47 protein-coding genes, 1 tRNA gene and 1 pseudogene (1 of these 49 only partly in view) are annotated in these 51,957 nt (G+C 62.4%); 27 read left to right on the forward strand and 22 right to left on the reverse strand.

The features are described 5' to 3' along the window. Nucleotides 1–329, reverse strand: partial view of an HAD family hydrolase gene (locus FJ957_RS24485; protein ID WP_140835376.1) — the start only. It extends 1,384 nt beyond the left edge of the window; 329 of the gene's 1,713 nt are visible here — the first part of the coding sequence; the start codon lies at nt 327–329; its stop codon lies off the left edge, out of view. Between the two features lie 226 nt (nt 330–555). Between FJ957_RS24485 and FJ957_RS24490 the strand changes: the two genes are divergently transcribed. Beyond that, nucleotides 556–1,479, forward strand: coding sequence for an acetamidase/formamidase family protein (locus FJ957_RS24490; RefSeq protein WP_140835377.1), 924 nt, complete (start codon nt 556–558; stop codon nt 1,477–1,479). Nucleotides 1,480–1,642: 163 nt separating this feature from the next. Here the strand turns inward: FJ957_RS24490 and FJ957_RS24495 are convergent. The 5 genes from FJ957_RS24495 to FJ957_RS24515 all read right to left on the reverse strand — a co-directional run bounded on the left by FJ957_RS24495 (nt 1,643) and on the right by FJ957_RS24515 (nt 5,953). Then, nucleotides 1,643–1,717, reverse strand: a tRNA-Gln gene (locus tag FJ957_RS24495). A 230-nt stretch (nt 1,718–1,947) separates the two neighbouring features. Continuing rightward, on the reverse strand, nt 1,948–2,904 hold the full coding sequence (locus FJ957_RS24500) for an NAD-dependent epimerase/dehydratase family protein (RefSeq protein ID WP_246674117.1): 957 nt from the start codon (nt 2,902–2,904) through the stop codon (nt 1,948–1,950). 95 nt (nt 2,905–2,999) lie between these two features. Beyond that, nucleotides 3,000–3,983 (reverse strand): GDP-mannose 4,6-dehydratase, encoded by a 984-nt coding sequence (gene gmd / locus FJ957_RS24505; RefSeq protein WP_140835378.1) that lies wholly within the window; start codon nt 3,981–3,983, stop codon nt 3,000–3,002. 99 nt (nt 3,984–4,082) lie between these two features. Then, complete coding sequence (locus tag FJ957_RS24510; RefSeq protein ID WP_140835379.1) at nt 4,083–5,507, reverse strand: phosphomannomutase; 1,425 nt, start codon at nt 5,505–5,507, stop codon at nt 4,083–4,085. 101 nt (nt 5,508–5,608) lie between these two features. Continuing rightward, nucleotides 5,609–5,953, reverse strand: a complete 345-nt coding sequence (locus FJ957_RS24515) for a VOC family protein (protein ID WP_140835380.1) — start codon at nt 5,951–5,953, stop codon at nt 5,609–5,611. 215 nt (nt 5,954–6,168) lie between these two features. Here FJ957_RS24515 and ppdK point away from each other — a divergent pair, with 215 nt between their 5' ends. The 4 genes from ppdK to FJ957_RS24535 all read left to right on the forward strand — a co-directional run bounded on the left by ppdK (nt 6,169) and on the right by FJ957_RS24535 (nt 12,408). Continuing rightward, nucleotides 6,169–8,856, forward strand: a complete 2,688-nt coding sequence (ppdK, locus tag FJ957_RS24520; protein ID WP_140835381.1) for a pyruvate, phosphate dikinase — start codon at nt 6,169–6,171, stop codon at nt 8,854–8,856. A 225-nt stretch (nt 8,857–9,081) separates the two neighbouring features. After that, nucleotides 9,082–10,185, forward strand: coding sequence for a glycosyltransferase family 9 protein (locus tag FJ957_RS24525; protein WP_140835382.1), 1,104 nt, complete (start codon nt 9,082–9,084; stop codon nt 10,183–10,185). A gap of 179 nt (nt 10,186–10,364) precedes the next feature. Beyond that, nucleotides 10,365–11,525: a glycosyltransferase family 9 protein gene (locus FJ957_RS24530; protein ID WP_140835383.1), complete on the forward strand. Its 1,161-nt coding sequence runs from the start codon at nt 10,365–10,367 to the stop codon at nt 11,523–11,525. A gap of 136 nt (nt 11,526–11,661) precedes the next feature. After that, entirely contained in the window at nt 11,662–12,408 is a 747-nt protein-coding gene (locus FJ957_RS24535; RefSeq protein ID WP_140835384.1) for a polysaccharide deacetylase family protein, read from the forward strand. 190 nt (nt 12,409–12,598) lie between these two features. Here the strand turns inward: FJ957_RS24535 and FJ957_RS24540 are convergent, their stop codons facing one another. Then, nucleotides 12,599–12,988: a DUF427 domain-containing protein gene (locus tag FJ957_RS24540; protein WP_140835385.1), complete on the reverse strand. Its 390-nt coding sequence runs from the start codon at nt 12,986–12,988 to the stop codon at nt 12,599–12,601. Nucleotides 12,989–13,094: 106 nt separating this feature from the next. Continuing rightward, nucleotides 13,095–13,451, reverse strand: coding sequence for a hypothetical protein (locus FJ957_RS24545; protein WP_140676672.1), 357 nt, complete (start codon nt 13,449–13,451; stop codon nt 13,095–13,097). 190 nt (nt 13,452–13,641) lie between these two features. On the opposite strand from FJ957_RS24545, the gene FJ957_RS24550 reads away from it, so the two are divergent. Continuing rightward, complete coding sequence (locus FJ957_RS24550) at nt 13,642–15,270, forward strand: fatty-acid--CoA ligase (protein WP_140835386.1); 1,629 nt, start codon at nt 13,642–13,644, stop codon at nt 15,268–15,270. Between the two features lie 82 nt (nt 15,271–15,352). After that, entirely contained in the window at nt 15,353–16,138 is a 786-nt protein-coding gene (locus FJ957_RS24555) for a DUF1499 domain-containing protein (protein WP_140835387.1), read from the forward strand. Between the two features lie 104 nt (nt 16,139–16,242). Here FJ957_RS24555 and FJ957_RS24560 read toward each other — a convergent pair whose 3' ends face one another. Next, nucleotides 16,243–17,151: an MBL fold metallo-hydrolase gene (locus FJ957_RS24560; protein WP_140835388.1), complete on the reverse strand. Its 909-nt coding sequence runs from the start codon at nt 17,149–17,151 to the stop codon at nt 16,243–16,245. 220 nt (nt 17,152–17,371) lie between these two features. Between FJ957_RS24560 and FJ957_RS24565 the strand changes: the two genes are divergently transcribed. The 9 genes from FJ957_RS24565 (at nt 17,372) to FJ957_RS24605 (ending at nt 26,161) form a co-directional block, all read left to right on the forward strand. After that, on the forward strand, nt 17,372–17,962 hold the full coding sequence (locus FJ957_RS24565) for a biotin transporter BioY (protein ID WP_140835389.1): 591 nt from the start codon (nt 17,372–17,374) through the stop codon (nt 17,960–17,962). Between the two features lie 220 nt (nt 17,963–18,182). Then, complete coding sequence (gene rfbA / locus FJ957_RS24570; RefSeq protein ID WP_140835390.1) at nt 18,183–19,073, forward strand: glucose-1-phosphate thymidylyltransferase RfbA; 891 nt, start codon at nt 18,183–18,185, stop codon at nt 19,071–19,073. Then, nucleotides 19,066–19,620 carry a dTDP-4-dehydrorhamnose 3,5-epimerase gene (rfbC, locus tag FJ957_RS24575; protein WP_140835391.1) on the forward strand — a complete coding sequence of 185 codons (555 nt, stop codon included), beginning with the start codon at nt 19,066–19,068 and terminating at the stop codon, nt 19,618–19,620. The genes rfbA and rfbC overlap by 8 nt, the downstream gene beginning before the upstream one ends. A 14-nt stretch (nt 19,621–19,634) precedes the next feature. After that, nucleotides 19,635–20,804, forward strand: coding sequence for a dTDP-glucose 4,6-dehydratase (gene rfbB / locus FJ957_RS24580; protein ID WP_246685951.1), 1,170 nt, complete (start codon nt 19,635–19,637; stop codon nt 20,802–20,804). Further along, the gene (rfbD, locus tag FJ957_RS24585; RefSeq protein WP_140835392.1) at nt 20,801–21,742 is read left to right on the forward strand and encodes a dTDP-4-dehydrorhamnose reductase; all 942 of its coding nucleotides are present in this window, start codon (nt 20,801–20,803) and stop codon (nt 21,740–21,742) included. Before rfbB ends, rfbD begins: the two co-directional genes overlap by 4 nt. A 4-nt stretch (nt 21,743–21,746) precedes the next feature. Continuing rightward, the gene (locus FJ957_RS24590; protein ID WP_181180698.1) at nt 21,747–23,285 is read left to right on the forward strand and encodes a glucosyltransferase domain-containing protein; all 1,539 of its coding nucleotides are present in this window, start codon (nt 21,747–21,749) and stop codon (nt 23,283–23,285) included. A gap of 161 nt (nt 23,286–23,446) precedes the next feature. Further along, on the forward strand, nt 23,447–24,250 hold the full coding sequence (locus FJ957_RS24595) for a class I SAM-dependent methyltransferase (protein ID WP_246685952.1): 804 nt from the start codon (nt 23,447–23,449) through the stop codon (nt 24,248–24,250). A gap of 92 nt (nt 24,251–24,342) precedes the next feature. Continuing rightward, nucleotides 24,343–25,443, forward strand: a complete 1,101-nt coding sequence (locus FJ957_RS24600; RefSeq protein WP_140835394.1) for a rhamnan synthesis F family protein — start codon at nt 24,343–24,345, stop codon at nt 25,441–25,443. Next, nucleotides 25,430–26,161, forward strand: a complete 732-nt coding sequence (locus FJ957_RS24605) for a hypothetical protein (RefSeq protein WP_140835395.1) — start codon at nt 25,430–25,432, stop codon at nt 26,159–26,161. Before FJ957_RS24600 ends, FJ957_RS24605 begins: the two co-directional genes overlap by 14 nt. Before the next feature lie 24 nt (nt 26,162–26,185). Here FJ957_RS24605 and FJ957_RS24610 read toward each other — a convergent pair whose 3' ends face one another. From FJ957_RS24610 to FJ957_RS24635, 6 genes are all read right to left on the reverse strand, one after another. Beyond that, nucleotides 26,186–26,566, reverse strand: coding sequence for a hypothetical protein (locus FJ957_RS24610; protein ID WP_140835396.1), 381 nt, complete (start codon nt 26,564–26,566; stop codon nt 26,186–26,188). After that, complete coding sequence (locus tag FJ957_RS24615; RefSeq protein ID WP_140835397.1) at nt 26,556–27,506, reverse strand: WxcM-like domain-containing protein; 951 nt, start codon at nt 27,504–27,506, stop codon at nt 26,556–26,558. The genes FJ957_RS24610 and FJ957_RS24615 overlap by 11 nt, the downstream gene beginning before the upstream one ends. After that, nucleotides 27,503–28,453: a glycosyltransferase family 2 protein gene (locus tag FJ957_RS24620; RefSeq protein ID WP_140835398.1), complete on the reverse strand. Its 951-nt coding sequence runs from the start codon at nt 28,451–28,453 to the stop codon at nt 27,503–27,505. Before FJ957_RS24620 ends, FJ957_RS24615 begins: the two co-directional genes overlap by 4 nt. Further along, nucleotides 28,438–29,568 (reverse strand): DegT/DnrJ/EryC1/StrS family aminotransferase, encoded by a 1,131-nt coding sequence (locus FJ957_RS24625; protein WP_140835399.1) that lies wholly within the window; start codon nt 29,566–29,568, stop codon nt 28,438–28,440. The genes FJ957_RS24620 and FJ957_RS24625 overlap by 16 nt, the downstream gene beginning before the upstream one ends. Nucleotides 29,569–29,760: 192 nt before the next feature. After that, complete coding sequence (locus FJ957_RS24630; protein ID WP_140835400.1) at nt 29,761–30,504, reverse strand: ABC transporter ATP-binding protein; 744 nt, start codon at nt 30,502–30,504, stop codon at nt 29,761–29,763. Nucleotides 30,505–30,511: 7 nt separating this feature from the next. After that, nucleotides 30,512–31,303 (reverse strand): ABC transporter permease, encoded by a 792-nt coding sequence (locus FJ957_RS24635; protein ID WP_140835401.1) that lies wholly within the window; start codon nt 31,301–31,303, stop codon nt 30,512–30,514. Between the two features lie 427 nt (nt 31,304–31,730). On the opposite strand from FJ957_RS24635, the gene FJ957_RS24640 reads away from it, so the two are divergent. The 3 genes from FJ957_RS24640 (at nt 31,731) to FJ957_RS24650 (ending at nt 35,342) form a co-directional block, all read left to right on the forward strand. Beyond that, nucleotides 31,731–33,722 (forward strand): nucleoside-diphosphate sugar epimerase/dehydratase, encoded by a 1,992-nt coding sequence (locus FJ957_RS24640; protein WP_140835402.1) that lies wholly within the window; start codon nt 31,731–31,733, stop codon nt 33,720–33,722. Nucleotides 33,723–33,896: 174 nt separating this feature from the next. Continuing rightward, on the forward strand, nt 33,897–34,808 hold the full coding sequence (locus FJ957_RS24645) for a glycosyltransferase family 2 protein (protein WP_246685953.1): 912 nt from the start codon (nt 33,897–33,899) through the stop codon (nt 34,806–34,808). 3 nt (nt 34,809–34,811) lie between these two features. Beyond that, nucleotides 34,812–35,342 (forward strand): sugar transferase, encoded by a 531-nt coding sequence (locus FJ957_RS24650; RefSeq protein WP_140835404.1) that lies wholly within the window; start codon nt 34,812–34,814, stop codon nt 35,340–35,342. Between the two features lie 19 nt (nt 35,343–35,361). On the opposite strand, the gene FJ957_RS24655 is transcribed toward FJ957_RS24650, so the two are convergent. The 3 genes from FJ957_RS24655 to FJ957_RS24665 are packed head-to-tail and all read right to left on the reverse strand — an operon-like array spanning nt 35,362 to nt 37,927. Continuing rightward, the gene (locus FJ957_RS24655; RefSeq protein WP_140835405.1) at nt 35,362–36,333 is read right to left on the reverse strand and encodes an NAD-dependent epimerase/dehydratase family protein; all 972 of its coding nucleotides are present in this window, start codon (nt 36,331–36,333) and stop codon (nt 35,362–35,364) included. Continuing rightward, nucleotides 36,330–37,622, reverse strand: coding sequence for an O-antigen ligase family protein (locus FJ957_RS24660; RefSeq protein WP_140835406.1), 1,293 nt, complete (start codon nt 37,620–37,622; stop codon nt 36,330–36,332). Before FJ957_RS24660 ends, FJ957_RS24655 begins: the two co-directional genes overlap by 4 nt. Further along, the gene (locus FJ957_RS24665) at nt 37,619–37,927 is read right to left on the reverse strand and encodes a hypothetical protein (protein WP_140835407.1); all 309 of its coding nucleotides are present in this window, start codon (nt 37,925–37,927) and stop codon (nt 37,619–37,621) included. The genes FJ957_RS24660 and FJ957_RS24665 overlap by 4 nt, the downstream gene beginning before the upstream one ends. 140 nt (nt 37,928–38,067) lie before the next feature. On the opposite strand from FJ957_RS24665, the gene cysD reads away from it, so the two are divergent. Genes cysD through cysQ form a run of 3 tightly spaced genes read left to right on the forward strand, consistent with a single transcriptional unit; the run spans nt 38,068 to nt 41,706 of the window. Next, on the forward strand, nt 38,068–38,973 hold the full coding sequence (gene cysD / locus FJ957_RS24670; RefSeq protein WP_140835408.1) for a sulfate adenylyltransferase subunit CysD: 906 nt from the start codon (nt 38,068–38,070) through the stop codon (nt 38,971–38,973). Between the two features lie 2 nt (nt 38,974–38,975). Then, on the forward strand, nt 38,976–40,913 hold the full coding sequence (cysN, locus tag FJ957_RS24675) for a sulfate adenylyltransferase subunit CysN (RefSeq protein WP_140835409.1): 1,938 nt from the start codon (nt 38,976–38,978) through the stop codon (nt 40,911–40,913). Between the two features lie 10 nt (nt 40,914–40,923). Then, a complete protein-coding gene (cysQ, locus tag FJ957_RS24680; RefSeq protein WP_181180701.1) occupies nt 40,924–41,706 on the forward strand; it encodes a 3'(2'),5'-bisphosphate nucleotidase CysQ in 783 nt (260 codons plus the stop codon). A 62-nt stretch (nt 41,707–41,768) separates the two neighbouring features. Here the strand turns inward: cysQ and FJ957_RS24685 are convergent, their stop codons facing one another. The 4 genes from FJ957_RS24685 to FJ957_RS24700 form a co-directional block, all read right to left on the reverse strand. Next, a complete protein-coding gene (locus tag FJ957_RS24685) occupies nt 41,769–42,911 on the reverse strand; it encodes a DegT/DnrJ/EryC1/StrS aminotransferase family protein (protein WP_140835411.1) in 1,143 nt (380 codons plus the stop codon). A gap of 251 nt (nt 42,912–43,162) precedes the next feature. Next, the gene (locus FJ957_RS24690) at nt 43,163–44,086 is read right to left on the reverse strand and encodes a carbohydrate kinase (protein WP_140835412.1); all 924 of its coding nucleotides are present in this window, start codon (nt 44,084–44,086) and stop codon (nt 43,163–43,165) included. Then, nucleotides 44,083–44,529: an RbsD/FucU domain-containing protein gene (locus tag FJ957_RS24695; protein ID WP_140835413.1), complete on the reverse strand. Its 447-nt coding sequence runs from the start codon at nt 44,527–44,529 to the stop codon at nt 44,083–44,085. The genes FJ957_RS24690 and FJ957_RS24695 overlap by 4 nt, the downstream gene beginning before the upstream one ends. A 2-nt stretch (nt 44,530–44,531) precedes the next feature. After that, entirely contained in the window at nt 44,532–45,755 is a 1,224-nt protein-coding gene (locus FJ957_RS24700; protein ID WP_140835414.1) for an ROK family transcriptional regulator, read from the reverse strand. 210 nt (nt 45,756–45,965) lie between these two features. Between FJ957_RS24700 and FJ957_RS24705 the strand changes: the two genes are divergently transcribed. From FJ957_RS24705 to FJ957_RS24725, 5 genes and pseudogenes are all read left to right on the forward strand, one after another. Beyond that, complete coding sequence (locus FJ957_RS24705) at nt 45,966–46,994, forward strand: sugar ABC transporter substrate-binding protein (protein WP_140643399.1); 1,029 nt, start codon at nt 45,966–45,968, stop codon at nt 46,992–46,994. A 95-nt stretch (nt 46,995–47,089) separates the two neighbouring features. Further along, the gene (locus FJ957_RS24710) at nt 47,090–48,166 is read left to right on the forward strand and encodes an ABC transporter permease (RefSeq protein WP_140835415.1); all 1,077 of its coding nucleotides are present in this window, start codon (nt 47,090–47,092) and stop codon (nt 48,164–48,166) included. Next, complete coding sequence (locus tag FJ957_RS24715) at nt 48,163–48,957, forward strand: ATP-binding cassette domain-containing protein (protein WP_246685954.1); 795 nt, start codon at nt 48,163–48,165, stop codon at nt 48,955–48,957. The genes FJ957_RS24710 and FJ957_RS24715 overlap by 4 nt, the downstream gene beginning before the upstream one ends. 132 nt (nt 48,958–49,089) lie before the next feature. After that, nucleotides 49,090–51,552, forward strand: coding sequence for a glycogen/starch/alpha-glucan phosphorylase (locus FJ957_RS24720; protein WP_140835416.1), 2,463 nt, complete (start codon nt 49,090–49,092; stop codon nt 51,550–51,552). 119 nt (nt 51,553–51,671) lie between these two features. Further along, nucleotides 51,672–51,957: pseudogene (locus FJ957_RS24725) on the forward strand (1,4-alpha-glucan branching enzyme); the annotation flags it as partial.

The following is a 51,957-nucleotide window of genomic DNA, read 5'->3' on the forward strand; positions in this document are numbered from 1 at the left end:
GTGGCGACGATCGAGCGGCCGACCGACAGCGGCTTCACGCCGCGCTTCTTGAGCCCTTCGATGAGATCGACGGAAGGCGAGGGCGAGATCGTGCGCTCTTCCTCGCTGGCCGGCGTGTAGATCAGCGCGCCGTTTTCGGCGACGACCTTGTCGAACAGGAAAAGTTCGGGAAAAACCTCCTTGAGATCAGGCAGTTCGCGGCCGGTGACCAGGATGAGCTTGCGCCCTGATTTCTTCAGCTTTTCCAGCGCCGAGATCGTGCTGGCCGTGACCAGCCCATCATGCGCCAGCGTGCCGTCATAATCGGTGGCCAACGCCATGAAATACATCGGTTGAACCTCTCCGCCGGCTGTTTTTCGCGCCCGCCGGGTGAATCCGGCTCTGCGGACAACAACGCCTGGAGGCGGAAAAGGTTTAGGTCGAGCACTGGATTTCTCGGGCCGGCGCCAGGCTGTCGCGCATCGCAGCGACTCGCCCATGCGAACGAAACGATCGGCCACGAAGAGCTCAATCCGCCCACTTGCCGCGCGTCGACGTCTTCGTTACTGCGATCTGATGGCGACGCACAAACTTACCAACACCACTTGGCACAATGTCCTCGGTACGATCGCGCCGGCGCTCACAATTGCATCCGGCGATGTCGTGACGACGGAAACGCTCGACGCTCAGGGCTTCGACAAGAACGGTGTGCAGCGGGCACGAGGGCCGAACCCGATGAACGGTCCGGTCTTCGTGACCGGGGCCGAACCTGGCGACGCGCTGCGTGTGGAGATCCTGCGCATGGATCCGATCCGCTCTTCCGGCTGGACGATCTCGTCACTGGCTGCAAACGTTGTCGACCCGGAGGCTGCTCGTGGGCTGCCTGCAAGGGACGAAGTCACTTGGCAGATCGACCTGGAATCGCAAACTGTGGTGTTGCGGGAGCCGCCGCCAGGCCTCGAGCACTTCATTTTGCCGGTCGAGCCGATGATCGGCTGCTTCGGCGTGGCGCCATCGATGGGCCAGGCTTTCTCCACCGCGACCAGTGCAGAAAATGGCGGGAACATGGATTACCGCGGGTTTCGGCCCGGCGCGACCGTTTGGTTCCCCATTGCCGTAGAGGGTGCGCTCTTCTTCGCGGGCGATTGCCATGCAGCGCAGGGCGATGGGGAGATCGTTGGAACCGGGATCGAAACCTGCTTTGAAGTTGAGCTTCGCTTGACTGTGGAAAAAAACAGACAATTGACATGGCCTCGCGGCGAGAACGAGACCCACATTTTCTCTGTTGGCAATGCTCGTCCGCTTGATCAGGCCCTCCAGCACGCGACAACGGATATGTTCAACTGGTTGACAAGTGACCATGGCTTGTCCGCCGCTGCCGCATCGCATCTGATGGGACAGGTTGTCCGGTATCACGTCGGAAACGTTTTTGACCCTGCCTATACGATGGTTTGCCTGATCGAAAAGCGATGGCTTCCGAAACCGTCCTCTACCGGCTGACGAGAGCAATTCCAGGAAAAATGTGAGCGGTTTTCCGTTCGCAATTGCGTCAAGACAAAGAGGTAGGGCGCTGTTTCCGTGAAACGGTGAAACGCACGAGCCCAAGCCACCGCGCCCGTGACAACCATTTGCATCCGTCTAACTGGCCAGATCTGCTTGACGGTGGCTGGGGCGCCAGGATTCGAACCTGGGAATGTCGGTACCAAAAACCGATGCCTTACCACTTGGCGACGCCCCAGCATGCGGGCATGCCCGCTGCGCGCGGCCTTATAGGACGAGGCGAAGCAAAGCTCAATGCCGGGAGATCAACTAAAATCGGCAGCGACGCGGGCCGCCATTCCCGGCCAGTTCATCGCCCGATCGCCCGGCGGTGGATCGAGCCGCACGCGCCGCGCGGCAGCTTCTCGCTTGTGCTGGCGCGGGAGCCGTTCAGCTCAGGCTTCAGGGAAGCAGGCGATGCATCTTTGCCTACGCCTGGGCCACGCGCGCGCGGCAATCCTCGAGGACGGCCGCAAGCGTATTCTCGAAGGGATGCTCCGGCGCCCAGCCGAGCAGGGTCCGGGCGCGGGTCGCATCGCCGACGATGCATGGCAGATCGCTCGGGCGCAGCCGCAAGGGATCCTGCTCCGTGACGATCTTGACGCTGCTCCGGGCCAGTAGCCGATCGAGGATGTCTCCCATCCGCCAGGACGCGCCGGATGCGACATTGAAAATGGTGTTCGGGGCGAGATCGCCGCTCTTCAGGACCGCGTACGCATACGCGCTGGCGATGTCGCGCGCATCCAGGAAGTCGCGCCTCGCATCGAGATTGCCCACGCGGATGACCGGCGGGGCCACTCCCGCTTCGATCCGGGCGATCTGCATGGCGAAGGCCGGCACGGCAAATGCCTCGGTCTGACCCGGACCCGTATGGTTGAAGGGGCGCATCCGGACACACTTCAACCCCCTGCGCGAAAGCGCGCCGAGCGCGAGGTCGGCCGCGGCCTTGGTCACGGCGTAGTCGTCGATCGGAGCAAGCAGCGTGCTTTCGTCGAGCGGCCGCCCGGTCTTGGCGCTCTCGCCATAGACCAGGCCTGATCCGACATGAACCAGCCAGCAGTCCGGAACCTTGGCGAGGACGGCATTGGCCACGTTGAGCGCGCCGCCCACATGAATGCGCCACGTGTTGCGGGGATCGGCTTGGGCGGCACCCAGGGCCGCGACCGCCGCCAGATGAATGACATGGGTGGGCCGGTGATGGGCGATCGCGTCTTGGACGGCAGCCGCGTCTGTCACGTCCAGCGCTTCGACCTGGCCGAAAGCGGGATGCGGACCGCCATCCTTGGAGGTTGCGGCAACGACAATTTCGCGGCCGCAAACGCTGCGCAGCGCTTCGAGCACATAGGGGCCGACGAACCCGTTGGCGCCGGTCATCAAAATCCGCATGCCGGCCTCACGAACCACGATGCGTCGTCCGCATGCGGAGGCGCGGCAAAAGACGGCGCGTCAAGTCATCGACCCATAGATGCAAGAGCTTCCTTTCAACACCTGACGGTTGAGTGGCGTGCCAGATCGGCGTCCACCATTTCGCGGATCATCTCTTCCAGGGAGATCGTCGCTTCCCATCCGAGCTTCGTCTTTGCCTTGGCCGGATTGCCGCGCAGGATTTCGACTTCCGCCGGCCTGAACAGATCGGGGTCGATGACGAGATGGTCGTTCATCTTCAACCCTACATGCTCGAAGGCGATCCTGCACATGTCGCGCACCGTCGTGGTCCTGCCGGTGGCGACCACATAGTCGTCGGGCTGATCCTGCTGCAGCATCAGCCACATGGCGCGGACATAGTCCCTGGAGTGGCCCCAGTCTCGCTTGGCGTCGATGTTGCCCAGGCGCAGCTCCGTCGCCAGGCCCTTCTTGATGCGCGCGACGGTGTCCGTGACCTTGCGTGTCACGAATTCGATGCCGCGAAGCGGCGATTCGTGATTGAACAGGATGCCGCTCGAAGCATGCAGGCCGAAGCTCTCGCGGTAGTTGACGGTGATCCAATGACCATAGACCTTCGCCACCGCATAGGGCGAGCGGGGATGGAAAGGCGTGGTTTCCGACTGCTCCGGCTCCTGGATAAGACCGTACATTTCCGACGACGAAGCCTGATAGAAACGCGCCTCGGGGATTTCGAGACGCAGCGCCTCGAGAACATTCGTCACGCCGATACCGGTTACGTTGCCTGTCAGGATCGGCTGCTGCCATGAGGATTTGACGAAAGACTGCGCGGCAAGGTTGTAGACCTCGTCCGGCCTTACGTCGCGCATGGTTCGAGTGAGACCCGACAGGTCCGTCAGGTCGCCGTCGACGATCCGCACGTCGTTCTCGATCCCAAGCCATTTCAGGCGCGCGGTGTTGACGTCGGCTGTGCTCGACCGTCGCGCCAGGCCGTGGACGCTATAACCCTTCGAAAGCAGGAGCTGGGCCAGATAGGCGCCATCCTGCCCGGTAATGCCGGTTATCAATGCCGTCCTTGTCATCGATGCTCTCGGAAATCGAGCGAGATGCGGCGCGCGCACCCCCGTTGTTGTCGAACCGGCCGCGCCCCAGGCCTGCGGCAACCGCCGACGCTGCTTTCGTTATACCGCCTCTGATTCATCTGTCAGTGTGCCGTCCCGCGCCCGTTCCAGCGCCATTGCCACAATTTCGGTCGCCCTGTCACGGCTGGCGGCCTCGGCATAGCAACGAAATTCGGGGGCGTTGCCGGAAGGCCGCAGATGGATGATCTCGCCGCTGCTCATCCGCGCCCTGAGGCCGTCGGTCTCATTGACGTCCACGACGGTGCCGAAGGGGGCAAGGAATTGCTGCAACGCATCGCGGTCGGTGAGCTTGCGCATCAAGCCGCGCGATGCATCGACAGGGAAGTTCTCGAGCCGCTCGCTTGCACAGACCGGAAGGTTCCAACTCTCGCGCAGGCCCGACAGCGATTTGCCCGTCGATACCGCCGTGCCCAGGACAGCCAGGATGGGCAAGAATGAATCCCGCGTCGGCAGCGCGGACAAAACTCTGCCGTTCAGCAGGCAGTCCGACCCCAGAAGAACCCCGCCATTGGCTTCGAAGCCGACGACGATGCCGCCTGCCTGCCGCGCGGCGTCCATTCCCGCTATGACGAAGGGGGACCCGACCTTGGTTCGCCTGACGCTGAATCCGAAAGCCTCGGAGATGCCTGAATTGGAGGTGACCGGCGTCACCACGATGTCGGCCTTGAGGAACAGCGCCGTCGCCAGCCCGATCAGGTCGCCGCGGAACAACTCGCCCTTGTCGTCGATGACGAGAGGGCGATCGGCATCGGCATCGGCCGACAGCACGGCGTCGAATTTGAATTCGCGCACCCAGGCTTTCATCTTCGCCATCGTTTCCGGGCTGACGGCCTCGGTATCGACCGGCACGAACGTTTCCGTTTTGCCTACGGGAATCACATCGGCGCCGTAGGATCGCAGAACCTCGACCAGCGGGGCCGCCGCAACGGTGCTGTGCTGGTAGACGCCGAGCCTCATTCCGGAAAGGGCGCCAGGGGGGAGAATGCCGCCGACCCGGTCTCGGAAGGCCACGCTCGCCTGTTCGTGGGCGGTCTGCCACTCGGCGGGAGCCGGCGGCCACGGATACTGGTCCGACAATTCAGCGACATGATGGGTGATCGCCGCCTCGTCCGCCTTGTCGATCTCGCCCTTCGGCCCGTAGAACTTGATGCCGTTGCGCTCGGCGGGAATATGCGAGCCGGTCACCATCAGCGCCGCGGCGCCGTGCAGGCGGGCATAAAAGGCAAGCGCGGGTGTGGGGATGGGGCCGCAATCGACCGGCTGGAAGCCGGCTGCGGCCAGGGCCGCCATGCAGTCCTTTGCAATTACCGGACTGCTGTCGCGCAGATCCCGCCCGACGAAGACCTTGCCTTGCTGAAACCCGGTCGACCGCAAGCGTTGGGCGAAACCCTCGGTATAAAGCCCGCTTGGCCTCCCAACCAACTCGGAAGCCAAACCCCGAACGCCGCTTGAGCCGAATTTCATAAGTTCTGCTTTGCTGTTGGAAGATTGCCGCCGCTCGTTGGACTGAGCCCGGCGGCCCCCCGGCTGTCAACAGCAAAAACAACGCGAAATCCGCGTCTTTTCTAATGTCCCCATACAGCCAGTTCGTTGCCGGCCGGATCGGTGAAATGAAACCGCCTGCCGCCTGGAAAGGAAAAGATCGGCTTGACGATGGCGCCGCCGGCATTCTCGACCGCGTCCAGCGTTTCCTCGAGGTTTTCGCAGTAGATGACCGGAAGCGGCTTGGCCGGCGCTTCGCCGGCATCTGCCTGGAAGCCGCCGTCGAGCCCTTCGGCAAAGGCGGCATAGGTCGGGCCGTAGTCGGTGAACGACCACGAAAAAGCGGCGCTGTAGAAGGACTTGACGCTGTCCAGCGAGCCGCCTGTCGCCGGCAGTTCGAGATAGTCGAGTTTTCCGTTGAGTTTCATCACGCTACTCCACTATGTTCTCTTTATGTTCTATATCGCGCTGCCCCGTCCCGCAAGTCTTTTTGACGCAGCTTTTGCTTAATCGATTGTAGTTGCGATGCCCGCTAGACCGGTGCCTTGCCTTTCGCACTGCAGCATCCTATCGCTCGGGTCGGGACGGCGGGGAACCAGGCAATCATCCGGATGTTCTATCTTCCACGAACTGGAGGGCAAGCATGACCAAGTGGGTTTACACCTTCGGCGACGGCGCCGCCGAAGGCCGTGCCGGCGACCGCAACCTTCTCGGCGGCAAGGGTGCCAATCTGGCCGAGATGTGCACCCTCGGGCTGCCGGTGCCGCCCGGTTTCACCATCACCACCGAAGTCTGCAACGCCTATTACGCCAACGGCCGCACCTATCCCGGCGCGCTCGAGGCGGATGTCGTCTCCGCTCTCGATCATATCGGCCGCATCGCCGGCCGCCGCTTCGGCGACCCGTCGAAGCTGCTCCTGGTGTCGGTGCGTTCCGGTGCCCGCGCGTCGATGCCCGGCATGATGGACACCGTGCTCAATCTCGGCCTCAACGACGAAACGGTCGAGGCGCTGGCCGCCGACTCCGGCGACGCCCGCTTCGCCTACGACAGCTACCGCCGCTTCATCCAGATGTACTCCGACGTCGTCATGGGCCTCGACCACGAGGTGTTCGAGGAAATCCTCGAAGACCAGAAGGCGAATCTCGGCCACGAGCTCGATACCGAACTGACGGCGGAAGAGTGGCAGGGCGTCATCGATCTTTACAAGGCCAAAGTCGAGGAAGAGCTCGGCAAGCCCTTTCCGCAGGATCCGAACGAGCAGCTCTGGGGCGCCATCGGCGCCGTATTCTCGAGCTGGATGAACAACCGCGCCATCACCTACCGGCGCCTGCACGACATTCCCGAAAGCTGGGGCACGGCGGTCAACGTCCAGGCCATGGTGTTCGGCAATATGGGCAACACGTCCGCCACCGGCGTCGCCTTCACCCGCAATCCCTCGACCGGCGAAAGGCAGCTCTACGGCGAATTCCTGGTCAATGCCCAGGGCGAGGACGTGGTCGCCGGCATCCGCACGCCGCAGAACATCACCGAAGCGGCACGCATCGCCGCCGGCTCCGACAAGCCGTCGCTGCAGAAGCTGATGCCGGATGCGTTCCGGGCTTTCGTCGACATCTCCGACCGCCTGGAGAAGCACTATCGCGACATGCAGGATCTCGAATTCACCATCGAGCGCGGCAAATTGTGGATGCTGCAGACCCGCTCCGGCAAGCGTACCGCCAAGGCGGCGCTGAAGATCGCCGTCGAGATGGCCAGGGACGGGCTGATCACCAAGGATGAGGCGGTCGCCCGCATCGATGCGGCCTCGCTCGACCAGCTCCTGCATCCGACCATCGATCCGAAGGCTGCGCGTGATGTCATAGGCATGGGCCTGCCGGCGTCGCCCGGTGCCGCCACCGGTGAGATCGTTTTTTCCTCCAGCGATGCCGAGGACGCCAAGGCGCAAGGCCGCAAGGTGATCCTGGTGCGCATCGAGACCAGCCCCGAGGACATCCATGGCATGCATGCCGCCGAAGGCATCCTCACGACGCGCGGCGGCATGACCAGCCACGCCGCCGTGGTGGCGCGCGGCATGGGCAAGCCTTGCGTATCGGGCGCAGGCTCGCTGCGTGTCGACTACAAGGCCGGCACGCTGCTCTCGATGGGCCAGACCTTCCGCAAGGGCGACGTCATCACCATCGATGGCGCCAACGGTCAGGTGCTCAAAGGGCCGGTCGCCATGCTGCAGCCGGAGCTGTCGGGCGATTTCGCCGCCATCATGGAATGGGCCGACGCGGCGCGCCGCATGAAGGTGCGCACCAATGCCGAAACGCCGCTCGATGCGCGCATGGCGCGTTCTTTCGGCGCCGAGGGCATCGGGCTTTGCCGCACCGAGCACATGTTCTTCGATGGCGACCGCATCGTCGCCATGCGCGAGATGATCCTGGCCGACACCGAGAAGGACAGGCGTGCGGCACTGGACAAGCTGCTGCCCATGCAGCGCTCGGACTTCCTCGAGCTGTTCGAGATCATGGCGGGCCTGCCGGTGACGATCCGCCTGCTCGACCCGCCGCTGCACGAATTCCTGCCCAAGACCGAAGCCGAGCTCGCCGAGGTCGCCTCCGCCATGAACGTATCGGCGGACAAGCTCCGGCAGCGCACGGAGGCGCTGCACGAATTCAACCCGATGCTAGGCCATCGCGGCTGCCGGCTCGCCGTCTCCTATCCCGAGATTGCCGAGATGCAGGCGCGCGCCATCTTCGAGGCGGCGGTCGAGGCCGGCCACAAGGCCGGAGCGCTGGTGGTGCCGGAAATCATGGTGCCGCTGGTCGGCCTCGTGAAGGAGCTGGAATATGTCAAGGCGCGGATCGATGCGGTCGCGCAGAGCGTGATGCAGGAGAGCGGCACCAAGATCGATTATCTGACCGGCACGATGATCGAATTGCCGCGCGCGGCAATCCGCGCCCATGTCATCGCCGAGGCGGCCGAATTCTTCTCCTTCGGCACCAACGACCTGACGCAGACCACCTTCGGCATCTCGCGCGACGATGCGGCCTCCTTCCTCGAAACATACCGGCAGAAGGGCATCATCGAGCAGGATCCGTTCGTGTCGCTCGATGTCGACGGCGTCGGCGAGCTGGTGCGGATCGCGGCCGAAAAAGGCAAGGCGACGCGGCCGGGCATCAAGCTCGGCATCTGCGGCGAGCATGGCGGCGATCCGGCCTCGATCCGTTTCTGCGAGGAGGTCGGCCTCGATTATGTCTCGTGCTCGCCCTACCGGGTGCCGATCGCCCGGCTGGCGGCCGCGCAGGCGGCCGTGGCGGCGGCGAAGGGCGCGGCAAAACCCGCCTCCTGATGCATGTCGCCCAGAAGTGCGCAGCGGTTCTGGGGCAACGACATGCATCGAAGCAGAGACTTGAAGCGCGCCGCTTGAATTCGTTTCAGCGCGGCGCGCTCAAGGGGCATTCGGATACCTTACGGTTTTGTATGCAATGTCACGCGAACGTGCGCGTGACGGCCCTGAATCTCGACACCGTTTCAAGCGACTTTCCGACACCGAATTTATTGTGTCGGAAAACCCATGTTGCAGATTTCCCCATCCGCTTACCGCTCGATCCTGATCCTGCAGACCAAGTTCATCGGCGACATCGTGCTTGCCTCCGCGCTGGCGAAGAACCTGCAGCTTCAATATCCGGGCGTCCGGATCGTGTTTCTTTGCGAAGCGCATTTCGCCGGCTTCCTGACTGCCCATGGCATAGCTTCCGAGGTCGTCCCCTTTAGCCGTGCCAAGATGCGTGGCTCGCCGCTCGAGCGGGGTCGCGAGCTCTTCCGCATGGTGCGCACATTGCGGCAGCACCGTTTCGACATGACCATCGACATCACCGATTCCAAGACCTCGCGGATCATTTCCGAACTGGTCAACGCTCCAGTCAGGGTCGGTTATTTTCCGACGGAGCGGCCTTTGCGCTGGCACGAGCGTCAACCGGCCAACGTCAGAATGAAGCCCTTCGGATTTGGCAAGACGCATTATCTCTACCGTTATCTGTCTCCGTTGGAGGCGCTGGGCATCGATCTGCGCGTCAGGGCGCCGGCCATTCGCCCGCTGCCCTTCGAGACGACGCGCGCCCTGGCCTTGCTCGCCAGGCACCAAATCCAGCCAAACGCTTTTGTTGCGATCCATGCCGGAGCAAGCTTCGTGGGCCGCCGGTGGCAGCCGGAGCGCTTTGCCGAGGCAATCGACAGGATCGTCCGCGAAACCGGGCTGCGCGTGGTTCTGGTCGGCGGTCCGGACGAGTGCGAGGCGACCGACAGGATCATGGCCGCGGCCAAGACGCCAGTCGTCAACCTGGCGGGTACGCTGCGGTTGGAAACGCTGCTGGCGCTGCTCAAGGAGGCGCGACTGTTTCTCGGCAACGAAAGCGGGCCGATGCATATGGCGGCCGCGGCCGGCACGCCGGTCGTCGGCCTGTTCGGCCTGACCAGCCCGGTTCGCTGGGCGCCGATCGGGGTGCCCAGCATTTCGTTGCGGCCATCCATGCCTTGCGACTGCATCGGCGGCGACCTGTGCCGCCGGACCGACCCGAGCAAGGCATGCTGCGTCTGGCGCCTGGAAGTCGATCCGGTCGTCGACGCTGCGCTCGAACTGCTGGCACGCACCGAGATGCTCCTGGAGGCCGCGGTCTGACATTCGCCGGAAAGTGGCCCGTCGGCGGCGTAGCGCCTTTTGGACCAATCCCAGGACGGTATGAAACGTTGGGCGCGTGAAACGGTGGAAGGCACCTGTCGGCGCGCGAGTCGCTCTGGTCCACGATCTTGCCATCTTGTATATGAGAGCCACGTGAACCAAGCGCATGACGGCTCCACATGTCGACGTCTCAGCCCAGCTTCGTGGACTCCGGTCCGTCCGGCGCCCGGACACGGGTGTCGCAGCTTCTCTCCGGCCCTCTCCGGTCGATCCTGATCCTGCAAACGAAGCACATTGGCGATCTCGTTCTTTCCTCCGCGTTGGCGAGGAATCTGCAGCTCGAATTTCCCGGTGCCCGCATCGTCTTCCTCTGCGATGGCCGCTTCGCCGGTCTCCTCACGGCCAACGACATCGCCTCGGAGGTCGTGACATTCCGCCGTTCCCATATGCGCGGCACGCCGCTGCGGCGCACGCAGGAGCTTATTCTCACGCTTCTTAAGTTACGCCGCGGCAATTTCGATATGGTCATCGACATCACCGATACGAAGACGTCGCGATTCATCTCAGGACTGGTTGGTGCACGGGTTCGCGTCGGATATCACCCGTCAGAAAGGCCCCCGCGTTGGCTCGAGCGCCAACCTGCCAATGTCAAGGCAAAGCCGTTCGGCTATGGCGAGCAGCATTTTCTCTATCGTTACCTTTCGCCGCTGGAGGCGCTTGGCATAGAGTTGCGTGTGCGGGATCCCGACATTCGGCCGCTGCCGTTCGAGACTACGAAAGCTTTGGCCCTGCTGGACAAGTTCCACCTTCGGCCGAACGCCTTCGTCGCGGTGCATGCCGGTGCAAGCTTCCCCGGGCGCCGCTGGCAGCCCGAGCGCTTTGCCGCCGCGATCGACCGGATATCGGCTGAGACAGGTCTGGACGTCGCCCTGGTCGGCAGCCCGGACGAGAACGAGGTGGTCGAAAAGATCCTGGCGGCTGCGAAGACGCCGATCGTCAATCTGGTCGGAGCGCTCCCGCTCGACACGCTGCCGGCGCTGTTCAAGCAGGCGCGGCTGTTTCTCGGCAACGACAGCGGCCCCATGCACATGGCTGCCGCGGTCGGCACTTCCGTCGTCGGCCTGTTCGGCCTGCAGAGTCCGGTCCACTGGGGACCGGTCGGCGGGCCGAGCATCGCGGTGCGCCCGGCCATGCCTTGCGATTGCATCGGCGGTGACCTGTGCGAACGGCCTGACCCCAACAAGGCGTGCTGCGCCTGGCGCCTGGAGGTCGACACGGTCGTCGATGCCGTGCTCCAGCTGCTGGCGCGAACCGAGTTGGCGCTGGAGGCCGCGGTCTAAGCGAGAGCAAATTTTCGCGACTGCTGCTTTTTGCGCTGTTTGCCGTCCTGATTTTCGCCTAGATGCGGGTTTTGTAGAGGCAAGTTTTGTTGGCGCGGCGCGGAGAATGCCCGAACGTGCCGGTTTGGAACGAATGATGGGCGTGCTTCGAAATTCCCTTTGCGCGATGGCACTGTCGCTGTTCGCGGCGTCGGCGGGCAATGCCGCGACGCTGCTCGAGCCGACACTGCATGTGAAGCCGCAGGGCGCCGAGATCGGCGGCGGGCGCGTCGCGCTGACGCTCGATGCCTGCGGCGGCAAGACCGACACGAGGATACTTTCGGCGCTCGTCGACAACAGGATACCGGCGACGATCTTTGTTACCGGCATCTGGCTGAAGCGCAACGCCGAAGCCGTCGAGATCATGCGGGCGCACCCCGATCTGTTCGAACTGGAAAACCACGGCGGCCGCCACATTCCGGCGGTCGATACGCCGCAGAAGATCTACGGCATCCGCAGCGCCGGCAGCCCGGCCGCCGTGCAAGCCGAGGTTGAAACCGGCGCCGCCGCCTTAGCCGGCGCAGGCGGGCCCGTGCCAAAATGGTTTCGCGGCGCGACCGCCGAATACAGCCCCTCGGCGATCGCCATGATCCGCAGGCTGGGCTTCAAGATCGCCGGCTTCTCGGTCAATGGCGACGGCGGCTCGCTGCTCGGCGCGAAGGAAACGGCGCGCCGCATCGGCGCCGCCAAGGACGGCGACGTCATCATCGCCCACATCAACCAGCCGACCCATGCCGCCGGCGAGGGCGTGGTTCAGGGGCTGCTCGCCTTGAAGCAGAAGGGCATGACCTTCGTGCGCCTCGACGATGCCGAGGGCATAGGCAACGACGGCACGACGGACTGAGTTGCCATGATATTCAGGTGAGGGCGGTCCGCGAACAGCGAACTCCTGCGCTTCCGGCCTTCGCCAGCCGAAGCACTCATGAATGGCACGTCAATTAAGGCTACGGTCGGCGTAGGCCGGTTTTCGGAACTCATTTTCTCGGCTCGGTCTGACCTGAACCTCAAGGCGCCTCTGGCGGGCCAACAAAGGCTCAGCCCGGCTCAGCTTCGACCCTCACCTTGCTCGTATAGAATGCGCCGTGATTGCGGATTTCGGCCATCTCGTCGAATGGCGTCTCATAAGCCCACATTGCATTTTCGCCGACTTCGCCGGCTTCACGGACGCTCCAATAGCTGGCATCGCCTTTGTACGGGCAATGCGTCGAGTGCTCGGTGGCGGCCAGCTTGCTGAAATCGATGTCGTCGAACGGGATGTAGAAGGCATGCGCGTAGGGCGGCTCCGACAGCACCTTGGCCCGGGTCGACCGGGCGACGACGGTGTCGCCCACCCGCACGATGACGCTGCCGCGATAGGGTTCGACGGCGATCGCCTTGTCCGGGTTGCGCTGGAAGCCGGGGGCGGGGTTGGCGAGCTTGTCCATGAATGGTCTCCTTGGGGGAGATTTACATGTGTCGGACAAGCGCGTCGCGCAAGCCCGCGCGGCGCGAGGTGTCATCACCATTCATTGAATGTCTGTCACGCAGCCGTCAGGCGGCCGTCTTGAAGGCGTCCATGAGGCTGGCATAGGCGGCGGCAATGCCAGCAACCGGATTGGTGCTTCTCGCCGCGGTTTCGACCTTCAGCGCGCCGCCGCTGGTCGGCAGCGTCAGCAGCAGGAACTGACGATTGTCGGCGTTGCCGATGCAGGCCGCGGCGACATGTTCGCCCTCGGCGCCATTTTCGACGCGCATCTTGAACAGCAACGTTCCGCCGACGGCCTCCAGCGCGCCGCCGACGACTTCGGCAAATTCATCTTCGGAAACTGTTTTGGTGTCCGGCGTCAGAACGTCCAGACTTTCGGCAAGCGTGCTTTCGAGGGCCTTATCGTCGAGCTGCGCGTCCATGCGAACCACTCCATTCGCCAATCTCACCCAGCCCGTTAATGAAGCTTAACGGCGACGATGGCCGGATTATGGCGGTTTTCCCGGTTCTTCGATCCATCCACGGGCTTCGACTTATGGTGGCTGGACAAACCGGCGGTTCGTTCCACAATGCGTGAAACAAACGACGCGAATGCGCAAAGGGGAGGAACAGATGCTTGGATTGATGCAGGAATGGCCGCTGCTTTGCCACAAGCTGCTCGACCATGCCGAACGCCAGCACGGCGGCAGGGAGGTCGTGTCGCGTTCGATCGAAGGCCCGATCGTGCGCACCACCTTCGCCGAAATCCATCACCGGGCGCTCAAGGTGGCGCAGCGGCTGGAGCGTGACGGCTTCAGGCTCGGCGACCGCATCGCGACCCTTGCCTGGAACACGGCCCGCCATATCGAGGCCTGGTACGGCATCATGGGCATCGGCGCGATCTATCACACGCTCAACCCGAGGCTTTTTCCCGAGCAGATCGCCTGGATCATGAACAATGCCGAGGACAAGGCGATCTTCGTCGATTTGACCTTCGTGCCGCTCCTGGAAAAGATCGCTGGCGCAATCCGGTCGCTGAGAAAGGTGATCGTGCTGACCGACCGGGCGCATATGCCGCAAACGTCGCTGGCGAATGCCGTCGCCTATGAGGAATGGCTGGCCGAGGCCGATGGCGCCTTTGCCTGGAAGGCGTTCGACGAGAACACCGCCGCCGGCATGTGCTACACCTCGGGTACGACGGGCGATCCGAAGGGCGTGCTTTACAGCCACCGCTCCAACGTCCTGCACGCCATGATGGCCGCCATGCCCGACGCCATGGGCATATCCACCCGGGATGTGATCCTGCCTGTCGTGCCGATGTTCCACGCCAATGCCTGGGGTCTCGGCCAGAGCGGACCGATGATCGGCGCCAAGCTGGTGATGCCCGGCTGCAGAATGGACGGCGCCTCGATCTATGAGCTGCTCGACATCGAGAAGGTGACGGTCAGCGCCGCCGTGCCGACCGTCTGGATGATGCTGCTGCAATATCTTGAGGAAACCGGCAAGAAGCTGCCTTACCTGAAGAAGGTCGTCATCGGCGGCGCGTCCTGTCCGCGCGCCATCACCGCCAAGTTCCAGGACAACTACGATGTGCAGGTGGTGCATGCCTGGGGCATGACCGAGATGTCGCCGCTGGGCACGCTCTGCACCCTGAAGCCGCAATATGAGACGCTGACTGGCGAGGCGCGGCTCGATGTCCAGGGCAAGCAGGGTTTTTCGCCCTTCGGCGTCGAAATGAAAGTGACCGACGACAACGACAACGCGCTGCCCTGGGACGGCAAGACCTTCGGACATCTCAAGGTGCGCGGCCCCGCGGTGGCCCGCGCCTATTATGGCGGCGCCGGCGCCGAGCAGTTCGATGCCGATGGCTGGTTCGACACCGGCGATGTCGCCCATATCGACGCCAGCGGCTACATGCAGATCACCGACCGCGCCAAGGATGTCATCAAGTCCGGCGGCGAATGGATATCGACCATCGATCTCGAGAACCTCGCCGTCGGCCATCCGGACGTGGCGGAGGCGGCGGCCATCGGCATCCCGCACTCCAAATGGGGCGAGCGGCCCTTGCTGGTCGTCGTGAGCAAGCCCGGCAGGGAGCCGAGCAAGGGCGACATCCTCACCTTCATGAGCGGCAAGGTGGCGAAGTGGTGGATGCCCGACGACGTGGCCTTCGTCGGTGAAATTCCGCACACCGCCACCGGCAAGATCCAGAAGACTACCTTGCGCGACCAGTTCAAGGATTACCGCCTGCCGACGGATTGACCAAGAATGTTTGATCTTTCGGCTTCAAGCCGGCGTCAAAAACCGCTAACTCTCAGCCCGGGTTGGGACGACACGGCACAGAATGGCATCTATTCCTGAACGGCAGACGTCGAGGGCGGCCGGCTGGTCGCGGCGGATCGGGGCATTTTCCCTCGTCCTTTTGCTCACCGTCATTGCCACCTACAGGCTGGGTCTCGTCGACACACCGCCTTTCCTGTGGGTGCTGGCGGTCGTGGCGCTGCTGGCGGCGCTTGCCCTGTTGCTGGCTGGTCTCGGTCTGTCCAGGGTCTGGAGTTTCGGCGATCGCGGTGGCCGCGATCTCAGCATCGGCGCGCTGCTGGCGCTTCTGGTGCTGGCGCCCTACGGCGTCGCCGTCTACTGGGCGACGATCTATCCGCCGCTGCGCGACATCTCGACCGATCTCGACGATCCGCCGGTGCTGGACACCAGCGAGCGCACCGCCGACATGAACGAGCTGTCGCCGCCCACCCCGGGCGAACAGAGTCTGCAGGCCGCCGCCTATCCGTTAGTTAGCGGGCGCAGCTACAACCTGCCTTTCGAAACCGTCGTCGACGCTGTCGAAACCGTGCTCGACCGCCGCGACTGGCAGCTGACGGCACCTTATCCCGACATCAACGGTCAGAGCGAGGCGACCATCAATGCGCTGGCCAAGGGCTTCGTGCTCGGACTGCCGGCCGACGTCGCCATCCGCGTCACCGACGACGGCGAGCAGGTCATCGTCGACATGCGCTCGGCCTCGCGCTACGGCCGCTACGACCTCGGCGACAACGCCGCCCGCATCACGGATTTCCTCGGCGAGCTCGACCAGCAGGTCGCCGGGCAGGTCGGCCCGGCGCCGGCCGAATAGAGCAATTCCCGGAAAAGTGTGAAGCGGTTTTCCGTCCGGAATTGCGCCAAGAAGGAAGTGGGAGCGCTTCGCCGTTTTCCGTGAAACGGTGACGCGCTCCAGACCTACGCAGCGGGCGCGAAAACGCCATCTATGGCCGGATCACCGTCCGTGACGACCAGGCCGCGCGCGACCAGATCCTCGAGATGGGCAAGTACCGAAAGCCCCGCGGCGCCGTGCAGCCGCGGGTCTGTGTCGCGGTAGATCGCCGCGACCATTTCCACGATCGTCCGGTCTCCGGCGCGGATGCGTTCCAGGATCGCCCTTTCGCGCATCTTGCGGTGCGTCTTGAGGCCGCGCATGAACCTTCGCGGCGCGGTCACTGGCCCGCCATGGCCCGGCAAAAGCAAGCGATCGTCGCGCGCCAGCAGCCGGTCGAGGGAGCTCATATAGTCGGCCATGGCGCCGTCCGGCGGCGCGACGATCGTGGTCGACCACGCCATGACATGGTCGGCTGAAAACAGGGTTCCGGCCCCCTCGAGGGCAAACACGGCGTGGTTGGCGGTGTGGCCGGGCGTCAGCACGGTGCGGATGGCCCAGCCGTCGCCCTCAGTCAGCGCATTGTCGGCCAGCACGACATCGGGAACGAAGGTAAGGTCGGCGCTGGCGTCGAGCGGATTGACCTCGCCGATGCGCAAGGCGCGGGCCGGCCGATGCGGGCCTTCGGCAAGCGTCGGGGCGCCGGTCAGCTCTTTCAATCGCGCTGCGAGCGGCGAATGGTCGCGATGGGTGTGGCTGACGAAGATGTGGCTGACATGCCTGCCCGCAATCGTCTTGAGCAGCGTCTCGAGATGGGCGTCGTCTTCCGGCCCTGGATCGATCACCGCCAGCATCTCGCGGCCGACGAGATAGCTGTTGGTACCGTGGAAGGTGAACGGGCTTGGATTTCTGGCGGTGACGCGCAGCACACCCGGCGCAACCGCAACCGCCCGGCCATAGGCGGGATCGAAGCTAGTGTCGAATTCAAGGGCCATGCCGGCGTGCTCCGTTGCAATGCGGCAAAATGATTGCCGCCCGATACGGAAGCCAATATAGGAAAATCAATGCATGTCGCCCAAAACCGCGCAGCGGTTTTGGGAGAACGACATGCATCAGAACAATTTTTAAAGCGCGCCGCCTGGACCCGTTTCTGTGCGATGCGCTTTTAAAGCCAGCAATCAGCCACCCAACAAATCAGCCAGAATGGGGAAGACCATGGCAACTGCAACCACGATGCGCCCGCTTGTTTCTCTCACCCTGCCGGATCGGGGCGCCGCTCGGCTCGCGACCCAGCTTTTCCTGGCACTCGCCGGAACCTTGCTGCTGACGCTTTCGGCCAAGACCAAAGTGGTGCTCGGCCCGGTCGACATTTCGCTGCAAACGCTGGCCGTGCTGTTGATCGCCTCGGCGTTCGGCCTGCGCCTTGCTGTCGCCACGCTCCTTCTCTACCTCGCCGAAGGCGCTTTTGGCTTGCCGGTTTTCCAGGGTACGCCGGAAAAGGGCATCGGCATCGCCTATATGCTGGGTTCGACGGGCGGCTATCTTGCTGGCTTCGTGGTCATGGCGGCGATCGCCGGCTGGGCCGCGGATCGCGGCTGGGACCGCAATCCGTTCAAGCTGTTCGGCGCGATGCTGACGGCGGAGGTCGTCATGATGGCCATGGGCTTTGCCTGGCTGGCGATCCTCATCGGGCCGGAAAAGTCCTGGCAGTTCGGCGTCCTGCCCTTCATCGTCGGCGACCTGATCAAGGTGGCTTTGGCCGCCAGCCTGGTGCCGGCCGTTTGGGCATTGCTCAAGCGCGGCTGAGAACGATCGACGAGAAAAGGGCCGGCGGGCGACAAGCGCCCGCCGGCCCTTTTTCATGGCGCGGTCGGATTTCGCTCGAAACCACCGCACGCCGGATGATAGAAAGCGGTGAGGTGCGTCGGGAAGCAGTCGAAGCCGACATTGACAAGCCAGCGCCCGAAACCTAAGCACGGGCAACTTGGCGTCGAGGCGGGGGCCGCGGTAGTTCAAGGAGAGCTTGTTGAAAGGAATTATCCTTGCGGGTGGCAGCGGAACACGCCTTTATCCGCTTACATTAGCGGTTTCTAAGCAGATACTGCCGATCTACGACAAGCCGATGATCTATTACCCGCTGAGCGTGCTGATGCTCGCGGGTATCCGCCAGATTCTCATCATCTCAACTCCGCGCGACTTGCCGGTCTTTCAGGCTTTGCTGGGCGACGGTTCCGAATTTGGCGTGGAGCTTTCCTACGCCGAGCAGCCGCAGCCCAACGGCCTCGCGGAGGCCTTCATCATCGGTCGCGACTTCATCGGCAAGGACAACGTGTCGATGATTCTCGGCGACAACATCTATTTCGGCGAGGGTTTGTCGCATCTGTGCCGTCGCGCTGCCGGCCGTGAAAGCGGCGCCTCGGTATTCGCCTATCATGTCGACGATCCGGAGCGCTACGGCGTGGTTTCGTTCGACAAGGCAACCGGCAAGGCTTTGACAATCGAGGAAAAGCCTCAAAAGCCGAAATCCAACTGGGCCGTCACCGGTCTCTATTTTTACGACAACGGCGTCGTCGACATCGCCTCGACGATCCGCCCTTCCGCGCGCGGCGAACTCGAGATCACGGCGGTCAACAACGTCTATCTCGAGCGCGGGCAACTGCAGGTGCATCAGCTCGGCCGCGGCTACGCCTGGCTCGATACCGGCACGCATGACAGCTTGCACGAGGCGGCCTCCTTCGTGCGCACGATCGAGCATCGCCAGGGCATCAAGGTCGCTTGCCCGGAGGAGATCGCGTTCGAGCAGGGTTGGCTCGGCGCCGACAAGGTTCTGGAGCGCGCCGCGCGGCTCGGCAAGAACGAATATGCCGCCTATCTGCGCCGGCGGGTGGCCGATCTGATGGAGGAACGCGGTGCTTGAGGTCAGGCCGCTCGGCCTCGATGGCGTGCTGGAGATCGTGCCGAAGCGGCATGGCGACGCGCGCGGCTTTTTCAGCGAGACCTGGAATGCCGAACGCTTCGCCGAGGCCGGCATCGACCTCGCCTTCGTGCAGGATAATCATTCCTATTCCGCCGCGGCCGGCGTGCTGCGCGGCCTGCATTACCAGCTGCCGCCGCGCGCGCAAGCCAAGCTGCTGCGCGTCATCAGGGGCAGCGTGCTCGATGTCGCGGTCGACATCCGCCGCGCCTCGCCGACCTTCGGCAAATGGGTGGCTCTGGAGATATCGGCCGAAAAGGGCAACCAGGTCCTGGTGCCGAAAGGCTTCGCGCACGGTTTCGTTACGCTCGTGCCGGATACCGAGGTGCTCTACAAGGTGACCGACACCTATTCGCGCGAGCACGACCGGTCGATCCGCTTCGACGACCCGGAGATCGGCATAAAATGGCCGTCGATCGCGGGCGGCTTCCAGCTTTCGGACAAGGACCGCAACGCGCCCTTGCTCGGCCTGGCGCAGGTGTTCGCGTGAGGAGGGACGGCGGCATGAATTTTCTGGTCACCGGAGGCGCCGGCTTCATCGGCTCGGCCGTGTGCCGGCATCTGTGCGCCAATCCGGCCTATCGCGTCACCAATCTCGACAAGCTCACCTATGCCGGCAACCTCGCTTCGCTGAGGCCGATCGAGAACGCGCACAACTATCGCTTCGAGCAGGCCGACATCTGCGACGAGCGCGCGGTGCTGGAGATCTTGCGCCGCGACGACATCGACATCGTCATGAACCTTGCGGCCGAGAGCCATGTCGACCGCTCGATCGACGGGCCGGGCGCCTTCATCGAGACCAACATCGTCGGCACCTACCGCATCCTGAATGCCGCGCTGGAATACTGGCGCGGGCTTCCGCAGGCCCGCCAGGACAGCTTCCGCTTCCACCATGTCTCGACCGACGAGGTGTTTGGCGACCTGCCTTTCGACGGCGGCATGTTCGTGGAGGAGACGCCTTACGCGCCGTCCTCGCCCTATTCGGCCTCGAAGGCGGCGTCCGACCATCTGGTGCGGGCCTGGCACGAGACCTACGGCCTTCCGGTGGTTCTTTCCAACTGCTCGAACAATTACGGGCCCTATCATTTCCCGGAGAAGCTGATCCCGCTGGTCATCCTCAACGCGCTCGACGAGAAGCCGCTGCCGGTCTACGGCGCCGGCGCCAATGTGCGCGACTGGCTGTTCGTCGAGGATCACGCGCGGGCCCTTGAACTGGTGGCCACCAAGGGACAGCCGGGCGAGAGCTACAATGTCGGCGGCAATTCCGAACGCACCAATCTCGGAGTCGTCGAGGCGATCTGCGATCTTCTCGACCTCAGGCAGCCGCGCGCCGGCGGCAAGCGCTATCGCGAGTTGATCGCCTTCGTCACCGACCGCCCCGGCCATGACCGCCGCTATGCGATTGACGCCTCCAAGATCGCGCGCGACCTCGGCTGGACGCCGCGGGAGGACTTCGACAGCGGCCTGGCCAGGACCGTCGACTGGTATCTCGACAACAAATGGTGGTGGGGGCCGATCCGCGAGCAGCGCTACGATGGCGCGCGGCTGGGCCGCGCTAAGGTGGAAACGCGCCCGGCCGAAAACGCTCCGGTCGAGAACGCCCAGATCGAAAATGCAAGGGCCGAAAGCAGCCCGGCCGGGAACGCGGCCGAGAGCAGGAAGGTGGCCACGTGAGGCTTGCCGTCACCGGACGCGAGGGTCAGGTTGCCGCCAGTCTGGTCGAGGCGGCGCGGGGCCGCGACGACGTCGAGGTCGTCGCCGTCGGCCGGCCGGCGCTCGACCTGGCGCGGCCAGACACGGTGTTCGCCGCCCTTGAAGCGGCACGGCCCGACATCGTCGTTTCCGCCGCCGCCTACACCGCCGTCGACCAGGCCGAGGACGAGAAGGACCTGGCCTTCGCCGTGAACGCCGCCGGCGCCGGCAAGGTGGCCGAAGCCGCGGCAAGGCTCGGCGTTCCCGTCATCCATCTGTCGACCGACTATGTCTTCGACGGCACCAAGGATGGCGCCTATGTCGAGACCGACCCGACCGCCCCGCTCGGCGTCTACGGCGCCTCCAAGCTCGCCGGCGAAGAGGCGGTCGCGACGGCCAACCCGCGCCACCTCATCCTGCGCACCGCCTGGGTCTACAGCCCCTTCGGCAGGAATTTCGTCAAGACGATGCTGCGCCTCGCCGCCGACCGCGACGAGATCGCGGTCGTCGCCGACCAATGGGGCAACCCGACATCCGCGCTCGACATTGCCGACGCCATCCTGTATGCGGCGCCGAAGCTGGTCGACGACGGCAATTTCGCCGCCTTCGGCGTCTACCATCTGGCGGGCGAGGGCGACACCAACTGGAGCGGCTTTGCCCGTCACATCCTCGACACAAGCCGGGCGTTTGGTGGCCCGCACGCGAACGTGCGCGACATCGCGACAAGCGACTATCCGACCAAGGCACGGCGCCCGCAAAATTCGCGGCTGTCGAGCGCGAAGTTTGCAGCGGCGTTTGGGTGGCACGCGCCGGGGTGGCGGGAGGCGACGGAGAGGGTGGTTGCTCATCTAGTCCGAGATGGCCGGGGCCTGTGTCTTCCATCGAGGTGTGACGCAATGGACCGCCACAGACAAGCTTAACCCCATGCTTTCTGTTGCCAGTAGCAGCTTTCAAGATGCGCGTCCCGAACGTGCAGTGCACAGATTGAGAGGACTGAAGGTGAGTCAACAGACAGCGGTAGAGAACGCGAAATCCGCCGCGCGATTGTGGCTGCTTTTCGTCGCCATTTATTTCCCAATGATGACAACGTTGCCTCTTTACATCGATGCGGAAATCGCAGCGACAAGAGACTCCGGAGGCGCGTGGATAGCGCAAGGCCGATGGATGACTTACGTGCTGTTACGGTACATTCTGCCGTTTCCAGTTGTGCCTGCCTTTACGGTTGGCCTATTTGGTCTCTGCGCTGCAATCGCATATATGCTTGTCCTCCGTGGTTGCCGACAGCCATTCGGGGCTAGTTCGTTTCTTGCCTTTGCAGCCTTCGCGGCATTTCCGATTTGGAGCTGTCTGCTCGAATTCCCTGCGAATACTTCCTCGGCTGGTTTTGGTTTGTTGCTCTGCGGAGTGGTCGCTTACACTGTGGAACGACACTTAACTGAAAACCACAAGGTTTTTTGGGCGATTGTCATGGTTGTCTCCGCAACGGCGGCAATCGGCACCTACCAGGCGTTTGCCTTTGTTGCCCTCGTGGTTGGCCTGGCGGTTGTCTTCTTCAGCGACAGTGAACGAAAAATACGGGACACTATTTCCGTATTCGCTTTGATCGTTGCGTCGATTGCGATGCACCTCTTGATTCAGAAACTTTTTGTAACTTTTTCTGGGATACCGCTCGCCTATATCGAGGCATTTATGCGACCGGACATTCTACTGGCGAATCCTCTCGGAGTCGTGGGAAGGACAATTGCGAATAGCGTCCTGGTTTTAACGGGCGCACGTTCAATGTTTGGCACCGCGATTTGGGCTAGCGGTTTTCTTATTGCCTTGGCCGCCTTTATCGTCATCACACAGAGAAGGTTTATTTCTACGCTTCTTCTATTGATGATATTACTTGCGCCGTTTCCGCTCATGTTATTGGCTGGCGGGTTGGTGCCAATGAGGACTCTGCTCGCCGTCCCGGGTTCAATTTGCGTTTGTTCGATTGTGGTTATGAATTCGAAATCGAAGCAACTGAGAATAACGGGCTACATTTTGACGGGAACGCTTGCAATTCAGTCAGCAGCAGCCATTTCCCAATACCAAGCGGAACGGCTTTTGGCTGCCGATTTTGATCGGCAAATGGCAAGCAGAATATATGAAAAAATGTCGGAGGTAGCTGACCTCAGTAAACCTCAGAAATTCGATATATATGGTGGCGTAGTCCGCCCTAACCTATATTCGATCGCGGTAGGCTCTACAGCTGGTGCTTCATTCTTCTCTTGGGATGGTGGCAACATCGAGCGAATGTCCGCTTACTTGCAGATGCAGGGATATAAGAATCTCGTGCAACTGCCTGGCAATCAGCGGAGGGCGCTCAAACCTGAATTTAACGCGATGCCAGTTTTTCCTGCAAATGGTAGTGTCCGTCTACTGAACGATGTTGTGCTCGTAAAACTCGGCTTGCAATCAGGATATTATTCACCATGATTGGCAATCAATACCTCTCCAGAATTTGGGGGAGTCTCTCTAAACTAAAGAGGGTCGCGCGAGATTCATTAATCCAAGAAGCAGTTCAACCTCCGACAATAGAGGTAGGTCTTTGCCTAGACATAGAGTTCTATCGCAAAAGTTACCCCGACCTGGCTCGCATGAGCGACGAGCAGCTTCGTGATCATTTTTTCAGAATTGGTTCTCGGGAAGGAAGGTTGGGCTCTCCTCTGTCACTGCGTGAGCGCTTCTTGGACGAATTGAGATCAAGCCGGTCGATCCTTGAGATTGGCCCCTTTTGTAATCCACAGGTGATTGGCGAGCAGGTTCGGTATTTCGACATCCTCGACAGCGAGCAATTGGTCGTCAGGGCCAACCAGATCGGATATCCGATAAAAGCTGTTCCGAAGATTCACTATACATCGCCGATCGGTGATCTCTCGGTGGTGTCTGAAAAGTTCTCTGCAGTGGTTAGTTGCCATTGTATTGAGCACCAGCCCGACTTGATCGACCATTTTCGACAAGTTTCAGGCCTCCTGGAGGATGGTGGAAAATATTATATTATCGTGCCTGACAAAAGATATTGCTTTGATCACTTTATCGCTGAATCTACGATCGCTGACATTCTTGACGCATGCTTATCTCAGCGTAGGATTCACCGGCTTGCGAGTGTGATCGAACACCGAGCGCTGACCGTGCACAATGACTGTGTCCGACATTGGCGCGGAGACCATGGCGTCGAACTGCAATCATCTGAGCTCCGGAGGCGCGTGCGAGCTGCAATTGAAGAGCACCGGCAAGCCGCCGGCGGCTATGTTGATGTCCACTCATGGCAATTTACCCCGGAAGGCTTTCAACGCAACATCCAGGCACTGTTCGAACTCGGATATTCGCCATTGCGCCCCGTGAGTGTGCATGCAACGCCGTTCAATCGTAATGAATTCACAGCCATCCTCTCGAAGTGAGGATCTGGAGCTACCGTCGATATCTGTCCTAGACCGGTATGAACGGCCGATCGCCCCACATGGGGTAGAAGGACCAGGAGGGAAGTTATAACGTGACGAACAAGAACGCCGCTGATCGGCTAAAAGAGGCCGCGATTAAGGTTTTTGCGCGATCGATGTTCTATTATCCGAAGGTATTTTCTGCGGTTATTCGTCGGTTGTCAGGAAAAGACGGATTTATAACGGAAAGTATTGAGGGAAATCGCCGCTTTAAAAATGGAAAATTTGCTATCTTTTTGATATGGCAGCCGAAAGAACTGTCGTGGTATGTAAAAAATGCCCTTGACGCGCTGGCGGAGGCGGAAGTTAACGTCATCGTAGTGGCTAATCACACGCTAAACGATGCTACTGGGGCAGAGCTTGTTTCGCAAAGTCGTTGGATTCTGACCAGAGACAATACGGGATTCGATATTGGCGGATTCCAAGACGCAACTCATTTCTTGCGTAAGCATTTCGATGTTGAGCGTCTTATTTATCTGAACGACAGCGTCTATTTCTTCCGAGAGGGCCTGACTGAGATGATCCAGCGGCTGGCGACCTCGAAAGCCGACATCTGCACGGCGTTTGAAAATTGGGAGTTTTTTTATCATATCCAATCGTTTTGCTTCTCTGTGTCGCGGCGGATGTTGGATACTCCCGCTGCTGTTGAGTTTTGGCGGAAATATTTGCCAGTAAATTCGAGAAGATGGGCGATACAAAGGGGAGAGATCGGATTGTCGAAGGCAATAGTGCCCTTTGCAGACAAGATAGATGTTATATACTCACCTAACGAAATTCAGCCTTTTATGAAAGATCTTTCCCTAGGGGAGTTGATTTCGCTTAGTGGAACTCTTCCTTCTGCAATCCGGTTGCGAAGGGAAGATCACAAGGGCGCTCGCGGAAACGAAGTACAAGGCGATATACTGAATCGTATATCGGGGCGTTCTCAGATACACACCGGAGGTTTTCTCTATCGGAGGTTTCTAAGATGTCCGCTTCTGAAGCGGGATCTGGTATACCGCTTGCAGTATTCGATCTATGATGTTGAGGCTTGCCTAAGGGACCTGGGGCATGAGGGTCATCTTCATGAAATTCTGTCGGATATGAGGCGGAAAGGGGCTGGAACTCAACTGAGCTTTTTGAAAAGAATTCAGTTCAACGATGGAATCATTTAGCGGGGCGGCCATGCTGCGAGGGGCATCGAAACGATTTGAGTGGCTATCTAAACGTAGTCGCCCATCAGCGCAGATTGATATCAATCAACTTAGAAACTTCGGAGTCCATGTCATCAATAATAGCGTGGCGGGAGGCACTGCGACGATTGTTGTCGTTGGTGCGCCTCGCTCGGGCACTTCCATGGTGGCGGCCACGCTGGATTCCCTTGGAGTTTACCTGGGCGACCAGGCCGACAAAGCGGTGTTCGAGGACTTGGAATTCGCAGATGCCATTGAAAACGCGCCGGACGAGTTGCCTGCGATGATCGGCCGATACAACAGCGTCCACAACGTCTGGGGCTTCAAGCGGCCTATGGCCTTCCAAAGTGTTGGAAGCTATCTTCACCTGTTTCGGGAGCCGAGATTGGTTATACCTTTTCGCGATCCAGTCGCCATCGCAAAACGGGAAGAAATCTCGATGGTTTGCGAGTTCCGTGACCAACTGCGCAGAGCAGTCGAACTGAATCTTGAGATTATGAACCTCGTCGAAAGACTCACCGTTCCTGCACTCCTTGTCAGTTATGAGAAAGCGATCTTTCAACCCGCAAATTTTGTAGCTGCTCTTGCCGATTTCTGCGGGTTGCAATCGTCAGATCGAGTAAAATCTAGAGCGGTAGACGTAATTCGTAATGGCCCGGAATTATACCTAAAAATGTCTCAGGTAAGATTTCCCATTTAGGTTTAATAGGGAATCCGCATTGCTTCACCGTTTGTTGCGTAGTATAGATCGAGAAATAGTGAAGTTGAGCGCTGTTGTGATGGCCAGCGTTGCAAAGAACGCTGCCGCTCGGCTTTGCAGCGCTCGCTCGAGAAAATGAAGGGTTACCAAGCCTGCCACAAACACCGCGGCGACCGAGCCGCCGACTGCCAGCCGATCCGCGAAGCCGGTACGCCCTCCGGGAAAGACGCGGTCCGGATAGAACACCATCACGAATGCTAGGCCTACTAGCCAGGCAATGGTGTAGGAAATGCCCGACGACAGGATCGTCAAGCCAGCAAAGTAGACGGCACTAGTCAAGGCTGTGTTCAATCCGCCGGCCACTAGAAAGCGGATTGCGTCCGAGCCTATCCGGTCAGTGGTCATCCGGTCTGACCGTGGCGAGGAAATCCGAATAGTCCCTGATGTAGTCACTTGCATCATATGGATGCGAAGCCATGACGAGCAGCGCAGTATCCGGTTGGAACTTGTACTGAATGCCCCACACCCCCGGCGGCAGGTAAAGACCGATCGAGGGATCTGCCAGCGAGACTTCCTTTCTGTCGCGGCCGTCATCGACCACCACTGAAAGACGCCCGTGAGCAGCGATCAGGAATTGATGGCACTGGCGGTGCGCGTGCTCGCCCCTGACCTTGTCGGAAGGGACGCCGTAAACGAGAAACGACCGCAAGGGCTTGAAGGGCAGGTTCTGTCCGAACTCGAGCGGGGCCAGTTCGCCGCGCAGATCACTGAAATGCGGCAACCGCCAAAGCTCGCATCCGCCGACCCCAAGCGCCATCCTGTCACCGGCGGCGCCGGGTGTCGCTTGCGTCATCACAGGCTCGACCTGCGGACCGGTCTGATAGCCAACGATGACGGCTGGATTTCCGACCACCACGGCGTTGGCCGGCACGTTCTTGGTCACCACGGCGCCGGCGCCGATCATCGCCTGGCGTCCAATCGTTATCCCGGGCAGGATCGTCGCGTTGGCGCCGATCGACACGCCGTCCTCGACGATCGTCTGGAGAAACGTCTCGGGGTAATGTTTCGAGCGCGGGAACCGGTCGTTGGTGAAGGTGGCATTCGGGCCGACAAACACGCGATTGCCCAGCCGGACGCCATCCCATAGCTGAACGCCGCTTTTGATCGTGACGTCATCGCCGACCGTCACGTCATTTTCGATGAAGACATGATCGCAGATGTTGCAGTTCGCGCCAATCTTGGCGCCCGGAAGGACATGGGCGAATGCCCATATCCTTGTGCCGTCGCCGACGCTCGTGCTCTCGCAGATGCCACGGTCATGGACAAAAAAAGTCTTGTCGTTCATGCAGAGGTCCCGTCGACGACACGGCTTATTATTCGCAGTGGGCGCGATTTGGTATTTTCAACTGCTCGCCAAAGATAACAACCAAGAATGCCTTGCACGGCGAGAATCGCTGACCCGAATCCCACGATAAGCAGAACCAGTGTCGTGTACCCGGCAGGGTCGATCCTGCCAAGCAAGCGGGCGACGACGGTGATTACAGCAAACACAAGGCTGAGAATGCAGCCCGCAATTCCCACCCAGAGTGTAAGAACGATCGGAAAGTCGGAAAACGAGAAGATCGAGTCCATCATATATCTGAGCCGGCGCCCAATGCCCCAGGCGCTCTTCCCATGCTCCCGCTCGCGTCGCCGGTAAGGCACGAACTCCCGCCTGAATCCGACCCAGAACAGCTGAACCACAAGCGAGCTGTTTGGCTCCTCGATTGACAGGATCGCATCGAGCGCTTGGCGGTTGCAGGCAAATATATCGACGCCGCCGCTCGGCATGCTGGGCATAATCAGCCTGCGGTAAACGCTCCAGAAGGCTCGGGACAGGAAGCGCGTCAAAAGGGGGTCGTCGCGACCGGTTCTGCGGCCAAACACAACGTCAGCCGTATCCTTTTCCAGTATCGAAAAGAATTCGACAATGAGTTCGGGCGGTTCCTGGAGGTCGGCCGCCATCGCGGCCACATGTTTGCCGGACGCGTGTTCGAGCCCCGTCCGAATGGCCGTGAAGGAGCCAAAATTCCGGCTGTGGAAGATGATCTTGTATCTGTAGCTGGCGTCCTCCAAAGCTCTAACCAGCAGGCCGCCCGACTGGTCGGGCGATCCATCGATGACGAAGACAAACTCGATGTCGCCCTCATACATGGCGTCGAATTTGGCGACGGCCTGCAACAGGGAAGGGATGTTCGGCTCGTTGCGGTAAATGGGAAAAACAAGAGAGCGCGCAGTCACATTGCCTCCCATTCGATGAGGGCCCTGCACACTTGCTCGACCTCATCATTCGTCATGTCCGGGTAGCACGGGACGGAACACAGACGACTGATGCTTGCCCGGGAGATTGCGAGATTTTCGGCCCCTTTCATGGGCAGGGCAGCCCAACCAACCTGATCGCAATCGAGCACGGGATAGTGGACATCGGTATCGACGCCGCGCTCCTTCATGAAGGTGCGGAATGCGTCCCGGTCGTCACACAGCAGGACCGCGAGGTGTGCGACGGCGCCGTTGCCGCCGTCGAGGAATTTGAGCCGGCGCCCGGTAACAGCCCTAAATCGGCTAACGATGCTGCGGCGTTGTTCGTTGCGGCTGTTCAAGTCTGGAAGAAATACATCCAAAATCGCTGCCTGGACCTCGTCCATGCGAGAGTTGCGCCCTCCTGGCAGGGCCACATGGTATTTGGAACTCCAGCCATATTGATGAAGCTGACGAACGCGCTCCGCCAGTCTTTGGTTGGAGGTGAGGACTGCGCCACCGTCACCCATCGCGCCGAGATTTTTAGTCGGATAGAAGCTGAAAGTGGCGATGTCTCCAAGTGATCCAACCATTTCACCCCTGATGCGAGCACCGTGTGCCTGGGCGCAATCCTCGATGACCGGGATGTGCGACATTCCGGCATTGACAAGTCCTGCCCGGATAGCGGGAACATCGACCACGCCGCCGTAAAGATGGGTAACGACAATCGCAGCCGTGTCGGTACTCACCGCTTCCAGCACCGATCGGACGCTTGCAAGTTGGCTAGCCGGTTCGATGTCGACGTAGTGTGGAATGAGGTCGTTGTGCCAGCACGCACAACTGGCATATCCCCCGGCATTCGCCGCCACGATCACCTCGCGTCCATGCGCATCGTCAAGCCCGACGATAGAGCGTAAAGCGAGTTCAAGGGCGTCCGTTCCGTTTGCGACGAGGATGCAATCCGAGGCTCCTGCAAACGTCGCAAAGTTCGCTCCGAATCGCTTCCCTGCTACGCCATTGAGCCACCATCCGGACCGCAGCGTGCTCGCTACTTCGCGCGCGATTTCAACCTCATAGCGCTGGTACAGACGCTTGAGATCATTCATCGGAACGGCATTCGGCTTCGTCATCAACAACTCGGCAGTGTCTTATTCATTCCAGCGTGTTCGCCCGCGAACATTCGGAAATTTAGATGATTCTGACATGACTCAGTTAAGAATACTTGCATCGCGGAAGCAGCGGAAAGCCAGGACCACAGCGCAACTATTGAGATTCCGTCTCGGTCGCAACAGGCTGGCGTCATTCTGGAGAACGCTCTGAGCCTAAGGGTTGACCAAAACCGCTTCGGCAGACCTGATCGGCACTGGCGTCAGCGACTCCACCCGGCCGCCTTTGAGCGTCAGCCGCTTGGTGCACACGCTCTGAATAAGGCTTTCGCTGTGGCTCGCCAGAACGATGATGCCTGCCTTTTCGGCCAGTTCGTCCATGCGCCTCTTGGCCTTTTCCTGGAAAGAAGCATCGCCTGCTCCGATCCATTCGTCCATCAGCAGGATTTCGGGTTCAAGCGCTGTCGCCACCGAAAAAGCGAGCCGCGCCGCCATTCCCTGGCTGTAGGCCTTGAATGGAAGGTCAATGAAATCGCCGAGCTCGCTGAAGGCAATGATGGCTTCCATCTTTTCTTCGATCTCGGCTTCCGACCATCCGTTAATCAGGCCTCGCAATACGATGTTCCGGCGACCCGTCGCTTCGCGGCGAAATCCGATGTTGATGTTGAAAAGAGCATCGACCTTACCTTCGATCGCGACGCTCCCTCCGGAAGGCTCGTAGATGCCGTAGAGGACTTTCAGCAGTGTTGTTTTCCCAGCTCCGTTCGGGCCTACAAGGCCAAGCCGGTCGCCGGCCTTGAGTTCGAAACCGACGCCGTCGAGCGCCTGAACGAACTGCCTTCGGCTGGAACCTTCAATTCTGCCGCCTGTTGGGCCCAAACGCCGATCCCGCGCCGAAAGCGTCAGTCTTTCGTGCAGCTTGTAGACCAGGCTGACGTTGTCCAGTTTTATGGAAACCATCACAAACTCATATCAAAAAGACGACCTGGCGGCGATATCTGCCAAGCAACAGCAGCGCGATCGCCCACATAGCCAAGGCTACCATGCCTGTGACGGCGAAGGCATTACTCGGAAACTGGCCGCTGAGGATCGGGGTGCGTGCAACGTCCAGGAAGTAGGCGAATGGATTCCATTGATATGCGTACCTCTGGATGGCGTCTTGCCCATTATAAACCCAGAACACGGGTGTGAAGAACATTCCAACGCGCATCAGGTTGCCGACGATGAATTCGCTGTCCGGGAAGAATGCGCCGGTAAACGCAAAGACGGTGATGAGAGCCGGTGTAGCCAACAGGATCAGGAGAAGCCCCATAAGCGACCACAGCCACGCCATAGTCAGCCCCGAGCCAGTCAGCAATAGAATGACAATGCAACCTGCAATCGCGTATCCGGCTCGGATCGCAGATTGTACGGTCAATCGCATCACATAGACAAACAGCGGAAGCGTCGTGCCTTCGATGAAGCTCTCCTCGCGCTTGAAGAGTGACACGCTCAGCGAGATGACCTCCATCAGGAAGAACCACACCATCAAGCCAATCGCGACGTAGGCGGTATAGCCTGTGGCATCCTTGCCCGCAGGCTGGAACACGAAAACGAAGGTGCCGACAAAGGCAAGATAGTTGACCAGCAGCCAAAGCGGCCCAAGCGTGGTGCGCCGGTGCTGGTCGCCGATATCCTCATGCGCGAGGGCAATCCATACCCTTCGCAGCCTCATCGCCCCGAATATATCGTCGAGCGCGCTGTTCAGTGCCGAAATCATCGCTGTGGTGCCACAGTTATTGTTCTAGTGTTTCGTTTAACGCCCACACGACCGCCAAGCCCCTCTTTCATAGCCATGGCGACAAGCTTATGGCAACGTGGTGCGGCTTAGTGAAGCCGGATTGTCGTCCACTGACATCTATTAGCGGAGTCTATTGGACAGTTTCCCGATGTCACCAACAGTTTGGCCTGGGTTGTTGCTGCTTCGAGACAAATCATTGGCACGTTCACTCAGCCAAAAAAACCGCTAGCCCTCCCGTCCTCTCCGCGCTAAGGCGATAACCGGGCGACGGGGTCGGGGAATTGCAATCTGAAGTGGCGGTGGACGATGTTTTGTCCGCGGCCGTTCTGATAGCATCTCCGCGCCTGGAGTTCAGTGCCACCCAATGACCGCCTACGTAGAAGCCGTATCGGGAATCCGACCGAGGATGCGGCGCGCCATCATCATGATCCAGGACCTCGTCATGGTTCTGGTCGCGGTGGCGCTCAGCCTGACCCTGTCGCAGTCGCGGCTTTCCTTCGACGCGTTCTCTTCCGGCGGGCTGGCCTGCTGGGCGCTCATCGTGCTCGTCGCCCATCTGCTGTTCCGATCCAGCGGTCTCTACAACACCGTCTGGCGCTTTGCCTCCACGCCCGACTTCTTCAACATCCTGAAGGGCTGCGGCAGCCTGACGGTGGTGCTCTATCTGGCCTCGCTCGCCTTCCGCTTCTTCTTCCAGCCGGTCGCCGGCCTCAACGAGCGCCAGTTCATCGTCTTCTTCCTGGTCTCCTTCACCATCATCTCGGCGCCCAGGCTCTATTATCGCTTCCTGCGCGACGGCGCGAGCTGGCGCATCCTACGCCGCGCCGCCGGCGCTGCCTCGACCAAGCAGGCGCTGTTCATCGGCCGGCTGGGCGAGGCGGACCTGATCGTGCGCTTCACCCGCACGGCCATGCCGGCGGAATACGCCATCGCCGGCATCATGGCCACCGAGAGCGACGCGCCGCTCGGCACGCAGATCCAGGGCGTTCCGGTCGTGGCGCTGCGGCCGCGCCTGGTCGAGGTGCTGGAGGAATATGTCAAGGGTACGGAAAACCTCGACCTCCTGATCTTCGGCCAGGGGGTCGAGCGCGAGATCGAGGACTATGCCGAGCTGGTGCGAGTCGCCCGCCACAGCGGCATCGCCGTCGTCCAGTTTTCCGGCCTGTCGGAACTGGGGCAGGGCGGCAAGCTGGTTCTCGATGCCGTCGAGATGGAAACAATCATGCGCCGCTCGGCGGTCGCCACCGACATCACGCAGATCGGCGCCTTCGTCGGCGGCAAGCGCGTGATGGTCACCGGCGGCGCCGGCTCCATCGGCCGCGTGCTGGTCAAGCGCGCGCTGGAACTGGGCGCCGAGGCGGTGCTGGTGGCCGACAATTCCGAGTTCGGCATTTTCCAGCTCGATCAGCAGACCGACGACGGCGACCGCGACCGGCTCACCAGCCGCATCGTCGACGTCACCGACCGGCCTCACATGACGCGCCTCGTCAGCGAGTTCAAACCCGCGATCATCTTCCATGCCGCGGCGCTGAAGCACGTGCCGCTGCTCGAGGAAAACTGGGAAGCGGCGATCGAGACGAATGTCTTCGGCACGCTCGCCTGTGCCGAGATCGCCGCCGAATGCGGGGTGCCGCAGTTCCTGCTGATTTCCAGCGACAAGGCCGTCGACCCGACCTCGGTGCTGGGCGTCACCAAGCGGGCGGCCGAGCAGGTCGTCTCCTCGCTGCATGAAACCCAGGCGGCGGCGTCGCCGCCGCGTGCCGGCGCGGCGAACGGCCATGGCGGCGCCACCGGTTTGCGTCATTCGGGCACGAAATTCATCGCCGTGCGCTTCGGCAACGTCTTCGGTTCCAACGGCTCGGTGGCGACCATCTTCCAGGCGCAGATCGAGGCCGGCGGGCCGGTGACCATCACCGACCGGCGCATGACCCGCTATTTCATGACCGTGGCCGAGGCCGTCGACCTCGTCATCATGTCGGCCGCCGATGCCGAGCAGCGCCGGGGCGCGGACGACTACGCCATCTACATGCTCGACATGGGCAAGCCCGTGCCGATCCTCGAAGTCGCCGAAACCATGATCCGCATGGCCGGCAAAAGCCCCTACACCGACATTCCGATCCGCTTCACCGGCATCAGGCCCGGCGAGAAGCTGCACGAGACGCTGCATGCCGAGAACGAGGAGGTCGTCAAGCTCGACACCGCCAAGATCTTCGGCCTCAGGACCGGCGTCATCGAATGGCCGAAGATCGAGGCGGCCCTGCCGGCGCTGGTGGCCGCGATGCACGATCGCGACAAGGGCGCCGCGCTTGCCATCCTGGCAGGGCTCTACGGGGTGGAAGAAGCTGTTAGCGGCGCGCGTGAAGAGGCGTCGCCGAAAACGGCCGGGCAGGCTGGCTAGCATGTCTCCCGAAAGTGGAAACCGGTTTCGGGATAAAGACATGCGTAAGATCAAAAACTTAAAGCGTACTGTGCGCTTTAAACCTGTGCCGTACGCCCGCAATTGTCCATTGAAACCTATTCAAGCACCCTTCGGGCAAGTGATTTCAGAGCCGTGACCAGAAAAGATCAGCGCGTGGCCGTTCTCATGGGCACGAAGGATGGCGCGGCCTATATCGGCGAACAATTGCAATCCTTGGCTACGCAGTCCTGGCCGCTCGTCGATCTCTGGGTCTCCGACGACGGCTCGTCGGATGCCACGACCGCAATCGTCGAGACGTGGCGATCCCGCTGGATCAAGGGGTCCCTCACCCTTTTGCAAGGCCCGCAAAGGGGCTTCGCCGCCAATTTCCGCTCGATGATCATCGATCCGCGCATCGATGCCGATTTCTATGCCTTTTGCGACCAGGACGATGTCTGGGAGCGGGACCGGCTGGAGAGCGCAATCCGCTGGATGGAGGGAGAGGACATCGAAACGCCGCTCCTGTTCTGCTCGCGCACGGCGACCATCTCGCAGACCGGCGTCCCGGCCGGTTATTCGCCGCTGTTTCGTCGCCCGCCGTCCTTCCGCAATGCGCTGGTGCAGAGCATCGCGGGCGGCAACACCATGCTCTTCAACCGCGCGGCGCGTCAGCTCCTGGTGAAAGCATCGGCGAGAACCGAATTCGTCAGCCATGACTGGTGGGCCTATCTCATCGTCACCGCCGCCGGAGGCAAGGTCCGCTACGAGCCGCGGCCGCTGGTGAGATACCGGCAGCACGCGGCAAACCTGGTCGGCGCCAATGTCTCCTGGAGGGCGAGGTTTTCAAGACTGGGACGTCTGTTCGAGGGCCAGTTCGCTACCTGGACGGACAGCAATCTGCGCGGCCTCGCCGTCAACCGCGACCTCATCGCGCGCGATGCAGCACTTTGCCTTCGCCTGTTCATCAGGGCGCGCAAAGGCAGTATCTTCAAGCGCTTCGGCCTGCTCGGCAAAAGCGGCGTCTACCGGCAGACATTCATGGGGACGCTCGGGCTCTACGTCGCCTTCCTTTGGCGCCGGATCTGAGCGATGACCGCGAAGCGCGCGCTTGACCTCGCGGTGGCTGTTCCGATGCTGGTGGTGACGGCTCCGGTCCTGCTTGTCGCGATGCTGGCAATCCGGGCAACATCGGCCGGCCCCGCCATCTTCTCGCAGATCCGCGTCGGCCGGGGAGGCGCCCTCTTTGCCTGCCGCAAATTGCGCACCATGTATCGCGCAACGCCTTCCTTGCCTACGCACGAAGCGCCGGCCGGTTCGGTCACCGCGGTCGGCAAGGTGCTGCGGGCAACCAAAATCGACGAATTGCCGCAACTCTGGAACGTGCTCAAGGGCGAGATGAGCCTTGTCGGCCCTCGTCCATGCCTGCCGACGCAGGCGGAACTGATCGAACGGCGCAGGGAACTGGGCGTGCTCACCGCACTTCCAGGCATCACAGGGCTCGCGCAGATCAAGGGGATCGACATGTCCGATCCAAAACTTTGCGCGGAAACCGACGCGGCCTACATCAAGGCCGCCTCGACCAGCCTGGACCTCAAGATATTGCTGGGTACGTTCTTTTGAAGCGCTTCCGGACGGAAAGCTACGGCGAAGGCCCCGAGCCTGGCCGCTTCCCGGAATCGTTCTGACCGGCCTGCCGCGCCAATTCCTCAAGCCGGCCGGGCGTGTCGGTTTCCGGCATCCAGCCTTCCGAGGCCAGCAGGGACGGGTCACAGATCTGCGTCGCCATGAAGGCTTGCCATGACGCCTGCCGGCCAAGCAGCGTGGCCAGCAGCCGCAGCGGCCAGGCCGGCATGGGGAAAAGCCGGGCCGGCCGGCCGTATCCGCGCCGGAACGCGGTGATGATTTCGGCCATCGCAACCGGAGAAGCATCGCTGAGCACATAGATCGGGCGCGGCGGCGCGGGACGGGTCACAAGATGCGTCACGGCGCCGGCCACGGCGTCTTGCGAGACGAGCGAGCGAACCGCTGTCAGGGCGGCTGCTGGCAGCGGCAGGCCGTTGGCAGCGAGGCGCGTCAGCGCGCGCAGATTTCCCTTCATGCCTTCGCCATAGACTGGCGGCAGCCGCAACGCCGTCGCACCGGCGCGTCCTGCCGCTGCGAAAGCCTCCAGCGTTTTGATCTCGCCTTCGCGCTTGGAGCGCCCATAGGCGTCTTGCGGGGCAGGGGGCGTGGTCTCGTCGATGGTGCCGCTGAAACCGGCGCCCACCACGGCGCGGATCGAGGAGAGATAGATGAAGCGCCCGTCGGTGCGCGCGCCCGCCGCCCGGGCGAGCCGTCCGGTCAGCATCGCATTGACGGCCTGGAAGTCGGCCTCGCCGGCGTTGCGGTCATTGTTGAGCGCCGCACAGTGGACGACATGCGTCACCTCGCGCATCAGCGCCAGGAAGGCTTCGTCCGACGCATCGGCGCTGGGCAGCGCGACGGCATCGTCCGCGCCCGCCAGTTGCTGCGGCTGGCGGGAGGCGATCCGTATGCCGAATCCGGCCTCGCGCAACCGGCTGACGACCCGGCGTCCAATGAAGCCTATCGCGCCGGTGACCAGGACCTTCATGGTCGCAGGCTGGCGTCCGGCGCCGCCGCAGGCGCGCTTTTCCCGGTTGGCGCTGCCGTCCGCCCGGATGCAAGGTAGGTCCCCGAGATCAGGAACACCATCAGCGTTGCATCGAGGATGTCGTGGCCGACCAGGATGCCGGCCATTCCGCCGGTGAGATAGGTGATGACCGCGACAAGGACCATCGTCGCGCCGAACCGCTCCACCGGATCGGCGCTGAGGCGCAGTGTCCGTGCCGCGTTCCAGGCGGCGACGACGAAAATCGACGCCAGGGCCAGCGCCCCGAGCAGACCGGCCTCGACCAGCGCGGTCAGGAAGCCATTGTGAAAATGGCTGAAACCCGCGCTTAGGCCGAACTGCTCGTGAAAACCCTGCTTCATCAGCGCCCGGCTCGCCGAGATGCCATGGCCGAAAATCGGCATCTCGCGAAACGCGGCAAAGCCGATTTCCCACATCGCCACGCGCAGGCCGAGCGCCGTCGAATGGTCACCATTGGCGTTCAGCGCATCCCAGTCGCTGACCAGGAAGTCGGTTCTATCCAGCACGGCACGGGAGCCGATGGCGGCGATCACAAGGGCGACTACGACGCCGATCGCCACGAAGCGTGCCAGGCTGGCGCCGGTGAACCGGCGGCGGTTGATGAGAAGCACGACGATGCTGGCGATCGGCACGGCCACCCAGATCATGCGCGATCCCGAATAGACAATCGCAATGGCTCCGGCGATCGCCGCCAGGACCGGCAGCTTCCAGCGTTTCTCGATGCCCGACAGCGCGCCGGCAAGGCATGTCATGACGGCAAGGCAGGTAACGGTCGCGAAGACGATCGGATTGCCGGCGCCGCCCTCCGCCCTCACACCGAGCCGATGATACTGGAACACGGCCATCGCCAGCGCGCCGAAGCAGGCCGCGGTGCTGGCCAGGATGGCGATGCGTGCCAGCGCGCTCTTCTCGGTGATGCTCCAGGTCGAATAGGAGATGGGGAATAGCAGGAAGGTGATCAGTGGCAGGAAAAACCGCAGATCGGCGGCCAGCGTGCCGTTGACGATCGAAGCCAGAACCATGGCTGCGCAATAGGCATAGATCGCCACCGTGACGGCGAGCATCGGCCGGTCGACGTTGAAGCGTCGCCGTTTCGCGGCCAGCAGCATCGCGGACCACACGCCACCGGCATTGAAAGCGACGCTGACCAGCGATCCAAGCACCGGCGGCGAAAAAAAGCAGACGATCGAGAAATAGACGTTGATCTGTGCGGGCGTGAGGTGGCGCCGGAGCGTTGTAAACGGGTTCAAATGCTTGCTTCGCAATTTTCCAGGTTGCGCCCGGATCCATGGAGCCAGCCAGAGGCCGCCTCGCCGATCCGTTTGCCGCGCCTTGCCCGTTCCCCGAGCCCGTATAGCGGCTGGCGCCGCTTCGCGATAGTGTGGTCGACGATGTTGCGGCAGAAATCCCCGATCCGGCGAGGATCGGGGAACTCCGGAATTCCCTGGACGCCACGGGCTTTCGTTTTCGATAGCTCTGGCAGGATTTTCCGCTTGTCCCCGCTGCGCTTGGAAAATTCGTTCTCTAATCGTGGCGCGCCGCGCGGGTCTTGCATTGTTATCGGCAGCGCCGATCTGGTAGAACGCCCGCACGAAACAGTTTGTCCGAAGTGAAATTTGCGCCCGGGCGGTATGGAATTGCCGCCTGCAAACGCAAGATTTCCGCTCCACGGCACGAGAGAACGCTCGACGCTCCATGAATATCGCGCTCACGCATCTGCAGCGGCTCGAGGCCGAATCCATCCACATCTTCCGCGAGGTCGCGGCATCTTTCTCCAAGCCGGTGATGCTCTATTCGGTCGGCAAGGATTCGTCCGTGCTGATGCATCTGGCGATGAAGGCCTTCTATCCGGCCAAGCCGCCTTTCCCGTTCCTGCATGTCGACACCACCTGGAAGTTCCGCGAGATGATCGCCTTTCGCGATCAGATGGCGCAGAAGCTTGGCTTCGACCTTTTGGTCCATGTCAATGAGGATGGCGTTCGCGAGGGCATCAACCCCTTCGATCATGGCTCCAACACCCACACCCATGTGATGAAGACGGTGGCGTTGCGCCAGGCGCTCGACAAATACGGCTTCGATGCCGCCTTCGGCGGCGCCCGCCGCGACGAGGAGAAGTCGCGCGCCAAGGAGCGCATCTTCTCCTTCCGCAACGCGCAGCATTCCTGGGACCCGAAGAACCAGCGGCCGGAAATGTGGAAGATCTTCAACACCCGCATCGCGCCGGGTGAGTCTATCCGCGTCTTCCCGCTGTCCAACTGGACCGAGCTCGATATCTGGCAGTACATCCTGCAGGAGAAGATCCCGATCGTGCCGCTCTATTTCGCCAAGGAGCGGCCGGTGGTCGAGCGCGACGGCATGCTGATCATGAAGGACGACGACCGCATGCAACTGCGCCCCGGCGAGGCGGTCGAGAACCGGCTCGTGCGCTTCCGCACGCTGGGCTGCTACCCGCTGACCGGCGCGATCGAGTCCGACGCCGACACGCTGGAGGCCATCGTCGGCGAGATGCTGACCGCCCGCACCTCCGAGCGCCAGGGTCGCCTCATCGATCGCGACGAGGCAGGTTCTATGGAAAAGAAGAAGCGCGAGGGCTATTTCTGATAATGCGCCACATCATGGCCAAGAGCCTCGCCCCGACCGATTCGATCCGCGACTACATGGCCGCGCAGGAGAAGAAGTCGCTGCTGCGCTTTCTCACCTGCGGCTCGGTCGACGACGGCAAGTCGACGCTGATCGGCCGTCTGCTCTCCGACACCAAGCAGATCTTCGAGGACCAGCTTGCGGCGCTCGAGAAGGATTCGCGCAAGCACGGCACCACCGGCGACGACATCGACTTCGCGCTGTTGGTGGACGGGCTGGAGGCGGAGCGCGAGCAAGGCATCACCATCGATGTCGCCTATCGCTTCTTCGCCACGCCCAAGCGCAAGTTCATCGTTGCCGACACGCCCGGCCATGAGCAGTATACGCGCAATATGGCGACCGGCGCCTCGACCGCCGATCTGGCCATCGTGCTGATCGATGCGCGCCAGGGCGTGCTGCGCCAGACCAGACGCCATTCGATCATCGCTTCGCTGCTCGGCATCCGCCACATCGTGCTTGCGGTCAACAAGATCGACCTCGTCGGCTTCGACGAGACCGCGTTCGACCGGATCGTCACCGACTATGGCGAGTTCGCGAAGGAGCTCGGCTTCGTCAGCATCGTGCCGATCCCGATGTCGGCGCGCTTCGGCGACAACGTCACCAGCCGCTCCGAGCGCACGCCCTGGTATTCCGGGCCATCGCTGATCGAGCATCTCGAAACCGTGTCGGTCGACGAGGCCGCCGTCGAGCTGCCCTTCCGCTTCCCCGTCCAGTATGTGAACCGCCCAAACCTCGATTTCCGTGGCTTTGCCGGCACCATCGCTTCGGGCACTGTCTCGGAAGGAGACGAGGTCGTCGTCGCCAAGTCGGGCAAGGCATCCAGGGTCAAGCGCATCGTCGCGCAGGGCGGCGATCTCGAGCAGGCGGTCGCCGGCCAGGCGATCACGCTCGTCCTCGAGGACGAGGTCGAGGTGTCGCGCGGCAACATGCTGGTGTCGCCCTCGGCAAGACCGCAGGTCGCCGATCAGTTCGCCGCCAACATCGTCTGGTTCGACGAGCAGGCGCTGCTGCCTGGCCGCTCCTACGTCTTGCGCACCGAAACCGATCAGGTCAGCGCCACCGTCACCGAGCTGAAATACCGGGTCAACGTCAACGATTTCGCGCGTGAGGCGGCGAAGTCGCTCGACATCAACGAGGTCGGCGTCTGCAACCTCTCGACCCGCGCGCCGATCGCCTTCGATTCGTTCGCCGAGAACCGCACCACCGGCGCCTTCATCCTGATCGACCGCATCACCAACGCCACCGTCGGCGCCGGCATGATCCTGCATTCGCTGCGCCGCGCCGAAAACATCCATTGGCAGTCGCTCGATGTCGGCAAGCGCGGCCGCTCCGACTTGAAGAACCAGCGTCCGGCGGTGTTCTGGTTCACCGGGCTCTCCGGTTCCGGCAAGTCGACCATCGCCAATTTGTTCGAGAAGAAGCTGTTCGCGTCCGGGCGACACACCTATATCCTCGACGGCGACAATGTCCGCCACGGCCTCAATCGCGATCTCGGCTTCACCGACGCCGACCGCGTGGAAAACATCCGCCGTGTCGCCGAGGTGGCCAAGTTGATGGCCGATGCCGGCCTGATCGTCATCGTCTCCTTCATCTCGCCCTTCGCCGCCGAGCGGCGCGTGGCGCGCGAACTGATGGCCGAGGGCGAGTTCGTCGAGGTGTTTGTCGACACGCCGTTCGAGGAATGCGCAAGGCGCGATCCGAAGGGTCTTTACGCGCGCGCCTTGAGCGGCGAGATCAAGAATTTCACCGGCGTGGATTCTCCTTATGAGGCGCCGGAGAATCCGGAAATTCACCTGAAGACCCTCGGCAGGAGCCCGCAGGAGATGGCGGAAGCCCTGGAACATTGGCTGACCGAGCGCGACATTGCCGAGGAGCAGTACGACAATGGCGGCGGTATCTGACGACGAGGCGATGCTCGGCGTTTTCGAGCGCCTGGCGCTCGAGGCCGGGCGCGAGGTGATGCGGGTCTTCCACGAGGGCTGTGCCGTCGACAGCAAGGCAGACTCCTCGCCGGTGACCGAAGCCGACCGCGAAAGCGAGAAGATCATCCTCGCCGGCCTGCGCGCCGCCTATCCGGACATTCCCTGCGTGGCCGAGGAAGAGGTGGCTGCAGGCATTGCGACGCCCGATCTCGACGGCGCCTTCTTCCTGATCGACCCCCTCGACGGCACCAAGGAATTCGTCAATCGCCGCACCGATTTCACCGTCAACATCGCGCTGGTCCGCCATGGCGTGCCGGAAGTCGGTGTCGTCTTCGCGCCTTGCACTGGGCGTTTTTTCACCGGACGGCCGGGCAAGGCCGAGGCGCTCGAGGTCGATGCCGATTATCGCATTGCCGGCCGCCGGCCGATCACCGTGCGGGCGGGGGGCACGCCGCTCGCCGTCGTCGCCAGCCGTTCGCACAACACGCCTGAAACCGATGCCTTCATCCGCGACCTCGGCGCCGCCGAGATCGTCTCGGTCGGCTCGTCGCTGAAATTCTGCCTGCTCGCCGCGGCGGAAGCCGACGTCTATCCGCGCTTCGGCCGCACCATGGAATGGGATACGGCGGCGGGCGACGCGGTCTTGCGCGCCGCCGGCGGCATGACCCGTACCCTTGAAGGCGAGCCGCTGGTCTACGGCAAGCGCAACCAGGCCAGCGACAGCGATTTCGCCAACCCGCATTTCATCGCAACGGGGAAGAGCGCGGCTTAGGGCAGCGTTGCCAATTATCGATGCCGGCGGGACAGAGGCGCCCGGCGCCGACCTTTCAGGCTTTAAGCCGCCGCCACATGCGCCGAGTTCGACCCGATATAATTGCGGATCGTCTCGATGATGCGGTCCTGGTCGGCCTCGCTCAAATAGGCGTGCATCGGCAGGCAGAGGATTTGCTTGGGCAGTGCTTCCGAGACGGCAAGGCCGGTCGGCGTGCGCGGATAGTCCTTGTAGGCCACCTGCTCGTGCAGCGGCTTCACATAATAGATCACCGACGGAATGCCCTTTTCGCCGAGATGCGCCTTGAGCCCGTCGCGTTTCGGCGTCTCGATCGCATACTGCGCCCAGGCCGAGCGGCCATGGCCAAGATTGCGTGACGCCTTGACGATGTCGCCGAGGCCCTTGGCATAGCGGTCGGCGACCACCTGGCGCGCCATCATCTCATCCTCGAGGATGGCGAGCTTTTCGATCAGGATCGCCGCCTGCAGCGTGTCGAGGCGCGAATTGATGCCGACGCGGACATTGTCATATTGCGTCTCGCCCTTGCCGTGGAAGGCGAAGGAGCGGAGCTTGTCGGCCAGCGCGCCGTCATTGGTGAACATGGCGCCGCCGTCGCCATAGCAGCCAAGCGGCTTGGCCGGATAGAAGCTGGTCGAGCCGACATGGCCGAAAGCGCCGCACATCGTGACGTCGGCGGAACCGCCCATCGACTGCGCGGCATCCTCGATCACCAGAAGGTTCTCGCGCTTGGCGATCGCCATGATCGCCTCGTAGTCCGCGGAGAGCCCGAACAGGTCGACGGGGATGATCGCCCTCGGCTTCAGCCTTCCTTCCTTCTTGATCATCTCGATCGCCGCCTCGAGGCTGGCGATATCGATGTTGTAGGTGTCGCGGTCGACGTCGACGAAGACCGGCTCGGCCTTGGCTAGCGCCACCACTTCGGCGGTGGCGGCGAAGGTGAAGCTCGGCACGAACACCGCATCGCCTGGGCCGATGCCGGCGGCAAACAGCGGCAGAAGCAGAGCATCGGTGCCGTTGGCGCAGGCGACCACATGCTTGACGCCGATATAGGCCGCCAGCTTGTTCTCGAATTCGGTGACCTGCGGACCGAGGATATAGCGGCCGTCCTCGACGACTTTGTCGATAGCGACCTTCAGCCGGTCGCGGATACGTTCGCGCTGTGCGCCAAGATCGATGAACTGCATGTCGGCCTCAATGCCTGTAAAACCGGCCCGCTGGTAACAGACTTGAACCGGCTGAGAAAGCCGGCGGCGGCCGGCGCAGATTGCTTATGTGTCGCAGCGTGTTACCGACTTTGCCGGCGCAATGCCTGAAAAAGCCGGAAATCCGAGCTTTGAGAGGTGTTTTCCTGCCCCTCTTGTCGCGTCGTTCCACCGATGGGAAACATAAAGTGATCGGCCGCGAAGGATGGGCTCGCGTCCGTCCCCGCGCCGGATCAGGCGATTTCGTGGCGCCAGGGCGGATTGGCGCCGGCTCGCGAAACCGTTACCGCCGCCGCGCTGGCGCCAAGTTCCAGCGCCTTGCGGATCGCTTCTTCCGGAAGGTTGCCGATCGCCGCCTTGGTGAGCAGACCCTGCTCATGCAGGGAGGCCAGGATGCCGGCATTGAACGTGTCGCCGGCGCCGACCGTGTCGATGACCTTCACCTTCTGCGGCATGACCGTGACCTTGTGCGCCTTGCTGTAGCCGACGGCGCCTTCGCTGCCATGGGTGACGACGATCAGCTCGGGCCCACGCTCCAGCCAGTTGCGCACCACATCCTCGTGCGAGCCGGCCTCGTCGAACCATTTGAGGTCCTCGTCCGACAATTTCACGATGTCGGCCATCGCCATCATCTCGCGGATGCGTCTGAGATGCTTGGCCTTGTCCGGGATGAAGTTCGGCCGGATGTTGGGGTCGAGCATCATGACGCGGCTTTGGTGCTCGCGTCGCATGAATTCCTCATAGGCCGAGCCCGCCGGCTCGGAGATCAGGCTGATGGCGCCGAACAGCATCGCCTCGATTTCCGAGCCGAGCTTCGGCAGGTCCTCGATGGTCAGCATGCGCCCGGCGGTGTTCTCGTCATAGAAAGTGTAGGTCGCCTGGCCGTTGGTGAGCCGCACGAAGGCGAGCGTGGTCGGGCGAGGGGAGGTGTGCGCATAGGTGGAACTCACCTTGCTGGCGCCGAGCGCGTCGCGGAATTGGCCGCCGAACAGGTCGGAGGAGAGGCCGGAAAAGAAGCCTGCCGGGGCGCCGAGCCGGCCGAGCGCAATCGCCGAGTTGAACACCGCGCCGCCGACATAGGGCGCGAAGGCCGCTTCGCCTTCCGTCGTGGTGCGCGGCAGCATGTCGATCAGGGCTTCGCCACAGCAAAGGATCATGTCGTCTTGGTCTCCGGCGGATGGATCACGCCCTTGCGGATGATGATGTTGGCAAAGAGCCTGGGTTCGCTGGTCGCCACGATGGCGTGCGCGGCCTTGACGCGTGCATAGAAGTCGGGCCCGGCCAGCGCAACCACCTTGTGGCCCGGCGCGCGCCTGGCGCAAACCGCTTCCATCTCGCGATGCACGGGGTCGGCGAGCGCCGGGTCGCCCTTGACCGAGGCACGGAACAGCGCCTCTGGCACCGCCTCGTCCACCGGCAGCACGCTGAGCACGGCGTCGAGGACGGCTATGACGTTGTGGCCGTCCGCGCGGATCAGCCGCCGCGCCTGTTCCTCGGCCGGATAATTGCCGTCGACGATCGCGATCTCGTCGCCATGGCCCATTGCCCTGAGCGTCGCCAGGAACCGGGGCCCGAGCAGCGGCGGGATGCCGATCAGCATGGTCAGGCGCCCCCGGACGTATTCGGTCCGATCAGGAAGCGCTCGGAGAGCGGCAGGCTGGCGCCGCCCATGGCGCGTGCGTGGATGCCGACCGTTCCCTCGCGCACGACAGGCAGTTTCAGTCCTTCGGCATCGATGCGGGCGATCGCTTCCGTGACGGCATCGACCAGCCGGCGCCGCACCTCGAGCGGCATCCAGCCGTCGATAACCGCCGCTTCGAAATCGATGACCGACGAGGCAGCGACAATGGCATAGGCGAGCGCCCGCGAGGCGCTGGCGATCCACTCGTCGAGATCGGCGCCGATCTCGCCCCATTCCTGCGGCGAGGTCCACAGATAGGTGCCGTCGATGCCCTTGGCGGAGAGCGCCCTTTCCAGCATCGCGATCGAGGCGACGTCGATGAGCTGCGTCGGTTTGCCGTCCGGCCCGGGCACCGGCATCGAGCCCAGCGCGCCGGCGTTGCCGTTCGGCCCGCTGTAGAGGCGGCCGTTGAGCACGATGCCGCCGCCGGCGAAGGCGCCGATGTAGAAATAGACGAAATCGCGCGCTCCGCCCGCTCGTCCGAAGACGAGCTCCGCGCCGCAAGCCGAAGTCGCGTCGTTCTGCAGGTAGACGGGGAACTCGCACTGCCCCTGGATGTCTGCGCGGATGTCGCGATGGCGCCATTCGTCCATGATCTCGCGCGGCGCGCCGGCCGTGTCTGCCCAGTTCCATAGCTCGAACGGCATGGCGATGCCGAGCCCGGCAATGCGCTTGTCCTGCGCCGGCGTCAGCTCGCCGCGCATCGTCTCGATGCCGGCGGTGACGAACTCGACGGTCTCGCGCGGTGCGGGATAGCGGTAGGAATGCTGCAGCATGGCGCGCACATTGCCGAGGAAGTCTATCAGCACGAGCTCGGCGCTGCGGCGGCCGATCTTGAGGCCGATGAAAAAGGCGCCTTCCGGATTGAGCGCCATCGGGATCGAAGGTTGGCCGATCTTGCCGCGCAGCGGCGCCTGGCGCACGAGCAGCTTGTCTTCCTCGAGCTCGCGCATGATCACCGACACTGTCTGAGCAGACAGCCCGGTCATGCGCGCAATGTCGGATTTGGCCAGGCTGCCATGCTGGCGCACCAGGGACAGCACGAGCCGCTCATTGTGGTCGCGCATGCCGCTCTGGTTGGTGCCGCGATGCAGCCGGCTTTCCAAAGCCTCGGGCGAACCGTGCCTCGCAATGCCGGTCTCCACCCTGTTCCTCCCGTCTGTTTCCCCTCGATGCTTTTCGTTCAGAATGGGTGAACAGCGCAAGAGTGTCAATAATAAATAAGAGTGATTTAATTATTGACAGCGGTTACGGACTGGTGTCTTTTTGACATCGCGCCCACACTGGGAGAACTTCGGTGGGCGCTCCGCAGGCGCCGGTTGGCCGGCGCCGGAGTGGTTCACTGGGAGGAAATCATGCGTAAATGGACTATCCTGAAGGCGGCCGTTGCCGGTCTTGCCTTTTACGGCGCGATGGCCACGGCCTCGTATGCCGCCGACATCGTCGGCCTGATAACCAAGACCGAGGGCAACCCGTTCTTCGTCAAGATGCGCGAAGGCGCGCAGGCCAAGGCCAAGGAACTCGGCCTCACGCTGCAGACCTTTGCCGGTAAGTTCGACGGCGACAATGACAGCCAGGTCGCGGCCATCGAGAACCTGATCTCGGCCGGCGCCAAGGGCTTCGCCATTGTGCCGAGCGATTCCAGCGCCATCGTGCCGACCATCAAGAAGGCGCGTGATGCTGGCCTGCTGGTCATCGTGCTCGACACGCCGCTCGATCCGATCGACGCGGCGGACGCCACTTTCGCGACCGACAATTTCAAGGCAGGTGAGCTGATCGGTGAGTGGGCCAAGGGCACGCTTGGCGACAAGGCCTCGAGCGCCAAGATCGCCTTCCTCGACCTCGCCACCAACCAGCCGACCGTCGACTATCTGCGCGACCAGGGCTTCATGAAGGGCTTCGGCATCGACATCAAGGATCCGAAGAAATACGGCGACGAGGACGACGCGCGCATCTGCGGCCACGAGATGACCGGCGGCGCCGAGGATGGCGGCCGCACCGCCATGGAAACGCTGCTGCAGAAGTGCCCGGACGTGAGCGTGATGTACACGATCAACGAGCCGGCGGCGGCCGGTGGCTACCAGGCGCTCAAGGCGGCCGGCAAGGATGACGGCTCGGTGCTGGTGGTTTCGATCGACGGCGGTTGCCCGGGCGTCAAGAATGTCGCGGCCGGCGTCATCGGCGCGACCTCGCAGCAATATCCGCTGAAGATGGCCGCCATGGCCATGGAAGCGATCGAGAAGTTCGCCAAGACCGGCGAAAAGCCGAAGCCGACCCCCGGCAAGGAGTTCTTCGACACCGGCGCCACGCTGATCACCGACAAGCCCGTCAATGGCGTCGAGTCGATCGACAGCAAGAAGGGCGCGGAACTTTGCTGGGGCTGACGCCTTCCTAAGACCCGCAATAACGGACTAAACTCACTGAAAGGGCGGCTCCGGCCGCCCTTTCCCGAAACACGGGATCCTGGGAGGGGATAAAGATGAGCGACGACACAACCGGCTCGGTCTCGGCCGAGCGCGGCCTTCAGGGCCACGACCAGTCCGTGGCGAGTTTTGATGAGGACCGGGGTTCATTTGTAAAAACCCTGCAGCGCTTCTTGCACGAATATCCCACGGCCATCCCGTTCATTGTCCTGGTCATCGGCGTTTTGATTTTCTCGGTCGCGGCGGGCGGGCGCTTCTTCGCGCCGTTCAATCTTTCGCTGGTGCTGCAACAAGTCACCATCATCGCCTTTCTGGGCATCGCCCAGACGCTGGTCATCCTGACCGCCGGCATCGATCTTTCGGTCGGCGCCATGATGGTGCTGTCGTCCATCGTCATGGGCAGGCTGACCGTAACCTACGGCGTGCCGGTCGAATTGAGTTTCGTGCTGGGCCTGCTCACCGGTCTTGTCTGCGGCCTGATCAACGGCCTGCTGGTGGCGGTGATCAAGCTGCCACCCTTCATCGTCACGCTCGGCACCTGGAGCGTCTATGGCGCGATGGTCATCTACGTCTCGCATTCCGAGACCGTGCGCGCCCAGGACATCGAGGCGGCGGGACCGCTGCTGCAGTGGCTGGGCCATACGATCAGGTTGGGTGGCGGCGCGGTGCTGACCTACGGCGCCATCGCCATGATCCTGACGGCTCTGATCATCTGGTATGTGTTGAACCGCACCGCCTTCGGCCGCCATGTCTACGCAACCGGGGACGACGACGAAGCCGCACGCCTCGCCGGCATCAACACCCGCGGCGTGTTCATTGCCGTCTACACGCTGGCCGGCTTCATCTGCGCCGTCGCCGCCTGGGCGCTTATCGGTCGCATCGGCGCGGCAAGCCCGCTCGGCAACCAGACCGCCAATCTCGATGCCATTACCGCCGTGGTGATCGGCGGCACCTCGTTGTTCGGGGGCCGCGGCTCGATCGTCGGGACATTGTTCGGCGCGTTGATCGTCGGCGTCTTCCGCAATGGCCTGGCGCTCGCCGGCGTCGACTCGCTCTGGCAGGAGTTCACCGTCGGTATCCTCATCATCCTCGCCGTCACCATCGATCAGTGGATCAGGAAGATTTCGGCATGAGCACCCAGTCGATTCATCAGGTCCCCATTCTTCAGGCCAAGGGCCTCAACAAGCGCTACGGCAGGGTGGTCGCTCTCGACAATGCCGATTTCGACCTGATGCCGGGCGAGATACTTGCCGTCATCGGCGACAACGGCGCCGGCAAGTCGACGCTGGTGAAGGCGCTCTGCGGCGCGGTCATCCCGGATTCCGGCGCGATCGAGCTCAACGGCCAGCCGGTGCATTTCCGCTCGCCGATCGAGGCGCGCATGGCCGGCATCGAGACCGTCTACCAGAACCTGGCCCTGTCGCCGGCGCTGTCGATCGCCGACAACATGTTCCTTGGCCGGGAACTGCGCAAACCGGGCTTCGCCGGGCAATGGCTGAGGAGGCTCGACCGCTCGGCCATGGCGCGCATCGCCCGCGAGAAACTGTCCGAGCTTGGGCTGATGACCATCCAGAACATCAACCAGTCGGTCGAAACGCTGTCGGGCGGCCAGCGCCAGGGTGTTGCCGTGGCCCGCGCTGCCGCCTTCGGCAGCCGCGTCGTGATCATGGACGAGCCGACCGCGGCGCTCGGCGTCAAGGAAAGCCGCCGCGTGCTGGAGCTGATGCTCGACGTCAAGAAGCGCGGTCTGCCGATCGTGCTCATCTCGCACAACATGCCGCATGTCTTCGAGGTGGCCGACCGCATCCACATCCATCGCCTGGGCCGTCGCCTCGCCGTCATCGATCCGAAGCAATATACAATGTCCGACGCCGTCGCCTTCATGACCGGCGCCAAGGCACCGCCGGAGGTATTGGCGGCCTGATCGCGCCGCATTGTCGCGGGGATGTGGAACGCGGCCCGCTTAAATCGATTGAACCTATGCTGCAACGCACTAAGATAGGCTGGGAGGAACGGTGAAAGCCGCTATGATCAGGCCAGTTGAACGAGAGACGAAATGACACCCGCCATGACGATCGAAGTCCCAGTCCTCGACAATCCCGATCCCAAGACGCTCGCCGAGGAAGTCCTGCTGTCGCTCAAATACCGGGTCGGCAAGGACACCACCGTCGCCACGCCCTACGACTGGCTGACGGCTTCGATCAAGGTCGTCCGCGACCGCATCGTCGACCACTGGATGCAGGCAACCAAGGAAGCCTACGACCAGCAGGAAAAACGCGTCTATTACCTTTCGCTGGAATTCCTGATCGGGCGCCTGATGCGCGACGCCTTCTCCAATCTCGGCCTGATGGAGAACATGCGCGAGGCGCTGTCCTCCCTCGGCGTCGACCTCGACCTCATCGCGGGGCTCGAACCGGACGCCGCGCTCGGCAATGGCGGCCTCGGCCGTCTCGCCGCCTGCTTCATGGAAAGCATGGCGACCGTCGATATCCCCGCCCATGGCTACGGCATCCGCTACGCCAACGGCATGTTCCGCCAGGAAATCCACGGCGGCTGGCAGGTCGAGCTGCCGGAGACCTGGCTCGACCACGGCAACCCTTGGGAGTTCGAGCGGCGCGAGCGCTCCTTCGAGGTCGGCTTCGGCGGCTCGGTGGAATCGATCACCTCCAAGGACGGCCGGCTCGAACGCCACGTCTGGAAGCCGACCGAGCATGTGCTGGCGGTTGCCTACGACACGCCCGTCGCCGGCTGGCATGCCAGGCGCGTCAACACGCTGAGACTTTGGTCCGGCATGCCGATCGATCCGATCCTGCTCGACAAGTTCAACGCCGGCGACCACATCGGCGCGCTGGCCGAAAGCAACAAGGCCGACGCGCTGTCGCGCGTGCTCTATCCGGCAGATTCCCACATGGCCGGGCAGGAGTTGAGGCTGCGGCAGGAGTATTTCTTCTCCACCGCCTCGCTGCAGGACATCGTGCAGCGTCATCTCAGCCAGTATGGCGACCTGAAATCGCTGCCCGACAAGGCGGCGATCCACCTTAACGACACCCATCCCGCGGTCGCCGTGCCGGAGCTGATGCGGCTCCTGATGGACGTCCACGGCATGGACTTCGACCAGGCCTGGGACATCACCAAGCGCACCTTCGGCTACACCAATCACACGCTGTTGCCCGAGGCGCTGGAAAGCTGGCCGGTGCCGCTGTTCGAACGTCTGCTGCCGCGCCACATGCAGATCGTCTATGCCATCAATGCGCAGGTGCTGCTCGAGGCCCGCGCCACCAACCAGTTCTCGAGCGATCAGATCGCCCGCATCTCGCTGATCCAGGAAAATGGCGACCGCCGCGTGCGCATGGGCAATCTGGCCTTCGTCGGCTCGCATTCGATCAACGGCGTCTCGGCCCTGCACACCGAGCTGATGAAGGAGACGGTGTTCGCCGATCTCCACAAGCTCTATCCCGGCCGCATCAACAACAAGACCAACGGCATCACGCCCAGGCGCTGGCTGATCCAGTGCAATCCGGGCCTGACCTCGCTTGCCCGCGAGGCGATCGGCGACCGCTTCATGGACGACATCGAGGCGATCAAGGATCTCGATCCGCTCGCCGACGACGCGGCTTTCCGTGAAAAATTCGCCGCCGTGAAGCGGCAGAACAAGGTGAAGCTCGCCAACCTGATCGCCGACCGGCTCGGCATTCGGCTCGACCCCTCGGCGCTGTTCGATATCCAGGTCAAGCGCATCCACGAATACAAGCGCCAGCTCCTCAACATCATCGAGGCGATCGCGCTCTACGACCAGATACGCTCGCATCCCGAGCGAGACTGGATGCCGCGCGTCAAGATCTTCGGCGGCAAAGCGGCGCCGAGCTACCACAACGCCAAGCTGATCATCAAACTGGCCAACGACGTCGCGAAAGTCATCAACGGCGATCCGTCGGTGCGCGGCCTGCTGAAGGTGGTGTTCGTGCCGAACTACAATGTCAGCCTGGCCGAAATGCTGATGCCCGCCGCCGATCTTTCCGAGCAGATATCGACCGCCGGCATGGAAGCATCCGGCACCGGCAACATGAAGTTCGGCATGAACGGCGCGCTCACCATCGGCACGCTCGACGGCGCCAATGTCGAGATGAAGGAACATGTCGGCGACGACAACATCTTCATCTTCGGCCTCACCACCGCGGAGGTCGCCGATCGGCGCAACAATGGCTACAATCCGCGCGGCATCATCGAGGCGTCCCCTGAATTGTCACAGGCCGTCGCGGCGATCTCGTCCGGCGTCTTCTCGCCCGATGACCCCAATCGCTACCGCGACCTCATGAACGGGCTCTACAGCAGCGACTGGTTCATGGTGGCGGCCGACTTCGATTCCTACGCCGCATGCCAGCGCGAGGTGGACCGCGTCTGGCGCGACAGCCCCGATTGGAACGCACGCGCCATCCACAACGTTGCTCGCATGGGTTGGTTCTCGTCCGATCGCACGATCCGCCAATATGCGAAAGAAATCTGGAACGTACCCGTCTGATATGATTGCATGAGATCACGAACAATGTGGTGTCGTGCATGTCGCCCAAAAGTGCGTAGCGGTTTTGGGGCAACGACATGCACAAAACAAAATAACGCCCGGGGAGGGAACACCGCCTGATGAGGAAGCCGCGCGCGACCGCTGCGACAAGCGGGCCGGACGGACTGGCGCCAGCCGGCGATGTCGCGGCGATTGTCGCCGGAACGCATGGCGATCCTTTCTCGGTCCTGGGCGTGCAGGAAGCCGGCAAGGGCTTTGTCGCCCGCTGCTTCGTGCCCAACGCGGAATTCGTCACCGCCTATACGCTGACCGGCAAGGAGGTCGGCGAGCTCTCGCGCCGCGACGATGCCGGCTTCTTCGAGGGCAAGGTCTCGATCCGCAAGCGCCAGCCGCTGCGCTATCACG

The organism is Mesorhizobium sp. B2-4-6, from assembly GCF_006442775.1.
Classification (GTDB): Bacteria; Pseudomonadota; Alphaproteobacteria; order Rhizobiales; family Rhizobiaceae; genus Mesorhizobium.

Bases quoted from the DNA above. Each gene is read 5' to 3' on its own strand.
- FJ957_RS24705 (WP_140643399.1), top strand. From the start codon at position 45,966: ATGCGTAAATGGACTATCCTGAAGGCGGCCGTTGCCGGTCTTGCCTTT.
- FJ957_RS24650 (WP_140835404.1), top strand. From the start codon at position 34,812: ATGACCGCGAAGCGCGCGCTTGACCTCGCGGTGGCTGTTCCGATGCTG.
- FJ957_RS24625 (WP_140835399.1), bottom strand. From the start codon at position 29,568: ATGACGAAGCCGAATGCCGTTCCGATGAATGATCTCAAGCGTCTGTAC.
- FJ957_RS24535 (WP_140835384.1), top strand. From the start codon at position 11,662: ATGGGCGTGCTTCGAAATTCCCTTTGCGCGATGGCACTGTCGCTGTTC.
- FJ957_RS24500 (WP_246674117.1), bottom strand. From the start codon at position 2,904: ATGCGGATTTTGATGACCGGCGCCAACGGGTTCGTCGGCCCCTATGTG.
- cysQ (WP_181180701.1), top strand. From the start codon at position 40,924: ATGCTCGGCGTTTTCGAGCGCCTGGCGCTCGAGGCCGGGCGCGAGGTG.
- FJ957_RS24540 (WP_140835385.1), bottom strand. From the start codon at position 12,988: ATGGACAAGCTCGCCAACCCCGCCCCCGGCTTCCAGCGCAACCCGGAC.
- FJ957_RS24665 (WP_140835407.1), bottom strand. From the start codon at position 37,927: ATGCAAGACCCGCGCGGCGCGCCACGATTAGAGAACGAATTTTCCAAG.
- FJ957_RS24530 (WP_140835383.1), top strand. From the start codon at position 10,365: ATGTCGACGTCTCAGCCCAGCTTCGTGGACTCCGGTCCGTCCGGCGCC.
- FJ957_RS24565 (WP_140835389.1), top strand. From the start codon at position 17,372: ATGGCAACTGCAACCACGATGCGCCCGCTTGTTTCTCTCACCCTGCCG.
- rfbB (WP_246685951.1), top strand. From the start codon at position 19,635: ATGAATTTTCTGGTCACCGGAGGCGCCGGCTTCATCGGCTCGGCCGTG.
- FJ957_RS24560 (WP_140835388.1), bottom strand. From the start codon at position 17,151: ATGGCCCTTGAATTCGACACTAGCTTCGATCCCGCCTATGGCCGGGCG.
- FJ957_RS24610 (WP_140835396.1), bottom strand. From the start codon at position 26,566: ATGACCACTGACCGGATAGGCTCGGACGCAATCCGCTTTCTAGTGGCC.
- FJ957_RS24630 (WP_140835400.1), bottom strand. From the start codon at position 30,504: ATGGTTTCCATAAAACTGGACAACGTCAGCCTGGTCTACAAGCTGCAC.
- gmd (WP_140835378.1), bottom strand. From the start codon at position 3,983: ATGACAAGGACGGCATTGATAACCGGCATTACCGGGCAGGATGGCGCC.
- FJ957_RS24590 (WP_181180698.1), top strand. From the start codon at position 21,747: ATGCTTTCTGTTGCCAGTAGCAGCTTTCAAGATGCGCGTCCCGAACGT.
- FJ957_RS24690 (WP_140835412.1), bottom strand. From the start codon at position 44,086: ATGATCCTTTGCTGTGGCGAAGCCCTGATCGACATGCTGCCGCGCACC.
- FJ957_RS24615 (WP_140835397.1), bottom strand. From the start codon at position 27,506: ATGAACGACAAGACTTTTTTTGTCCATGACCGTGGCATCTGCGAGAGC.
- FJ957_RS24550 (WP_140835386.1), top strand. From the start codon at position 13,642: ATGCTTGGATTGATGCAGGAATGGCCGCTGCTTTGCCACAAGCTGCTC.
- FJ957_RS24620 (WP_140835398.1), bottom strand. From the start codon at position 28,453: ATGGGAGGCAATGTGACTGCGCGCTCTCTTGTTTTTCCCATTTACCGC.
- FJ957_RS24710 (WP_140835415.1), top strand. From the start codon at position 47,090: ATGAGCGACGACACAACCGGCTCGGTCTCGGCCGAGCGCGGCCTTCAG.
- FJ957_RS24635 (WP_140835401.1), bottom strand. From the start codon at position 31,303: ATGATTTCGGCACTGAACAGCGCGCTCGACGATATATTCGGGGCGATG.
- FJ957_RS24695 (WP_140835413.1), bottom strand. From the start codon at position 44,529: ATGCTGATCGGCATCCCGCCGCTGCTCGGGCCCCGGTTCCTGGCGACG.
- FJ957_RS24595 (WP_246685952.1), top strand. From the start codon at position 23,447: ATGAGCGACGAGCAGCTTCGTGATCATTTTTTCAGAATTGGTTCTCGG.
- FJ957_RS24545 (WP_140676672.1), bottom strand. From the start codon at position 13,451: ATGGACGCGCAGCTCGACGATAAGGCCCTCGAAAGCACGCTTGCCGAA.
- FJ957_RS24685 (WP_140835411.1), bottom strand. From the start codon at position 42,911: ATGCAGTTCATCGATCTTGGCGCACAGCGCGAACGTATCCGCGACCGG.
- ppdK (WP_140835381.1), top strand. From the start codon at position 6,169: ATGACCAAGTGGGTTTACACCTTCGGCGACGGCGCCGCCGAAGGCCGT.
- cysN (WP_140835409.1), top strand. From the start codon at position 38,976: ATGCGCCACATCATGGCCAAGAGCCTCGCCCCGACCGATTCGATCCGC.
- FJ957_RS24525 (WP_140835382.1), top strand. From the start codon at position 9,082: ATGTTGCAGATTTCCCCATCCGCTTACCGCTCGATCCTGATCCTGCAG.
- FJ957_RS24640 (WP_140835402.1), top strand. From the start codon at position 31,731: ATGCGGCGCGCCATCATCATGATCCAGGACCTCGTCATGGTTCTGGTC.
- cysD (WP_140835408.1), top strand. From the start codon at position 38,068: ATGAATATCGCGCTCACGCATCTGCAGCGGCTCGAGGCCGAATCCATC.
- FJ957_RS24720 (WP_140835416.1), top strand. From the start codon at position 49,090: ATGACACCCGCCATGACGATCGAAGTCCCAGTCCTCGACAATCCCGAT.
- FJ957_RS24715 (WP_246685954.1), top strand. From the start codon at position 48,163: ATGAGCACCCAGTCGATTCATCAGGTCCCCATTCTTCAGGCCAAGGGC.
- FJ957_RS24490 (WP_140835377.1), top strand. From the start codon at position 556: ATGGCGACGCACAAACTTACCAACACCACTTGGCACAATGTCCTCGGT.
- FJ957_RS24510 (WP_140835379.1), bottom strand. From the start codon at position 5,507: ATGAAATTCGGCTCAAGCGGCGTTCGGGGTTTGGCTTCCGAGTTGGTT.
- FJ957_RS24605 (WP_140835395.1), top strand. From the start codon at position 25,430: ATGGAATCATTTAGCGGGGCGGCCATGCTGCGAGGGGCATCGAAACGA.
- FJ957_RS24555 (WP_140835387.1), top strand. From the start codon at position 15,353: ATGGCATCTATTCCTGAACGGCAGACGTCGAGGGCGGCCGGCTGGTCG.
- FJ957_RS24515 (WP_140835380.1), bottom strand. From the start codon at position 5,953: ATGAAACTCAACGGAAAACTCGACTATCTCGAACTGCCGGCGACAGGC.
- FJ957_RS24655 (WP_140835405.1), bottom strand. From the start codon at position 36,333: ATGAAGGTCCTGGTCACCGGCGCGATAGGCTTCATTGGACGCCGGGTC.